Source organism: Thiocystis violacea, from assembly GCF_016583575.1.
Lineage (GTDB): Bacteria > Pseudomonadota > Gammaproteobacteria > Chromatiales > Chromatiaceae > Thiocystis > Thiocystis violacea.
The window spans coordinates 1-57,671 of record NZ_NRRG01000016.1 but is presented as its reverse complement, the minus strand read 5'-3'; the positions used below and the strand labels follow the sequence as shown (position 1 = coordinate 57,671).

General features: G+C 65.5%; 47 protein-coding genes (1 of these 47 running past the window's edge). 38 read left to right on the top strand and 9 right to left on the bottom strand.

All coding sequences use genetic code 11. The features are described from left to right. The 3 genes in view from CKO27_RS10010 to CKO27_RS10000 are tightly spaced (at most 8 nt apart) and all read left to right on the top strand, a layout consistent with a single transcriptional unit that may run on beyond the window. A protein-coding gene (locus tag CKO27_RS10010; protein ID WP_200374744.1) for an NYN domain-containing protein crosses the window boundary here: on the top strand, positions 1 to 307 show its final stretch. Its footprint begins 443 nt before the window's first position; the window shows 307 of its 750 coding nt (coding positions 444–750); the start codon falls outside the window, past its left edge; the stop codon is at positions 305 to 307. An 8-nt stretch (positions 308 to 315) separates the two neighbouring features. Next, positions 316 to 1,092 (top strand): TatD family hydrolase, encoded by a 777-nt coding sequence (locus CKO27_RS10005; RefSeq protein WP_200374743.1) that lies wholly within the window; start codon positions 316 to 318, stop codon positions 1,090 to 1,092. Beyond that, complete coding sequence (locus CKO27_RS10000; RefSeq protein WP_200374742.1) at positions 1,089 to 1,862, top strand: tRNA threonylcarbamoyladenosine dehydratase; 774 nt, start codon at positions 1,089 to 1,091, stop codon at positions 1,860 to 1,862. The genes CKO27_RS10005 and CKO27_RS10000 overlap by 4 nt, the downstream gene beginning before the upstream one ends. 93 nt (positions 1,863 to 1,955) lie before the next feature. On the opposite strand, the gene CKO27_RS09995 is transcribed toward CKO27_RS10000, so the two are convergent. From CKO27_RS09995 to CKO27_RS09985, 3 genes are all read right to left on the bottom strand, one after another. Next, positions 1,956 to 3,287, bottom strand: a complete 1,332-nt coding sequence (locus CKO27_RS09995; protein WP_200374741.1) for a KamA family radical SAM protein — start codon at positions 3,285 to 3,287, stop codon at positions 1,956 to 1,958. A gap of 342 nt (positions 3,288 to 3,629) precedes the next feature. Further along, positions 3,630 to 5,084: a cryptochrome/photolyase family protein gene (locus tag CKO27_RS09990; protein ID WP_200374740.1), complete on the bottom strand. Its 1,455-nt coding sequence runs from the start codon at positions 5,082 to 5,084 to the stop codon at positions 3,630 to 3,632. A gap of 186 nt (positions 5,085 to 5,270) precedes the next feature. Next, entirely contained in the window at positions 5,271 to 6,203 is a 933-nt protein-coding gene (locus CKO27_RS09985) for a histone deacetylase family protein (RefSeq protein WP_200374739.1), read from the bottom strand. Positions 6,204 to 6,352: 149 nt separating this feature from the next. Between CKO27_RS09985 and CKO27_RS09980 the strand changes: the two genes are divergently transcribed. Further along, positions 6,353 to 9,031 carry a bifunctional acetate--CoA ligase family protein/GNAT family N-acetyltransferase gene (locus CKO27_RS09980; RefSeq protein WP_200374738.1) on the top strand — a complete coding sequence of 893 codons (2,679 nt, stop codon included), beginning with the start codon at positions 6,353 to 6,355 and terminating at the stop codon, positions 9,029 to 9,031. A 435-nt stretch (positions 9,032 to 9,466) separates the two neighbouring features. Here the strand turns inward: CKO27_RS09980 and nadB are convergent, their stop codons facing one another. Next, complete coding sequence (nadB, locus tag CKO27_RS09975; protein WP_200374737.1) at positions 9,467 to 11,095, bottom strand: L-aspartate oxidase; 1,629 nt, start codon at positions 11,093 to 11,095, stop codon at positions 9,467 to 9,469. 228 nt (positions 11,096 to 11,323) lie between these two features. Between nadB and rpoE the strand changes: the two genes are divergently transcribed. The 14 genes from rpoE (at position 11,324) to CKO27_RS09905 (ending at position 23,815) form a co-directional block, all read left to right on the top strand. Continuing rightward, positions 11,324 to 11,902 (top strand): RNA polymerase sigma factor RpoE, encoded by a 579-nt coding sequence (gene rpoE / locus CKO27_RS09970; protein WP_200374736.1) that lies wholly within the window; start codon positions 11,324 to 11,326, stop codon positions 11,900 to 11,902. A gap of 146 nt (positions 11,903 to 12,048) precedes the next feature. Then, complete coding sequence (locus tag CKO27_RS09965; protein ID WP_200374735.1) at positions 12,049 to 12,600, top strand: sigma-E factor negative regulatory protein; 552 nt, start codon at positions 12,049 to 12,051, stop codon at positions 12,598 to 12,600. Next, the gene (locus CKO27_RS09960) at positions 12,584 to 13,591 is read left to right on the top strand and encodes a MucB/RseB C-terminal domain-containing protein (RefSeq protein WP_200374734.1); all 1,008 of its coding nucleotides are present in this window, start codon (positions 12,584 to 12,586) and stop codon (positions 13,589 to 13,591) included. The genes CKO27_RS09965 and CKO27_RS09960 overlap by 17 nt, the downstream gene beginning before the upstream one ends. A 4-nt stretch (positions 13,592 to 13,595) precedes the next feature. Next, entirely contained in the window at positions 13,596 to 14,093 is a 498-nt protein-coding gene (locus tag CKO27_RS09955) for a SoxR reducing system RseC family protein (RefSeq protein WP_200374733.1), read from the top strand. Between the two features lie 24 nt (positions 14,094 to 14,117). Beyond that, positions 14,118 to 15,542 carry a DegQ family serine endoprotease gene (locus CKO27_RS09950; protein WP_200374732.1) on the top strand — a complete coding sequence of 475 codons (1,425 nt, stop codon included), beginning with the start codon at positions 14,118 to 14,120 and terminating at the stop codon, positions 15,540 to 15,542. A gap of 234 nt (positions 15,543 to 15,776) precedes the next feature. Continuing rightward, positions 15,777 to 17,579 carry a translation elongation factor 4 gene (gene lepA, locus CKO27_RS09945; RefSeq protein WP_200374731.1) on the top strand — a complete coding sequence of 601 codons (1,803 nt, stop codon included), beginning with the start codon at positions 15,777 to 15,779 and terminating at the stop codon, positions 17,577 to 17,579. A gap of 33 nt (positions 17,580 to 17,612) precedes the next feature. Next, complete coding sequence (gene lepB, locus CKO27_RS09940) at positions 17,613 to 18,455, top strand: signal peptidase I (protein ID WP_200374730.1); 843 nt, start codon at positions 17,613 to 17,615, stop codon at positions 18,453 to 18,455. 15 nt (positions 18,456 to 18,470) lie between these two features. Further along, complete coding sequence (locus tag CKO27_RS09935) at positions 18,471 to 18,860, top strand: DUF4845 domain-containing protein (RefSeq protein WP_200374729.1); 390 nt, start codon at positions 18,471 to 18,473, stop codon at positions 18,858 to 18,860. Further along, the gene (gene rnc / locus CKO27_RS09930) at positions 18,860 to 19,537 is read left to right on the top strand and encodes a ribonuclease III (protein ID WP_200374728.1); all 678 of its coding nucleotides are present in this window, start codon (positions 18,860 to 18,862) and stop codon (positions 19,535 to 19,537) included. Before CKO27_RS09935 ends, rnc begins: the two co-directional genes overlap by 1 nt. Next, entirely contained in the window at positions 19,530 to 20,435 is a 906-nt protein-coding gene (gene era, locus CKO27_RS09925) for a GTPase Era (protein WP_200374727.1), read from the top strand. Before rnc ends, era begins: the two co-directional genes overlap by 8 nt. A 19-nt stretch (positions 20,436 to 20,454) precedes the next feature. Continuing rightward, positions 20,455 to 21,240: a DNA repair protein RecO gene (recO, locus tag CKO27_RS09920; RefSeq protein WP_200374726.1), complete on the top strand. Its 786-nt coding sequence runs from the start codon at positions 20,455 to 20,457 to the stop codon at positions 21,238 to 21,240. Between the two features lie 83 nt (positions 21,241 to 21,323). After that, positions 21,324 to 22,073 (top strand): pyridoxine 5'-phosphate synthase, encoded by a 750-nt coding sequence (gene pdxJ / locus CKO27_RS09915; RefSeq protein ID WP_200374725.1) that lies wholly within the window; start codon positions 21,324 to 21,326, stop codon positions 22,071 to 22,073. 81 nt (positions 22,074 to 22,154) lie between these two features. Next, positions 22,155 to 23,393, top strand: coding sequence for a GlgC family sugar phosphate nucleotidyltransferase (locus tag CKO27_RS09910; RefSeq protein WP_200374724.1), 1,239 nt, complete (start codon positions 22,155 to 22,157; stop codon positions 23,391 to 23,393). Further along, a complete protein-coding gene (locus CKO27_RS09905; protein ID WP_207280730.1) occupies positions 23,390 to 23,815 on the top strand; it encodes a hypothetical protein in 426 nt (141 codons plus the stop codon). The genes CKO27_RS09910 and CKO27_RS09905 overlap by 4 nt, the downstream gene beginning before the upstream one ends. Before the next feature lie 15 nt (positions 23,816 to 23,830). On the opposite strand, the gene CKO27_RS09900 is transcribed toward CKO27_RS09905, so the two are convergent. Next, the gene (locus CKO27_RS09900) at positions 23,831 to 24,760 is read right to left on the bottom strand and encodes a hypothetical protein (RefSeq protein WP_200374723.1); all 930 of its coding nucleotides are present in this window, start codon (positions 24,758 to 24,760) and stop codon (positions 23,831 to 23,833) included. A gap of 10 nt (positions 24,761 to 24,770) precedes the next feature. Further along, positions 24,771 to 26,171, bottom strand: coding sequence for a VWA domain-containing protein (locus tag CKO27_RS09895; protein ID WP_200374722.1), 1,401 nt, complete (start codon positions 26,169 to 26,171; stop codon positions 24,771 to 24,773). A gap of 124 nt (positions 26,172 to 26,295) precedes the next feature. Between CKO27_RS09895 and CKO27_RS09890 the strand changes: the two genes are divergently transcribed. The 19 genes from CKO27_RS09890 to CKO27_RS09800 all read left to right on the top strand — a co-directional run bounded on the left by CKO27_RS09890 (position 26,296) and on the right by CKO27_RS09800 (position 47,847). Further along, a complete protein-coding gene (locus CKO27_RS09890) occupies positions 26,296 to 27,015 on the top strand; it encodes an endonuclease III domain-containing protein (RefSeq protein ID WP_242470836.1) in 720 nt (239 codons plus the stop codon). A gap of 3 nt (positions 27,016 to 27,018) precedes the next feature. Further along, complete coding sequence (locus tag CKO27_RS09885; protein WP_200374720.1) at positions 27,019 to 27,615, top strand: class I SAM-dependent methyltransferase; 597 nt, start codon at positions 27,019 to 27,021, stop codon at positions 27,613 to 27,615. 52 nt (positions 27,616 to 27,667) lie between these two features. After that, positions 27,668 to 28,963 carry a serine--tRNA ligase gene (serS, locus tag CKO27_RS09880; RefSeq protein ID WP_200374719.1) on the top strand — a complete coding sequence of 432 codons (1,296 nt, stop codon included), beginning with the start codon at positions 27,668 to 27,670 and terminating at the stop codon, positions 28,961 to 28,963. Between the two features lie 224 nt (positions 28,964 to 29,187). Then, entirely contained in the window at positions 29,188 to 30,591 is a 1,404-nt protein-coding gene (gene leuC, locus CKO27_RS09875; RefSeq protein WP_200374718.1) for a 3-isopropylmalate dehydratase large subunit, read from the top strand. Further along, complete coding sequence (leuD, locus tag CKO27_RS09870) at positions 30,591 to 31,235, top strand: 3-isopropylmalate dehydratase small subunit (protein WP_200374717.1); 645 nt, start codon at positions 30,591 to 30,593, stop codon at positions 31,233 to 31,235. The genes leuC and leuD overlap by 1 nt, the downstream gene beginning before the upstream one ends. A 50-nt stretch (positions 31,236 to 31,285) precedes the next feature. Next, positions 31,286 to 32,368, top strand: coding sequence for a 3-isopropylmalate dehydrogenase (gene leuB / locus CKO27_RS09865; protein WP_200374716.1), 1,083 nt, complete (start codon positions 31,286 to 31,288; stop codon positions 32,366 to 32,368). Between the two features lie 34 nt (positions 32,369 to 32,402). Beyond that, positions 32,403 to 33,518 carry an aspartate-semialdehyde dehydrogenase gene (gene asd, locus CKO27_RS09860; RefSeq protein ID WP_200374715.1) on the top strand — a complete coding sequence of 372 codons (1,116 nt, stop codon included), beginning with the start codon at positions 32,403 to 32,405 and terminating at the stop codon, positions 33,516 to 33,518. Positions 33,519 to 33,803: 285 nt separating this feature from the next. Beyond that, positions 33,804 to 36,563 (top strand): FimV/HubP family polar landmark protein, encoded by a 2,760-nt coding sequence (locus CKO27_RS09855; protein WP_200374714.1) that lies wholly within the window; start codon positions 33,804 to 33,806, stop codon positions 36,561 to 36,563. A gap of 144 nt (positions 36,564 to 36,707) precedes the next feature. Beyond that, positions 36,708 to 37,490 (top strand): tRNA pseudouridine(38-40) synthase TruA, encoded by a 783-nt coding sequence (truA, locus tag CKO27_RS09850; protein ID WP_200374713.1) that lies wholly within the window; start codon positions 36,708 to 36,710, stop codon positions 37,488 to 37,490. Between the two features lie 27 nt (positions 37,491 to 37,517). Continuing rightward, the gene (locus CKO27_RS09845) at positions 37,518 to 38,150 is read left to right on the top strand and encodes a phosphoribosylanthranilate isomerase (protein ID WP_200374712.1); all 633 of its coding nucleotides are present in this window, start codon (positions 37,518 to 37,520) and stop codon (positions 38,148 to 38,150) included. Then, on the top strand, positions 38,131 to 39,381 hold the full coding sequence (gene trpB / locus CKO27_RS09840) for a tryptophan synthase subunit beta (RefSeq protein WP_200374711.1): 1,251 nt from the start codon (positions 38,131 to 38,133) through the stop codon (positions 39,379 to 39,381). The genes CKO27_RS09845 and trpB overlap by 20 nt, the downstream gene beginning before the upstream one ends. Continuing rightward, complete coding sequence (trpA, locus tag CKO27_RS09835) at positions 39,378 to 40,190, top strand: tryptophan synthase subunit alpha (RefSeq protein ID WP_200374710.1); 813 nt, start codon at positions 39,378 to 39,380, stop codon at positions 40,188 to 40,190. Before trpB ends, trpA begins: the two co-directional genes overlap by 4 nt. Positions 40,191 to 40,266: 76 nt before the next feature. Beyond that, positions 40,267 to 41,148 (top strand): acetyl-CoA carboxylase, carboxyltransferase subunit beta, encoded by an 882-nt coding sequence (accD, locus tag CKO27_RS09830; protein WP_200374779.1) that lies wholly within the window; start codon positions 40,267 to 40,269, stop codon positions 41,146 to 41,148. A gap of 20 nt (positions 41,149 to 41,168) precedes the next feature. After that, entirely contained in the window at positions 41,169 to 42,440 is a 1,272-nt protein-coding gene (gene folC / locus CKO27_RS09825) for a bifunctional tetrahydrofolate synthase/dihydrofolate synthase (protein WP_338115974.1), read from the top strand. Between the two features lie 104 nt (positions 42,441 to 42,544). Further along, positions 42,545 to 43,255 (top strand): SPOR domain-containing protein, encoded by a 711-nt coding sequence (locus tag CKO27_RS09820; protein WP_200374709.1) that lies wholly within the window; start codon positions 42,545 to 42,547, stop codon positions 43,253 to 43,255. Between the two features lie 177 nt (positions 43,256 to 43,432). Then, complete coding sequence (locus tag CKO27_RS09815) at positions 43,433 to 43,924, top strand: CvpA family protein (RefSeq protein ID WP_200374708.1); 492 nt, start codon at positions 43,433 to 43,435, stop codon at positions 43,922 to 43,924. Between the two features lie 122 nt (positions 43,925 to 44,046). Then, entirely contained in the window at positions 44,047 to 45,561 is a 1,515-nt protein-coding gene (purF, locus tag CKO27_RS09810) for an amidophosphoribosyltransferase (RefSeq protein ID WP_200374777.1), read from the top strand. After that, on the top strand, positions 45,539 to 46,768 hold the full coding sequence (locus tag CKO27_RS09805) for an O-succinylhomoserine sulfhydrylase (RefSeq protein ID WP_420825824.1): 1,230 nt from the start codon (positions 45,539 to 45,541) through the stop codon (positions 46,766 to 46,768). Before purF ends, CKO27_RS09805 begins: the two co-directional genes overlap by 23 nt. After that, entirely contained in the window at positions 46,768 to 47,847 is a 1,080-nt protein-coding gene (locus tag CKO27_RS09800; protein WP_200374707.1) for a phosphoglycerate mutase, read from the top strand. Before CKO27_RS09805 ends, CKO27_RS09800 begins: the two co-directional genes overlap by 1 nt. Positions 47,848 to 47,899: 52 nt before the next feature. On the opposite strand, the gene CKO27_RS09795 is transcribed toward CKO27_RS09800, so the two are convergent. The 3 genes from CKO27_RS09795 to uvrA form a co-directional block, all read right to left on the bottom strand. Continuing rightward, positions 47,900 to 48,382, bottom strand: a complete 483-nt coding sequence (locus CKO27_RS09795; protein WP_200374706.1) for an aminoacyl-tRNA deacylase — start codon at positions 48,380 to 48,382, stop codon at positions 47,900 to 47,902. Positions 48,383 to 48,482: 100 nt separating this feature from the next. Further along, on the bottom strand, positions 48,483 to 50,012 hold the full coding sequence (locus CKO27_RS09790) for a methyl-accepting chemotaxis protein (RefSeq protein WP_200374705.1): 1,530 nt from the start codon (positions 50,010 to 50,012) through the stop codon (positions 48,483 to 48,485). 55 nt (positions 50,013 to 50,067) lie between these two features. Beyond that, positions 50,068 to 55,644, bottom strand: coding sequence for an excinuclease ABC subunit UvrA (uvrA, locus tag CKO27_RS09785; protein WP_242470835.1), 5,577 nt, complete (start codon positions 55,642 to 55,644; stop codon positions 50,068 to 50,070). Between the two features lie 234 nt (positions 55,645 to 55,878). Here uvrA and CKO27_RS25175 point away from each other — a divergent pair, with 234 nt between their 5' ends. Then, positions 55,879 to 57,546, top strand: a complete 1,668-nt coding sequence (locus tag CKO27_RS25175) for an EAL domain-containing protein (protein WP_200374703.1) — start codon at positions 55,879 to 55,881, stop codon at positions 57,544 to 57,546. Positions 57,547 to 57,671 lie beyond the last annotated feature (125 nt).

Below are 57,671 nucleotides of genomic sequence, written 5' to 3'. Positions count from 1 at the left end.
TGCGGCTGGCGGTGATTCCTCCACGCGCAAGAGCGGGAAGGAACTCAAGCACGACGTCAAGCTGGTGGCCCTCCTGCGTCATGCCCTCGACAGCGCCGCCGACGACACGGGTTGGGCCGCCTTGGGGCCGGTCGGTTCGGCCATCGCCAAGCGCAGCCCGGAGTTCGACTCGCGCAACTATGGGTACGCCAAGCTCAGCGGTCTGCTCAAGGCGATCCAGCTCTTCGATCTGGAGGAGCGGATGATCGGGCGCGGGCCGCACAAGGCCATCTATGTCCGCGATCCCAAGGGCGCGGCCGGGGCCTGATCGGCGCGATGGATCTGATCGATACCCACTGTCATCTTGACGTGGCCGAGTTCGACGCCGATCGCGACGCGGTCCTGGCCGGGACTCGGGCGACTGGGGTCGCCGCGCTGGTGGTGCCGGCCATCCATGCCGAGGGATGGCCCGGATTGCTCGCGCTCTGCTTGGCGGCCCCAGTCGAGGGGCCGCGCCTCTATTCCTCCCTGGGGTTGCATCCCGTCTATCTCGACCGGCATCGTGACGAGGATTTGTCCGCTCTGGAGAGGCTCCTGGCCGAGCACCATCCGGTCGCGATCGGTGAGATCGGGCTCGACTACCATGTCGGCGACCTGGATCCCAGGGGCCAGCAGCGACTCTTCGAGCGCCAACTGGCCATCGCCCGCGAGGCGCGACTGCCGGTGCTGCTGCATGTCCGCAAGGCCCACGATCAGGTTCTGTACACGCTGCGACGGATCCCGGTGCGGGGCGGGATCGCCCACGCCTTCAACGGCAGCCAGGAACAGGGTCGACACTATCTGGATCTGGGGTTCAAGCTCGGATTCGGCGGCATGCTGACCTTCGAGCGTTCCAGCAAGCTGCGACGACTGGCGACACAACTTCCGCTGGAGGGTCTGGTGCTGGAAACCGACGCGCCCGACATGACGGTCGCCGCGCACCAGGGCGAGCGCAACAGCCCGGAGTATCTTCCGGATGTGCTGACGACGCTGGCCCGCATCCGCGACCTGGATCCGACCGAGGTCGCGTCGCGCACGACCGCGAACGCCCGAGAGGTCTTGAGCCTGGCATGAGCCGGACCGAACCACCGGAGGATGACCCGCTCTCGGACCGCACCCGGATCCTGGTGGGCGACGATGGCGTGGCGCGGCTGCGCGCCAGCCATGTCCTGGTAGCCGGGCTTGGCGGCGTCGGCTCCTACGCCGCCGAGGCACTGGCGCGGGCCGGAGTTGGCGCGCTCACCCTGGCGGATCACGATCGGGTGGATCCCACCAACCTGAATCGCCAGCTCCCGGCCTTGGGCTCGACGATCGGACGGCTCAAGACCCAGGTCATGGCCGAGCGTATCGCCGAGATCAATCCGGCCTGCCGACTGACCCTAATCCAGACCTTTCTCGACGAGGACCACATGGAGGGCGACCTCTCCGGCGGCTTCGATCAGATCATCGACGCCATCGACAGCCTGTCCAGCAAGCTATCCCTGATCGAGACCGCCCTACGCCTGGGGCGACCCATCGTCAGCAGCATGGGGGCCGGAGGCCGTCTGGATCCGACACGGGTACGGGTCGGCGATCTCATGGACACCCAGGTCTGCGCCCTGGCGCGCGAGGTCCGCACCCGCCTGCGTCGGCGTGGGGTTGGGCGTGGGCTCACGGTCGTCTGGTCCGACGAGACACCACGCCCACCCGCGCCGCCGCGAGAGACCGGACGTGGACGCGCGCGCGCCGTCAATGGAACCCTGAGCTACATGCCCTCCATCTTTGGGCTGATGCTCGCGGGAATCGTGGTGCGGCGGTTGCTTGGGGACGACGGCGACTCGATGCTGGAAGAAGGCGGCGACTGAAAGGCGCCAGGTCTGTTTCGGGTAGTGAACACACTCGGCAAGCCGCCGTTTCCATTATTTGGGCGGCCGCTCGCCAGGTGCGTTCGGTTGGGATCAGGGTTGATCGAAGAAGAATCGCTCCTCGCCGAATGCCGGCCGAAGCTCGTCGAGCCAGCGCGCCTCGGGGTCGTAGCGGGCGAAGAAGGGTTGCAAGACCCATTCGGGCTGGCGGGCCTGGATGAATTGAAGCGTGAAGACGCGCTCACCCTCGATCTCGTTCACGCCCATGACCTGCAACTTGCCCTGCGCCGTGGACAGGCTCGGACCGCGCACGGTACGCGCCAGACCGCTGACCTGCTGATAGGCACCCTGGAAGATCTCGTGGGCGCGGCTTAGGGGTACGCCGAAATAGTGCTGGGCGCCGGTATCGCGGACCACGAACATGTAATAGGGGATGCAGCCGGATTTGACCTGCTCCCGCCACATCTCCGACCAGATCCCAGGGTCGTCGTTGATGTGCGCGAGCAGCGGCGACTGGGTGCGGATTTCCGCGCCGGTCTCGCGGATACGGGCGATGGCCCGCTGGACCATCGGATGGCTGACCGCCCTGGGATGATTGAAATGGGCCATGAAGGCGAGATGTTTCCCGGCCTTGACCACCCGCTCGAAGAGTCGCAGCAGATCATCCGCGTCGGGATCCGTCAGGAAACGATGAGGCCAGAACGTCAGGGCCTTGGTGCCGATCCGGATGCTGCTCAGGTGGTCGATGTCGGCCGCCAGCAGTCGATCGATGTAGGTCGCCAGGGTCTGGGTCTTCATCACCAGCGGATCGCCGCCGGTGAACAGCACGTCGCTCACCTCTGGGTGAACCCGCAGATAATCCGCCAGGATCGCCCCCTCGCGCGCGGCGATGCGCAGGTTGCCGTCGCCGATGAACTGCGCCCATCGGAAACAGAAGGAGCAGTAGGCGTGGCAGGTTTGTCCCTGCGTGGGAAAGAACAGCACGGTCTCGGGATACTTGTGCTGCATCCCCGGTAGCGGCGAATCCTTCAAGACCGGGACGTTTCGTTCCAACTGGCCCGCGGGATGTGGATTGAGCTCGGATCGAATGGCCTTGGCCACGGCATCGACCTCCACCGACGAGCCTCGCTTCAAGGCCGCCGCCATGCGCTCGTAATGCGCTGGCCGGAGCATGTCACGCACGGGAAACATCAGACGGAAATAGGGGTCATCCGGCGCTTTCCGCCAGTCGATCAGTTCCTCGATCACGAAATTGCTGGCGCGAAATGGCAGTACGCGCGCCACCACTTCCATCTCCTGGCGTGCGGCGGCTGGTAGCCGCCGAAGCTGTTGGATGCGCCCCAGGTCGCGCCTTGTATAGGGTTGATAGATTGGCACCGAGGGTGCGTAGGATGGTACGGCGACACTAGCGCATGGATGGCGCATAGCGGCTCCTCCTTTCATTGCGATGGCGGCCCGCACCAGATCCGTTGGGACTGAAACGCCAGGTTCTTCAAGGAATGCAGCGGCAAAAGCCATCCTTGGCCGCTACGCGAAGTGGCTGGGGGGCGACCCAGCCGGAAGCACCCGGAGAGGGTGCGTGGGTTGACGGCAACGACCGGCGCTTCGGGATATTTCGGCCGACCCGCGCCGTGGCGTGGCCATGTCGGGGGGGCTGATGATAACGGGCCGGGTGGAGTGGGCAAAGCAATGATTGCCCGTCGGGTTCCGGCCTTGGGATGGGCGATCGCTGAATGTTGCTTAGAATTCAGTTGGATGCGGAGCGATTCATGCCTGGTTTGGAGTTTGATCTAACCCTTTGATCCGCTCCCAGGCCGCGAGCGCCTGGGCGCGCGAGGCGGCGAGGTCGACGATGGGGCGGGGGTAGTCGTGGCCGAGCCGAACGCCGGCGGCGCTCAGGATCGCCTGGGGCGCTGTCCAGGGTTGCTGGAGGTACTTGTCCGGCAGGCGCGCCAGTTCGGGACACCAGCGTCGGACATAGCGTCCCTCGGGATCGAACCGCTCGCCCTGGCGCACCGGATTGAAGACGCGGAAGTAGGGCGCGGCATCGGCTCCGCAGCCGGCGGTCCACTGCCAGCCCTGGGTGTTGCTGGCCAGATCGGCGTCGACCAGGGTGTCCCAGAACCAGCGCGCGCCGGCTTGCCAGGGGATCCGCAGGTTTTTGGTCAGCAGGGAGGCGACGACCATCCGCACCCGATTGTGCATCCAGCCGCCGTGCCACAGCTCGCGCATTCCGGCGTCCACCAGCGGAATCCCCGTGCGCCCCTGTTGCCAGGCGGCCAGCCTGTCCTCGACGCCGTTCTCGGCCCAGGGGAAGTCCGCGAAGCGCTTGTCCAGCGGTGCGGTGGCGGTCTGGGGGAAGTGATAGAGCAGGTGGTGGGAGAACTCGCGCCAGCCAAGCTCGCGCGCGTAGGGTTCGGCTGGGTCCGCCGTCGGATCGCCGACCTGCTCGCGGATCAGGCTCAACAGTCGTCGCGGGCTGATCTCGCCGAAATGCAGATGGGGCGAGAGGCGCGAGGTGCCCGGCCGATCGGGGCGATCGCGGTCCTCGCCGTAGGCCGCGATCCGCGTCTCCAGGAAAGACCGCACCAGGGCTAGGGCCGTTGCTTCACCGGGCGTCCAGGTGTCCCGCATCCCCTGATCCCAATGAAGGCGTGGCAACAGCTCCAGGTCATCGAGCGCCAGCGTCCACTCGGGCACCGGTCCCGCTGGAAGCGTCTCGGGCGCCGGGATCGGCTGGACCAGGGCGAGCGACTTGACGCAGGCGCGCCAGAAGGCGCTGAAGACCCGGTATGGCTGGCCCTGGGTGTTGGCGATCTCCCAGGGTTCGAAGAGCAGCGCGGCTTTGTGGCTTTCAACGCGCAGGCCATCCGCGCGCAGCGCCTGCTTGATCCGCGTGTCGCGCTCGGTGGTCGCCGGATCGTAGAGACGATTCCAGTGGACCTGGGTCGCCCCGGTCGCTGCTATCACGCGGCGCAGGGCCAAGAGACTGTCGTCGCGCAGGATCCAGAGCCGGTTTCCCCGCTGTCTCAGGGAGGCGTCGAGCGAGGCGAGACTCCCGTGGAGCCACCAGCGGCTGGCCGCGCCCGGCTCCCAGGGCGCCTCCTCGCTCGGGGCCTGGATGTAGACGGGAACGACGCGATCGCCGCCGGCCAGGGCGGCCGCGAGCGCCGGGTTGTCGTCCAGACGCAGATCGCGCCGGAACCAGAGGAGGCTGGTCATGTTGGTCCTTGCCTTGGCGGATGCGGCGGGATGGCTGGATTCGGTCGAGGTGCCCGGACGTCAAGACCCCGAGCATTCCCGTCTGGCTCGTTGCAACCGGCGCGGGCTGGGTCTATTCTGGTGCTGCATTGCAGCATCGAAGGTCGAAGGCCCGCCGGAGCGGGCCTTGTCGGTGCCGATGCCGGGTCAGGCGTGCCCGATCAACTCGTCGATGTGGGTGCTCACGCAGCGTCCGAGCGCGGAGAGGGTGTAGCCACCCTCCAGGCATGAGACGACTCGCTCCTGGCTGTGCTTGGCCGCCAGTTTGTGAACCTCCCGCGTGATCCAGGCGTAGTCGGCCTCGCGCAGGTTGAACTGGGCCATGTCGTCCTCGATGTGACCGTCGAACCCGGCCGAGATCATGATCAACTGGGGGGCGAAGGCATCGATGCGCGGCAGCCAGGATGTCTCGACGGCGGCCTTGAAGGCCGCGCCGTCGGTCAGGCGCGGCAGTGGCAGGTTGATGATGTTGGGGGCGACGGTGTCGGCGCCGGTTCCGGGGTAGAAGGGGTGCTGGAAGCTGGAGCAGAAGAGCACGCGCTCGTCGCCGATGAAAATCTGCTCCGTGCCGTCGCCGTGGTGGACGTCGAAATCCACGATGGTGATCCGCTCCAGCCCATGGTTCTCGAGCGCGTGAGCGGCGCCGATCGCGACGTTGTTGAAGATGCAGAAGCCGCTCGCGCTGGCCCGCCCGGCGTGATGGCCCGGCGGTCGCACACTGCAGAAGGCGGCGTGGTGGCGCTCGCTCATGACCAGGTCCACGCCCAGGATGGCGGCTCCCGCGGAGTGCAGGGCGGCCTCCAGCGAATGGCTGTTCATCGCGGTATCGCCATCGATCCAGGTCAGGACATCGCGCGCGCTCGGCGCGGCGTCGAAGATCCCCTGGATGTAGTCGCGATCATGCACCCTGGCCAGATCCTCGACGCTGGCCGCCGGCGCGTCATAGTGGGTCACGAGCATCTCCATGCCGGAGGCGATGAGCCGATCCTGGATCGCATGGAGGCGTTCGGGGCATTCGGGATGGTGCGCGCCCATCTTGTGCTCTTTGCAGGCATGATGGGAGATGAAAGCGAGGTTCATGGGCTGTCCTCAAGGCTCTAGCGCGGCGCCTGATCGGGCGTGGGGCGCGGCTGGTTCTTCTTGTCGCTTGGCTTTCGATCATCGTTGACGCCCCGTTTCGGCGTCAATGTCAGAGATTAAACCCTTTTCGGCCTCGGAGTGCGGACCACATGCGTATGACGGATATCGACCAACTCTTCACGCCGAGCGCCGTCGCCGTCTTCGGCGCGAGCGACAACGAAGGTTCGATCGGTGGCATGGTTTTCCGCAACCTCCTCGCGGGCGGTTACAAGGGCCACTGTTACGCGATCAACCCCAAATACGATCAGGTGGCGGGCGAGCCCTGCTACGGCTCGCTCAACGAGCTGGACCGACAGGTCGATCTCGCCCTGATCGCCGCCCCGGCCGAGTGCGTCCCGGCGATCCTCGATCAATGCGGTGGCTATGGCGTCAAGGCGGCGGTGGTCCATTCCGCCGGCTTTGGCGACCATGGCGAGCGCGGCGCCGCCCTGCAGGAGAAGATGGTCGAGGCGGCCCGACGCAATCGGATCCGGGTGATGGGTCCGAACTGTCTGGGGGTGATGCGGCCGGAACATGGCCTGAACGCCAGCGTGGGTCAGGATCTGCCGCGTCAGGGCAATGTGGCGCTGGTGTCCCAGTCGGGGGCCATCTGTACCGCCATGATCGACTGGTCGGAGCCGCGGCGGGTCGGGTTCTCCGCGGTCGTCTCGCTGGGCGCGGCCGCCGACGTGGATTTCGGCGACATCCTCGACTATCTGGCGCTGGACACTCAAACGCGCTGCATCCTCCTGTACGTCGAGGGCATCCGCAACGCCCGTCATTTCATGAGCGGACTGCGCGCGGCGGCACGGCTCAAACCGGTGATCATCGTCAAGGCGGGGCGGCATCCGGCAGGAACACGCGCCATCAAGTCGCACACCGGCGGTTTCGTCGGATCCGCCGATGTCTTCCGGGCCGTCACCGATCGCGCGGGCGTGGTTCAGGTGTCCAATCTCGACCAGTTGTTCGCCGCCGCTCAGGTGTTCGGTACCCGTCGTCGTCTGACCGGCGATCGCATCGCCATCATCACCAATGGTGGCGGCCCCGGTGTACTGGCGGCCGATCGAACCGTGGAACTGGGGCTGACCCTGGCCCAGTTCAGCGACGCCACCCGTCAGACGCTGGAGCAGGCGCTGCCGGACTACTGGTCGCACGGCAACCCGATCGACATCATCGGCGACGCCCCGCCCGAGCGCTACCGATTGGCGCTCGACGCCTGTCTGGCCGACCCCGAGGTGGACGGGGTGCTCTGTATCCTGGCGCCGCTGGTCTTCGGCGATCCGGTCGCGACCGCCCGGCACGTCATCGAGGCGAGCAAGGACAGCCGCAAGCCGGTGTTGGCCTGCTGGATGGGAGGCAATCGGGTGGCCGAGGCGCAGATCCTGCTCTCCGAGCATGACGTGCCCCATTTCGACAGCCCGGAGGCGGCGGTCGAAGCCTTTTCCTTCCTCGCCATCCATCAGCGCAATCAGAAGCTGCTGATGCAGTCGCCCTCGCCGCTGTCCTACGAGGATCCGCCGGATGTCGAGGGCGCGCGACTCATCATCGAAGGCGTCATGGCCGAGGGACGCAAGGTGCTCGGCACCATCGAGGCCAAGGCGATCCTCTCGGCCTTCCGTATCCCGACCATGCAGGCGGTGCTCAGCCGAACGCCCAACGAGGCCCTGATGGCCGCGCAGGCGCTTGGCTTTCCGGTGGTGATGAAGATCAATTCGCCGGATCTGGAGCACAAGACCGACGTCGACGGGGTCAAGCTGAACATCGACGACGCCCAGTCGGTGCGCCGGACCTTCACCGAGATCATCGATCGCGCCAAGCGTCTGCGCCCCGACGCCCGTCTGGAGGGCATCACCGTCGAGCACATGGTTTCGACCCGCGCGGCGCGCGAGCTGATGATCGGCGTCTTTCGCGACAAGATCTTCGGTCCGGTGATCATCTTTGGCGCCGGCGGCACCAAGGTCGAGGTGCTGGGGGATCGCGCGCTGGGGCTTCCGCCGCTCAACGCCTTCATCATCGAGACCATGATCGATCACACCCGGATCGCGCGGCTCATGGGCGCCTTCCAGCACATGCCGCCGATGAACCGGATGGCCTTGGCGAGAATCCTGCAGCGGGTCTCGGAGATGGTCTGCGAGCTTCCCGAGATCATCGCCATGGACATCAACCCCTTGATCGGAAACGATAAGGAGGTGCTGGCCGTCGACGTTCGGATCAAGGTCGATTATCGCCCGCCCCAACAGCCGACCTATGGCCACATGGCCATCCATCCCTATCCGAGCCAACTGATCGAGCGGGTGCAGTTGCCCGACGGCAAGGATCTGGTGATTCGCCCGATCCGTCCCGAGGACGCCGAGATGGAGCAGGAGTTCGTGCGCGGACTGTCGGAGCAGACCAAGTATTTCCGCTTCATGCAGGCGATCAAGGAACTGACGCCCGAGATGCTGGTGCGTTTCACCCAGATCGACTATGACCGCGAGATGGCCCTGATCGGCGTGGTGGAGGACGGTGGCACCGAGGTCGAGGTCGGCGTGGCTCGCTACATGGCGCGTCCAGGCGGCGAGGCGTGCGAATTCGCCATCGTCGTCTCCGACACCTGGCGCAACCTGGGGATCGGCGCGCGCCTCATGCGCTCGCTGATGCAGAACGCGCGCTTGCGGGGTTTCCGGATCATGGATGGCGAGGTGCTGGCGGCCAATAACCGCATGCTGGCCCTGGTGAAATCGCTCGGCTTCCGCATCGAGAGCGATCCGCAGGACATGGCGATCAAGCTTGTCACCAAGGTGCTTTAAACCATCAATTTTTCCATCAATTTTTTATGGCGTTCGGTCGCTCGCCACCCGTGCCGACGTGTTGTATGGTTTAGGTGCTGTTTGACTGCCGAGGTGCCGCGTCAACAGGCCATTACTCCAGCGTTCGACGGCGAGGTTCATCCATGAGAGCGACAGACGAGCAGGCGCCTGGTCGTATCCGCCGTTTCTGGCGGGGGTTCGTGGGCCAATGGATCGGAACGGTTCCGGATGAGCTTTCCGTGTGCGAGTTCGAATGCCGGAAGCCGGACTGCTCCCTGAAGGATTGGAGGCAGTGTCCGCTTTGGCTTGAGTTCATGGGCCGGAGTCACTCCGAGAGCGATTCGTCCGACCGAAAGGCTGGGTAGAGTTCAGTCGGTTTCCGTCTCCTCGGAAACCGGATGTGGATTCCTCTCCGGCCAATCGGTCGGGCGGGGATCACCCGCGCGGGCGCGGTTGATAGTCGTCCGGGATCAGGATGGTCGGCGTTCGCTGGCTGACGTCCTTGGCGAGGTGGTCGAGCGTGTAATGCAGACCCCGGCTCTCGCGGCGGCGTAGCGCGGATTGGATGATCAGGTCCGCGACCTCCAGCAGGTTGCGCAGTTCGATCAGGTCGTTGCCGACCCGGAAATGGCTGTAGTACTCGATCACCTCCTGTGCCAGCAGGTCGGCGCGGCGCTTGGCCCGGCGCAGTCGCTTGTTGGTGCGCACGATGCCGACGTAATCCCACATGAATCGCCTCAGTTCGTCCCAGTTGTGAGTGACGACCACCTCCTCGTCCGGCTCGGTGACCCGGCTCTCGTCCCAGTGCGGAACCTCCTGAGGATCCGAGGCGTCGGGCATCAGGCGCGCGATGTCCGCCGCCGCCGCCTCGGAATAGACCAGGCACTCCAGCAGTGAATTGCTGGCCATCCGATTCGCCCCATGCAGACCCGTGTAGGCGGTCTCGCCGCTGGCATAGAGACCGGGCAGGTCGGTGCGCGCGTGGCGGTCCACCATGACGCCGCCGCAGGTGTAATGCGCGGCGGGCACGACCGGGATAGGTTCACGGGTGATGTCGATGCCCAACTCCAGGCAGCGTCCGTGAACGGTCGGAAAATGCTCGATGATGAAATCCGCCGGGCGATGCGAGATGTCCAGGTAGACGCACTCGCTGCCGAGCCGCTTCATTTCGTGGTCGATGGCCCTGGCGACCACGTCGCGTGGCGCCAGCTCGGCACGCGGGTCGAAGCGCGGCATGAAGCGCTCGCCATCGGGCAGGAGCAGATGGGCGCCCTCGCCGCGCAGGGCCTCGGTGACCAGGAAGGTGCGTGCCTCCGGATGGTAGAGACAGGTTGGATGGAACTGCATGAACTCCATGTTCGCGACCCGACAGCCGGCCCGCCAGGCCATGGCGATGCCGTCGCCGGTGGAGACGTCGGGGTTGCTGGTGTAGAGATAGACCTTGCTGGCGCCGCCGGTGGCCAGAACCACGAAACGGGCGAGGAAGGTCTCGACCCGCCCGGTGCCGCGGTCGAGGATGTAGGCGCCCAGGCAACGATGATCCTGGCTGTCGGGAAGATGGCGGGAGGTGATGAGATCGACCGCGATATGCTGCTCGTAGAGCGTCACGTTGCGTCGATCGCGGACCTGGGATTCCAGCGTGGTGGCGATCGCTCGACCCGTGGCGTCGGCCGCGTGCACGACCCGTCTATGGCTATGCCCACCTTCGCGGGTCAGATGATAGCCGCCCGCCGATAGCCGTTCCTCGTCACGGGTGAACTCCACGCCCTGGTCGAGCAGCCAGCGGATGTTGTCGGGGCCACGCTCGACAACGAAGCGCACGACCTCGCGGTCGCACAGACCGGCGCCGGCCTTGAGGGTATCCTGGACATGGGATTCGATGGAATCCCTGGCGTCCAGCACCGCGGAGATACCGCCCTGGGCATAGACCGTGCTGCCTTCGATCAGCTCCCGCTTGGATACGACGCCCACGGAGAGGTCGTCGCCCAGCCTCAGGGCGAGACTCAGGCCGGCGGCGCCGCTGCCTAGGATCAGCACATCATGGCGGTGACAGGTGTCTGGCATGGATTGGTCCTTGAATGCAGGTTGAGGGTTCGGTCGGGCGGAGATGACGGCTGGTGGTGAGATCGGCCGCCATTCACTGTAAGCTCGTCGATTTGGCGACCTGGATCAAGAGTCCGTGCCTTACGTTGGAAAATCCCGGCCACGCGCGATCACGGCCACGAACTTCCCATTCGGTGAATTGTCCATGCCAACGGAACCGATGGCTTTCAAGCCAGAGGCTGTGCCTCGATGACCGAGCGCCATGCCGATCAAGAACTGGTGGCGCGCGCTCAGTCCGGGGACAAGCGTGCCTTCGATCTTCTGGTGCTCAAATACCAGCAGAAGGTGTCCAGTTTGATCTCCAGATATCTCCGGGATTCGAGCGAGGTCATGGACGTGACCCAGGAGGCCTTCATCAAGGCCTATCGGGCCTTGCCGGGGTTTCGGGGCGAGAGCGCCTTTTATACCTGGCTCTATCGGATCGCCGTGAACACCGTCAAGAACCATCTGGTCGCCCAGGGGCGTCGACCGCCCGGCGACGACATCGAGGCGGAGGTGGCGGAGCAGATGGATTGGGGTGGGCGTCTGCGCGAGAACGGAACCCCGGAGCGCCATCTGCTGAGCGACGAGATCGCCACCACGGTGCAGCACGCGCTCGACGAACTGCCCGAGGATCTGCGCACCGCCATCGTGCTGAGGGAACTCGAGGGGATGAGCTACGAGGAGATCGCGACGGCCATGAGTTGCCCCATCGGGACCGTCAGATCGCGGATCTTTCGTGCGCGGGAGGCTATCGACAAACGGCTCAGGCCACTCCTGGAGGGCTGAGAGCCCATGCGGAAGGAGGCGATCGAACCAAGAGACAGGTTTCGTGAATCCTTAGACGGTCGAGCCGTGATCCAGGCTGGCGTGCTCGCGTCTCGACTCGATTCCCGAACCCATGACCCAGACCAAATCAGCTCAGGCGTGAAACGATGACCGACGAGCACAGACAGCGACTTTCGGATTTACAGGACGGCGAACTCGCTTCGGCGGGTGCCTCGGATGTGTTGAACGCCATCGCGAGGGAACCCGAGCTGCGCGAGACCTGGGAACGTTACAACCTGATCGGCCACGCGATCCGCGGCGAGGCGATCGATCCAGCCTGCCGGGTGGTCGCCGACCGGGTGCGCCTGGCGCTGGTCTCGGAGCCGACCATCCTGGCCCCGCGTCGCCTGGTGCGGTCGCGGCGCCAACAGGTGCGGCGTCTCGCCGGGCTGGCCCTGGTTGCGTCGGTGGCCTTCGTCGTCTTTCTCGCCATGCCCACCCTCCTGCCCGATCCGGCGGCGGCTCCAGGGCCTGGATCGGCGGCCCCCCGCCTGGTCGAGCGTGAGTCCATTCCGATGCGCCGCTGGCACATGGAACGTCCTGAACTGGCGAGCAAGCTCGATCTCTACCTGGTGACCCATCAGGCCACGGCCCCCGCGACCGGGGCCAATGGAATGCTGCCCTATGCGACGCTCGTCGGTTATGAATCCTTCCGTTAGCTGGCGCGCGGCGTCGCGTGGTCTGGTCTTGCTGCTCTGCGGTTTGGGGTTCATTCAATGCGTCGCGGCGAGGGAGGTCCGGCCCGAGGAGGCCGGCGTCGAGGGTGACGCGATGCGCCAGGCGGGCGTGCTGCTCGCCCGGATGGCCGAGGCGGTACGCTCCCTCAGCTACGAGGGAACCCTGGTGTATCTCCATCAGAACCGCCTGGAAACCCTGAGTCTCGATCACCGGGTCGAGCAGGGGCAGGTGGAGGAGCGTCTGATCTCGCTCAGTGGTCCGATCCGCGCCGTGGCGCGCGCCAAGGATCGCGTCATGTGCGTGCTTCCGGACGGCCATCCGATCTCGGTCGAGCGCGCGGGCGGGTCGCGGTTCCTGGATACGGAGGGCATCGACCCCGACGCGCTCGACGAGCACTACCGCGTGGAAATGCTCGGTAGCGCGCGTATCGCGGGTCGGGAGACGGAGGTCGTGGGCATCATTCCCAAGGACGATCTGCGCTACGGCTATCGGTTTCACATCGACCGCGATAGCGCGCTGCCTCTCAAGTCCGACCTCATCGACCGCGATCAGGAACCGCTCGAGCAGTTGATGTTCACCTCCATCAGTCTCCAGCCCTCCGAGGGGCCGGTGCCGGAGATGGCGGGGCCGTCGATGCGTGGCGCGCCAGCGACCAGTTCGACCAGCCAGTGGCGATTCGACGCCGCGCCGGCCGGATTCAAGCTGGTCATGCAGCACGAGATGAAGCAGCCGGACGGCTCGATCATCGAGCATTTTCTCTTCACCGACCGCCTCTCCTCCTATTCGGTCTACATCGAGCCTGGGGTGGAGGATGGGCTCGATGGGGTCGCCAACATCGGCGCGGTCCATGCCGCCGGGCGTAAGCTGGATGGGCATCGGGTCATCGCGGTTGGCGAGGTTCCGCTGGAAACGGTGCGGGCGGCGATCGCGGGGGCTTATCGGGTGGCCGCGTCGGACCGGGGCAAGCCCTGAGACCATGATCGAGGAAGAGGGGCGCGTCATCGCCGTGGTTGGCCGCTACGCTCGGATCGAGGCCCAGCGAAGCCGCGCCTGTGGTCACTGCGAGGTCAAGGGCGCCTGCGGAACCTCGCTGCTGGAGCGCTTCTTCGGTCAGCGTCCGGTCGAGCTGCTGGCCTTGAACGCGATCGGCGCCCAGGTGGGTGACCGGGTCGCGGTGGGCATCAGCGAGCAGGGTCTGCTGCGGGCCGCCGTGGCGGCCTATCTGGTTCCCATCCTGGCCCTGATCGCGGGCGCCCTGATCGGCGAGACGCTGGGAGGCCCCTGGGCCGAGGCGGCGAGTCTGCTGGGCGCCCTGCTCGGGCTGGTTCTGGCATTCTGGTGGCTAGGTGGCTACAGTGTTGTATCGGCGCCTTTGCCCGGACGTCAGCCCCTGGTCCTGAGGCGTCTACCATCCACTTCGATCGCCGTCCCTGGCCCCGAATCGCGAGGCGAGGCCGGCGATTCGCACTCATAAAGTCGGCATTCATCCGGAGCCTTCATGCGACCCACATCCAGACTGTCGCTCGCCCTGACCGCCTTGCTTTGTTGCGCGCTGGCGCCAGGCCTGGCCCTCGCCCGCGAACTCCCCGATTTCACCGCGCTGGTCGCCGATAACGGACCCGCCGTGGTCAATATCAGCACCAAGCAATCGGCATCCGCCTCCCAGCGCTTGCGTGACATCCCGATCCCGGAACTGCCGGAGGGCAGTCCGCTCGAGGATTTCTTCCAGCACTTCTTTGGCGAGGATGGCCAGGTGCCGGACGACACCTTCCAGTCCCGCTCGCTCGGCTCGGGCTTCTTCGTCTCGCCCGATGGCTATGTGCTGACCAACTCGCATGTCGTCGAGGGGGCGGATGAGATCGTCGTTCGAGCCAGCGATCGCCGGGAGTTCGTCGCCAAGCTGATCGGGACCGATAAGCGCAGCGACATCGCCCTGCTCAAGGTCGAGGGCGAGGGACTGCCGGCCGCCAGGATCGGCTCGGGGAAGGATCTCGCGGTGGGTGAATGGGTGCTGGCCATCGGTTCGCCGTTCGGCTTCGAGGCCTCGGCGACGGCGGGCATCGTGAGCGCCAAGGGACGCAGTCTGCCGACCGAGAACTACGTGCCCTTCATCCAGACGGACGTGGCGATCAATCCGGGTAACTCGGGTGGTCCGCTGTTCAATCTGCAAGGCGAGGTCGTGGGCGTCAACAGCCAGATCTACAGTCGCACCGGGGGCTTCATGGGGCTGTCCTTCGCCATCCCGATCGAAGTGGCCATGGACGTCGTCAATCAGCTCAAGACCACCGGCCGTGTCAGCCGGGGCTGGCTCGGCGTTCTGATCCAGGACGTGACCCGCGAGTTGGCCGAGTCCTTCGGCATGTCTCAGCCCAGGGGCGCCCTGGTGGCTCAGGTGTTGCCGGACAGCCCGGCCGCGGCGGCCGACCTGCGTCCGGGGGACGTGATTCTGTCCTACAACGGACGGGAGGTTCTGACCTCCAGCACCCTGCCGCCCCTGGTCGGTGAGACCCCCGTGGGGGCGAGCGCGGATCTGGAGGTTCTGCGTCGCGGCGAGCGGGTCGCGCTGACCGTCAGGATCGAGGAACTGCCTGAGGAGGAGGCTGTCGCGGGCGGTCCGGCGCCAACCGACAAACAGCCCGCGAACCAGCTTGGTCTCGTGGCGCGGGATCTGACGCCCGAACTGCGTCAGCAACTCGGGGTGGAACAGGGCGGCGTGCTAGTCGAGGCCATTGACCCCGGTCCGGCCGATGACGGCGGCCTGAACGCGGGTGATGTGATCCTGATGCTCGACAACCAGTCCGTCGGCAACCTGGACGACTTCAACCGAATCCTGGCGGCCATCGAACCTGGGCGTCCGATCGCCGTGCTGGTTCAGCGCGGCGATAGCCGGATGTTCTACGCACTCAGGATTCCCAAGTCCTGATTCGGGAGCCCGTCCGCCGGCGCGGGCTTTCGCGAGGACATCCCGGCGGCCATCCTCCAGGTACGCCGGGGTGTCGCTCTCTGTTATGATTAGCGGCTGTTTCTTCCGTGCCGCTCACGCGTGGATGATCAGGTCCGGCTCCGACGCGCGCCTGCCGTCAATCGAGTCTGGCCTGATGCATTGGATGCATGCCCACGATCACCTGCTTCCCCACTGGCCTTCCCTGGGTTATCGATGACCGACCTCAGTCATATCCGTAATTTCTCGATCATCGCTCATATCGACCATGGCAAGTCGACCATCGCCGATCGCTTCATTCAGATCAGCGGCGCCTTGACCGCGCGCGAGATGTCCAGCCAGGTGCTCGACTCCATGGATCTGGAGCGCGAGCGCGGGATCACCATCAAGGCCCAGAGCGTGACCCTGGATTTCAAGGCGCGCGACGGCGAGATCTACCAGCTCAACTTCATCGACACGCCGGGGCATGTGGACTTCTCCTACGAGGTGTCGCGTTCCCTGGCGGCCTGCGAGGGCGCGCTGCTGGTGGTGGACGCCGCCCAGGGGGTCGAGGCGCAGAGCGTCGCCAACTGCTATACCGCCATCGAGCAGGGACTGGAGGTACTGCCGGTCCTCAACAAGATCGATCTGCCCTCGGCCGAGCCGGAGCGGGTGATCAAGGAAATCGAGGAAATCATCGGTCTGGAGGCCCAGGATGCCCTGCGGGTCAGCGCCAAGACCGGCGAGGGGATCCCGGATCTGCTGCAGGCGCTGGTGGAGCGGATTCCACCGCCGAAAGGCGATGTCGCCGCGCCCTTGCAGGCCCTGATCATCGACTCCTGGTTCGATCCCTACGTGGGCGTGGTCTCGCTGGTGCGGGTGATGAACGGCGAGATGCGCCGGCGCGAGAAGGTGCTGATGATGTCCACCGGACGCACTCATCAGGTCGACAATGTCGGGGTCTTCACGCCGAAGAAGACCGAGCGCGACTGTCTGAGGGCGGGCGAGGTCGGTTACATGATCGCCGGTATCAAGGAGATCGACGGCGCGCCCGTGGGCGACACCATCACCTTGCCGGATCGTCCCGCGGCCAAGCTCCCGGGTTTCAAGGAGATGCGCCCGCGCGTCTTCGCCGGACTCTACACGGTCGTCTCGGACGACTACGAGGATCTGCGCGATGCGCTCGGCAAGCTGCGGCTCAATGACGCGGCGCTGCAATACGAGCCCGAGGTCTCGCAGGCGCTCGGTTTCGGGTTCCGTTGCGGCTTTCTCGGCATGCTGCACATGGAGATCATCCAGGAGCGATTGGAGCGTGAGTACGATCTCGATCTCATCACTACCGCGCCGACCGTGGTCTACGAGGTGCTGCGCAGCGACGGCGAACTCATCAAGATCGACAACCCCGCCGACCTGCCCGAGCCGGGCCGCATCGGCGAGGTGCGCGAGCCCATCATCGAGGCGCATATCCTCACCCCCCAGGATTATCTCGGGTCGGTCATCAATCTTTGCATCGAGAAGCGCGGCGTCCAGAAACAGATCCAGTATCTGGGTGGACAGGTCCAGGTGACCTACGAACTGCCGTTGAGCGAGGTGGTGCTGGACTTCTTCGATCGGCTCAAGTCGTGCAGCCGGGGATTCGCCTCCTTCGAGTATGAGTTCAAGCGCTTTCAGGCCGCCGATCTGGTCAAGCTGGATATCCTCATCAATGGGGATAAAGTCGATTCGCTGTCCTTCATCGTCCATCGCTCGCTGTCCCAGAATCGCGGACGCGACGTGACCGAGCGCATGAAGGATCTGATCCCGCGCCAGATGTTCGAGGTCGCCATCCAGGCCGCGATCGGCACCAAGGTCATCGCCCGCACCACCGTCAAGCCGCTGCGCAAGAACGTGACCGCCAAGTGCTATGGCGGAGACGCGACCCGCAAGCGCAAGCTGCTGGAAAAGCAGAAAGAGGGCAAGAAACGGATGAAGCAGGTCGGCAAGGTGGAGATCCCGCAGGAGGCCTTCCTTGCCGTGCTCCAGACCGGCAAGGATAATTGACGTTCACCCCTGGATAGAGCCACTTAGCCCAAGATGACATTCGATTTCCCCGCCTTTCTCGTGTTGGCGTCCGTCCTGACCGGCGGTATCTGGCTGGTCGACGCGCTCCTGTTCGCGCCAAGGCGCCGTCGTCTGGTGGTGGCCTCCGGCGGCACGGTCGCGGAAGGCCGGTCGCTCGACCGGGAGCCGCTGCTGGTCGAATACGCGCGCTCCTTCTTCCCGGTCATTTTCGCCGTGCTGGTGCTTCGCTCCTTCCTGGTGGAGCCGTTCCGCATCCCGTCCAACTCCATGATGCCGACCCTTTTGACGGGTGATTTCATCCTCGTCAATAAGTTCGCCTATGGTCTGAGGCTGCCGGTGCTCAACGCCAAGGTCGTCGACATCGGCGACCCCGCGCATGGCGATGTCGTGGTCTTCAAGTTTCCGCTGGATCCGACGACCGACTACATCAAACGGGTGATCGGCCTGCCGGGCGACGAGATCGCCTATCGCAACAAAACGGTGTTCGTCAACGGCGAGCCGATCGGACAAATGCCCATCGGCGACTACAGAGGCGTGGGCTCCGGCAAGGAAATGACCGGCGCGCGCGAGGCGCTGGAGAGTCTCGATGGGGTCGAGCATCATATCCTCACCCGACCGACGGCCCCCGACCTGCCTTTTGGCTGTCAGGTGCTCGCCTTTGGTCCGGTGGAGATCCCCGAGGGTCATTACTTCGTGATGGGCGACAATCGGGACAACAGCAATGACAGCCGTTGCTGGGGCTTCGTACCCGAGGAGAACCTGGTCGGCAAGGCGTTCGCGATCTGGATGCACTGGGATGGAAAGCGCGATGGGTTTCCGATCGCCTGGTCGCGTCTCTGGGGTGGGATCGAATAACTTGGAGGCTTGCGTATGTCCATGAAGACGGCTGGATACGGCTCGCGTCAGCGCGGGATGGGGTTTCTGGGTTTCATTACCCTCATCGCGCTGGCGGCGTTCTTCGTCACCATCCTGCTCAAGGTGGGTCCGCTTTATTCCAACTTCTGGACGGTTCGCACCCTCATGGAAGAGACCGCCAGGCAGAGCAGCCAGATCGATGGGGGCGCGCGTGGGATTACCGCGAATATCGATAAGCGGCTCAATATCAACAGCGTCAACAACGTGACTGGAAAGGACTTCGTCATCAAGAAGATAGACGAAGGCACCTATCAGGTGACCCTGGATTACGAGGAGCGCGTGCACCTCTTTTTCAATGTCGACGCGGTCGCGGCCTTCCATCACCAGGTCGAAGTCAAGCTCTAGTGAACGCCGATCCGCGAAGACTCGCCCAGTCCCTCGGCCATGCCTTCGCCAGGGAAGATCTCCTGACCCAGGCGCTCACGCATCGCAGCGCCGGCCCGATCAACAATGAGCGACTGGAGTTCCTCGGTGATGCCCTGATCGGTTTCATCATCGCGGAGGCGCTCTGGGAACGCTTTCCCACGGCGGACGAAGGCTCGCTCAGTCGCATGCGGGCCTCGCTGGTGAAGCGCGAATCCCTGGCCAAACTGGCCCGTGGCCTCAAGCTCGGCGATGCGCTGCGTCTGGGCGCGGGCGAACTGCGTACCGGTGGTCACGCGCGCGATTCGATCCTCGCGGATGGGCTGGAGGCGGTGCTGGGCGCCGTGTACCTGGATGGCGGGTTCGCGGCGACGCGCGAGGTGGTGCTCGGACTGTTCGCCGATCGTCTCGATCAGACCGATGCCGAGCGTGCCGGCAAGGATCCCAAGACCCGTTTGCAGGAGCGTCTACAGGCGCGCAAGCGGCCCCTGCCGGAATATCTCGTGCTTTCCATCGATGGCGATCAGCACGATCAAACCTTTACCGTGAGCTGCCTGCTTCAGGATGCCGACTTGAGTGTCCAGGGCACGGGCACCAGTCGGCGCCGTGCCGAGCAGGCGGCCGCCGAACTGATGTTGGAGCAGATGCGAGATGGTTGATCGGATCCCCGGCCACTGCGGCTACGTGGCGATCGTTGGGCGGCCCAATGTCGGCAAGTCGACGCTATTGAATCGTCTGCTGGGCCAGAAGCTGGCCATTACCTCCCACAAGGCGCAGACCACCCGTCACTCGATCCTCGGCATCAAGACCCTGCCCGAGGGGCAGATTCTTTTCGTCGATACGCCCGGCATCCACGAGCGCGGCGCCAATGCGCTGAATCGCTACCTGAATCGTGCCGCGCGCTCCACGATCGCTGATACCAACCTGGCCCTGTTGGTGGTCGAGGCCCAGCGCTGGACCGATGAGGACGCCAAGGCGTTGCAGATCGTCGCCGAGGCCGGAGTTCCGGCGATCGCGGTGGTCAACAAGGTCGACCGGGTCGAGAACAAGCAGGCCCTGCTCCCCTATCTTCAGGCCCTCTCCCAACGACATCCATTCCTGCAACTGATCCCGATCTCGGCGGCGAAGGGGGATCAGGTCGAGGTGCTCGAACGCGCGGTGGTGCAGGCCCTGCCCGAGGGCGAGCCGCTCTTTCCGGAAGACCAGATCACCGATCGCTCGGAACGTTTCTTCGCCGCCGAACTGGTGCGCGAGCAATTGATGCAGCGCTATGGCCAGGAACTGCCCTATCGCACCACGGTCGAGATCGAACGCTTCGAGATGTCCGAGGGGCGTTACATCATCCATGCCCTGATCTGGGTCGAGCGTTCGAGTCAGAAGGGGATCATCATCGGCAAGCAGGGCGAGGCGCTCAAGGCCGTCGCCACCCAGGCCCGACTGGAAATGCAGAAACTCTTCGATTGCGCGGTGCACCTGGAGGTCTGGGTCAAGGTCAAGAAGAGCTGGTCGAGCGACGAGGCGGCGATCGCGACGCTCGGTTATCGCGAGGACCGCTGAGCCGGCTGGGATCGATCCCGTGCCGCGCCAAGACCGGCTGTTCCTGGCCTTCGTGCTCCATCGTCGCGACTACGGCAACACCAGTCTGCTACTCGACATCCTCGGGAGCGGGCAAGGGCGCTTCCCGGCCATCGCCAAGGGCGCTCGGCGTCCGCGTCAGCCGGCCAGTGCCCTGCTGCAACCCTTTCAGCCGCTCTGGCTCGCGGTGGCCGGACGCGGCGAGGTTCGCACCCTGACTCGGGTCGAGGGGGCCGGGCCGCCGATTCCGCTCCAGGGGCGCGCCCTGCTCGGTGGCTTCTACCTGAACGAACTGCTGCTGCGCCTCCTGGGTCGCCATGACCCGCAGGATCCGCTCTTCGCCTTTTATCAATCGGCGCTGTCGCGATTGGCCGAGGACGCGGACCTGGAGACGCGGCTGCGTCAGTTCGAGTTGCGCCTCCTCGATGAACTTGGCTACGGCGTGAGGCTGGATCAGGTGGCCGAGGACGGAGCGCCGGTGCTGGCGGATCGGCTCTATACCTACGAGCGGGAGCACGGGGTGCGTCATGCCTCGGAGCGGGCCGCCGGACCAAGGCTGTCCGGCGCCACCCTGCTGGCCCTGACCAATGGCGAGCGGCTCGCCGACGGGCAGAGGCGCGAGGCGCGGGTGCTGCTGCGCGAAATCCTGGCGCCGCATCTGGGCGCACGGCCGCTCAAGAGCCGTGAGCTCTACCAGCGCTGGTTCGGTTCCGGCGCGATCGCGGAATCACCCCAGCGGCGAGATCCAACGACAGCCCGTCCCGTCGATTCCGAGGAACCCTGTTAATCCGGTCCATGCGTAGCCAGGCGGCGCGAGCCTTCCGATGGGCTCCAGCGGCCGGGCTTGCGCGATTCAAGAGGAGTCAGCCCATGTCGCACGACCCTGAACATTCCTCCGAGCGGTTGCTCGGCGTCAACATCGATCACGTCGCGACCATCCGTCAGGCGCGCGGAACCCGCTATCCCGAGCCGATCCAGGCGGCCCTGATCGCCGAGCAGGCCGGGGCGGACGCCATCACGCTGCATCTGCGCGAGGACCGGCGTCACATCCAGGATCGCGATGTGGAGATGTTGCGCGACATTCTGCAAACACGCATGAATCTGGAGATGGCCGCGACGCCCGGGATGGGTGACATCGCCTGCCGGATCCGGCCGGCCGATTGCTGTCTGGTGCCGGAACGGCGCGAGGAGCTGACGACCGAGGGCGGCCTGGACGTGGTGGCCCGTCGCGATGAGCTGAAGGATTTCTGCGCTCGCCTGGCCGAGGCCGGGACGCGGGTCTCGCTGTTCATCGACGCGGATCCGGCCCAGATCGAAGCGGCCTGCTTCGTGGGGGCGCCGGTGGTCGAGATCCATACCGGGCATTACGCCGATGCCAGGGGGTCGGTCGAGCGCTCGGAGAGCCTGGCGCGGATCCGCGCGGCGGTAGAACTGGGCCAGTCGCTCGGTCTGCACGTCAACGCCGGTCACGGGCTCGACTACCACAACGTCAAGGCGATCGCGGCGATTCCTGGCGTGCGCGAGCTCAATATCGGTCACGCCATCATCGCGAGGGCGATCTTCTCCGGATTGGATCGCGCGGTCCGGGATATGAAGCGACTCATCAACGGTCTCGAATGACGCGGCTGGTCAGGGGTAGCGGGTCGCCGCTAGACTGTGCGGCCTTGATCCCCGGTCCACTCTTGCGATGCGAAGGCCGCCATGTCCACTGATACCCTGATCCTCATTCTCGCCATCGATCGCGGCGCGGGCCCCGACGTGCTGACTCAGCAAAGGACCAAGGCCGCGATTCCCTTCGGAGGCAAGTACCGGGCCATCGACTTCAGCCTGGCGAATTGTCTGCACTCCGGCCTGCGTCAGGTTCTGGTGCTGACCCAGTACAGGAGTCATTCGCTCCAGAAACACCTGCGCGATGGCTGGTCGATCTTCAATCCGGAGTTGGGCGAGTTCATCACCCCGCTGCCGCCGCAGATGCGCTACCGCAAGGAATGGTATGCCGGACCCTTCGACGCGATCCGCCAGAACCGTTATCTGATCGAACGCAATCGCGCGCGCCAGATCCTGGTGCTCGATGGCGGCGCGGTCTATCGGATGGACTATGCCGAGCTGGTGCGCGCGCATCTCGAATCCCAGGCCCAGGTCACGGTGGCGGTGCGGGCGACCCAGGGTCCGGGGTCCGGGACTCAGGCCAGGGTCAGGGTCGACGCCTCCGATCGGATTCTGGAGCTGTCCAGCCCAGGGGCGGGCGATCTCGACCCGTCCGACTCGGACGCGACCGAGGCGCTCCAGGCCATGGGCGTCTATCTGTTCGACAAACGCTTCCTGTTGAGCGAGCTCGACCGCATCGAGCGCGGCCCCGTTCCGGATGCCGATCTGGCCATGGACATCATCGCGCCCGTGACGGACTCGCAGCCGGTTCGCGCCTATCGCTTCGGCCAGGCGCGCGGACGGGTGACGCCGGATCGCTACTGGTGCGATCTGGCGAGCATCGATGCCTATTACCAGGCGAACATGGGGCTGCTGCTCGCCGAGCCCCCGATCGATCTCTATCAGTCGGACTGGAATATCCACACCTATCAGGGTCAGCATCCCCCGGCGCGCACCGTGCCCGGTCCCAGGAGCGGCAACGAGGGCGTGTTCGTCAATTCCATGCTGGCCGCCGGCACGGTGATCAGCGGTGGCGGCGTCAATCACTCGATTCTCTTCCCGCGCGTGCGCATCAACGATGGCGCGATCGTCGAAGCCTCGATCCTCTTCGATGGTGTCGAGGTGGGCGAGGGCGCCCATCTGCGCAACTGCATCATCGAAAAGGACATCGCGATCCCGCCGGGGGAACGGATCGGTTTCGACCGGAGACGGGATCAGGAGCGTTTCACGGTTTCTCCGGAGGGGGTTGTCGTGGTGGCTGGTCCGGAGAGGCTGTCGGAGCGCCTCGCGTGATCGAAGTCGGGCGTGGCGTAGTGGACGAGGCTGAGATGGACTTTCCCGACGTGCCCTTGTTGTTCGGCCGTTTTCTCGTTCTCGGCGGCTTCCTCACGGAGGCCGATATCACCGGGGCGATCCGGGTTCAGCGTGACTTGAGTGCCACGGCCATGTTCGTGCTCGTTGAGCAGGGCCTGTTTTCCCTCGAAGAGATCGAACGCCTGCGCGCCTGTCAGCGCGACGCGATGGTCACCTTGCGCGAGGCGGCGCGAAGGCTGCGTCTCCCGGCGAGCGGAGACCTTGACGCGGCGCTGGACCTGGTCGCCAGACAACACGCGCGCTTGGGCGAGGTCTTGGTCAAGCAAGGCAAGATCACCCGTGAGACACTCGCCGCCGCGCTGGAGCAGCACCAACGGCACCAGGATCTTCGCGGCTTCTAGGCGTCGAGAGCGCGCCTAGCGGGTGCCTCCGTAGATCTTGGCGTATTCGCGCCGCAGGGCTTCGTAGTTGCGGTTCAGGCGCGCGATGACCTTGTCCTTGAGATCGAGCTGGATCAGATACTGGTGCTGTTCCTCGTCGAGCTGATCGCGCTCGCTGACGAGCTTGTGGACCGCCTTGCGATAGGTGTTGATGGTCGCTTGCAGGTTGTCGATACGCCCCTCGAACTCGTCGAACTGCTGCTCCAATAGATTGAAGTTACGTTCCGCGGTGAGCGCCGCCCGCATGAAGGCGAGGTTGCTGCGCAGGAAGGCGTCCAGTTCCTCGCGCAGCGAATCGGTCTCGTCGGTCGGTGCGAGGTTGTCGATTCGCGAGCGAAGGCTCTGGTTGACCACGAGCAGGTCGCGGTATTTCTGCTTCAGATCGCCTCCCGCTTCCCGATTCGAGGAAATGGTCGAGCGGCCCAGTCGATACTGTTCGAGCAGCGCCTCGACATCCGACTCCATTCCTGGCGACGCCAGCCCATCGTCCTCGGGAGCTTGGCCGGATTCGGGCGATGAGGTGTCATGGGTGGGGACGGCCTTCCGATGGTTGGCCGCGGCCAGACTGGCTGTGGTTTCCCCGAGCGCCTCGAAGCATCGATCGATCGCGCCAAGGGCTTGTCTCCAAGCCTCTTCCTCGACGATCGGATCCTGTTTGAATGGGTCGGACAAGGCCCGCAGCGAGGCGATCCGACTGTCGCGCAACTCGGGTCTGTCCGTCTGTTTGGCCCTGGCCCCCTCGATGGCTCCTTCGATCAGGCCGTCGATCCGCGCGCGGGCGCGCCGCCAGCGTCGATGCTCCCGGCGCAAACGCCACCACTTCACTCCCAGGACGATGGCCACGATCAAGGTCAGGGCCAGGGCCTCGGCGAGACCGTAGATCCACATGTATTCATTCAGGCTCATGACGGGCGCCTCAGGTGTCTTCCGTGAAATCGTCGCAATCCTTGCGCCTGTTTCGGCGCCACCACCAGAGGCCGATGCCGATCCCGAGCAGGGCGGCCAGGACGAGGTTGCCCAGCATCAAAAGGGCTAGCGCGGAGCGTCGGGTTTCCGTGTCGTCGGCGCCACCAGGCATGGGTTGCGCTCGCAGAAGGCTGATGGAGTAAGTCTTGGCGCGCTCGAAGCCCTCGCCTTCCGCGCTCACCCGTATCTGAAAGGAGCCGGGGGCGGGGAAGCGCAAGACGCCGCGATGGTCCTGGAGCGGCTGTTGGCCGGCGTCGGGCTGGAGCTCGACCTCTTGCTGGACGGCGCCCGATTCATCGAGCACGGTCGCCGTGAAGCGGGTGTTGCCCGAGAGCCTGGCCTCGACGTCGCCGCCGCGATAAGTGAGTTTGGCGGCGATGGCTACCGCCTCGTCGACATTGGCCAGCAAGGGAATCGTGGCCTCCAGATCGAGATCGCTTTCGATGTAGGCACGTTTATCCTGGCTATCCGCCGTGATCTTCCAGGATCCCGCCTCCGGTTGCTGGATCGTTATATGGTCGAAATTCGCCGTGCTGCGCCAGTCCACTCCCGGCCTTTGGTCTCCGGCGACCAATTCGTGCTGGCTCGGATCCATCAGCGTGGTCGGCGCGTCGTTCACGCCCCGTTGCACCAGCAGCTTGAGTTCGCGGACATTGGCGTCGACCTCGACCGCCCCATCGATCACCGCCGTCGTCAGGGGGAGGTCGGCCTGCTCGAACAGCTTCAGGAAGGCGAGGTAGATGTCTTCCGGCCGCTCGGCGCGGAAGGCCCGTCCACCCGTGGTGTCGGTGAGGAGTCGGAGAAAACCCAGGTCGGCCTCGGGCGAGAAGGCGATCCCGTAGATCTGGATGCCGGCCTCCTGAAACTGGGGGACGAGCTCGTCTATAATCGTGGCGCGCGCGGTCTGGGTGGCCTCCTCGTTGCCCAGATTGAGCTGGCCGTCGGTGAAGAGCACGAGAATCCGTTTGGCGTCGCGGTCGCCGCCCGAGGCTGAGTGATGGCGGTAGGCGAGGCGCAGGGCGGCGGTGAAATCGGTCCGGGTGCCATCCATCGATATCCCGCGGATCAGGCCGAGGATCCGCTCCAGCGCTTGACGATCCGACAGGGGCGTCAGCGGCATCAGGGATGGAGCGTCTTGCGCGAAGGTCGTCAAGGAGAGGCGATCGTCCTGGCCGAGCAACTCGCCGAACAGCTCCGCTCCCTTGAGGCTGTGGCGGTTCGGATCGTTGGCGTTCATGCTGAGCGAGCGGTCCAACGCCAGGACGACATCGACGGCCGCGGCGGGAAGCCCCCAGGACAGCATGAGCAGCAGGCCGAGGATGAGGCGGGCGGAGACCGGATTGGATGGCACGAGACACTCCCCGGTGTGGCCATTCGCGCTCTCTGGGAGCGGCGGCGAGCTGTCCGCGCGCTGTCGCCGAGGCGAGGATTGGCGCGTCATGAATCTATTGAGTGTAACCGATAGGATCCGGCCCTTGCGAAGCCCGATTGATGAATGTCCATTGGACGCGGAGCGGGCGCGAAGACTCTTCTCCGCACTGATCGCGAGCCACGGGCCAAGACACTGGTGGCCGGCCGACAGTCCCTTCGAGGTCATGATCGGGGCCGTGCTGACCCAGAACACCGCCTGGTCCAACGTGGAGCGCGCGCTCGCCCGTCTCAAGGAGCGGGTTCCATTGGAGGCCGAGGCCATCCTGGCGCTCGCTCCGGCGGACCTGGCGGAGGCCCTGCGACCCGCCGGCTACTTCAACCTCAAGGCCCGTCGTCTCACCGCGTTCTGCGACTATTACCGCTCGGCAGGCGGTCTGGATGGGTTGAGTCGACTCGAAACCCATCAACTGCGACAGGAACTGCTCGCCGTCAAGGGCATCGGCCCCGAGACGGCCGACGACATGCTGCTCTACGCCTTCGACCGGCCCGTCTTCGTGGTGGATGCCTATACGCGACGGATCCTGTCCCGGCTCGGTCTGCTCGCCGGGGACGAAGGCTACGAGTCGATCCGCGCCGCCTTCGAACGGGCGCTCGGTCCTGACGTGCCAGTCTACAAGGAGTACCATGCCCTGATCGTCCATCACGGCAAGCATCTGTGCCGGACCCGACCTCGGTGCCCGGAGTGCGGATTGAGGGCCTCTTGCCCAACCGCGCCAGACTTCGCCGGGATCCAAGGGGCGCTCGATTCAAGCCGTGAGGGATGAGGGATGCCAAGAGTCGATAACGAAATCTTCTACCGGACCGCGCTGGAGACCCACGGCGCCACGGCGGAGGGTGTCCACTGGAATTCCGTCGAGAGCCAGGAGGTGCGTTTCCGGGTGCTGCGTTCGCAGCTCCCCGACGACCTCTCCGCGATCAGTCTGGTGGACGCCGGCTGCGGCTTTGGCGATCTCCATGCCTATCTCTGTCGCGAGGGCGATCGGCCGGGGGGCTATATCGGTCTCGATCTCATGGAGCCCATGGTCGAGACCGCGCGCCAGCGCACCGGCTGCGAGATCCGCGTCTGCGACATCCTCGCGGACGAGCTTCCCGAGGCGGATATCTACCTCTGCAGCGGGGCCATGAACACCCTGACGCGCGAGGAAACGCGCGCCTTCATCGAGAAATGCCTGGGCGCGAGCCGCCAGGGTTTCGTCTTCAATCTGCTGAAGGGGTGGAATAATTCACCCATCTACAATCTCTACCTGCCAGGCGAGATCAAGAGGCTGGGACAGGAACTCGAGGTCGACTATCGGATCCAGGAGGGCTATCTGGCGGGAGACTTCACCGCCGCCTTCTGGCACCGGTCGGCCGAGACCGACTGACCCGTCGTCCGTCTCGTTCGGTACGGTTTCGAATCTTCTTTAGGGAACCAGCATGCTAGACCCACGCTTGTTGCGGACCGACCTCGATCGGGTCGCCGAACAACTGGCCCGCCGCGGCCTCAAGCTCGACAAGGGGCGTTTTGAGGCCCTGGAGACGGAGCGCAAGGGGCTCCAGATCCAGGTCCAGGAACGGCAAAACGAGCGCAACACCCGCTCCAAGGCGATCGGCAAGGCCAAGGCGGCGGGGCAGGATATCGAGCCCCTGCTGGCCGAGGTCTCCGATCTGGGCGAGCGGCTCAAGGCCGCCGAGTCGCGTCTGAACGAGATCCAGCAGGAGGTGAGCGAGATCAGCTTGGGGCTGCCCAACCTGCCGGATGCCAGCGTGCCCGATGGTCGCGACGAGTCGGACAATCGCGAGGAACGCCGCTGGGGCGAACCGCCCGCTTTCGACTTCGCCCCCAAGGATCATGTCGACCTGGGCGCGATCAACGGTTGGATGGATTTCGATCTCGCGGCCAAGGTCACCGGCTCGCGCTTCGTCGTGCTCTCGGGTCCGATGGCGCGACTGCATCGCGCCCTGATCCAGTTCATGCTCGATACCCACACCACCGAGCACGGCTACACCGAGACCTATGTCCCCTATCTGGTGAATGCCGATAGTCTCCGGGGGACCGGTCAGCTACCGAAGTTCGAGGCCGATCTGTTCAAGGTGCCGGGCGAGCGCGATCTCTATCTCATCCCCACCGCCGAGGTGCCGGTGACCAATTTGGTGCGGGACGTCATCCTCGAAGCCGACGCCGTGCCGCGCAAATGGGTCGCCCATACCCCCTGTTTCCGCAGCGAGGCGGGCTCCTACGGCAAGGACACGCGCGGCATGATCCGCCAGCACCAGTTCGAGAAGGTCGAACTGGTCCAGATCGTCCGTCCCGAGGACTCCTTCCAGGCGCTGGAGGAACTGACCGGGCATGCCGAGTCCATCCTGCAACGCCTTGGGCTCGCCTACCGCGTGGTGACCCTCTGCACTGGGGATCTCGGCTTCTCCTCGCGCAAGACCTATGACCTGGAGGTCTGGCTTCCCGGCCAGCAGGCGTATCGCGAGATCTCCTCGTGCAGCAATTTTGGCGACTTCCAGGCGCGTCGGCTCCAGGCGCGTTGGCGCAACCCCGAGACCGGCAAGCCGGAGCTGGCGCACACCCTCAACGGCTCCGGGCTGGCGGTCGGCCGGACCCTGGTCGCGGTGCTGGAGAACTATCAGCAGGCCGACGGCAGCATCCGTATTCCGGAGGTGCTGCGACCCTATATGGGCGGCCAGGACTGTCTCGGTCCCCAGACGCGCCAGTCAGCTTGAACTCGACGGAGATGGCCGCTTCTGCCGCGTCTTGCCGTGCGGGTCGACGGCGTCGCGCTCGGGCAGGAAGCGAGCGCGAAAGGGGTTGACGCCGGTGGAGACGTTTTCGCTCGCGATGGTCGAGTGGGCGCTCAATCGCCCGAGAGTGGTGCTTCGCTGGGAATTGAAGTTCACCCTGGCCCGGTCTATTCTACGCGATTCGTTTTTTCGCACCGAGGTTGGCCATGGTCGCCAAGACCCTCTACGACAAACTCTGGGACGAGCACGTCGTCCGTGTCGACGACAATGGCACGGCGCTGCTCTATATCGATCGCCAGTTGATCCACGAGGTCACCTCGCCGCAGGCGTTCGAGGGGCTGCGTCTGGCCGGCCGCAAGCCCTGGCGCATCAGCGCCAACCTGGCGGTGCCGGACCATAACGTCCCCACCTCCGATCGCGCTGCGGGCATCGCCGATCCGGTCTCGCGGCTCCAGGTCGAGACGCTGGGAACCAACTGTCAGACCTTCGGCATCACCGAATTCGCGATGGGCGACCATCGTCAGGGCGTGGTGCATGTGATCGGGCCGGAGCAGGGCTTCACCCTGCCGGGCAGCACCATCGTCTGCGGCGACTCCCACACATCCACCCATGGCGCCTTCGGGGCGCTGGCCTTCGGTATCGGCACCTCCGAGGTCGAGCATGTGCTGGCGACCCAGTGTCTGATCCAGCGCAAATCCAAGTCGATGCTGATCCGCGTCGACGGTGCGCTGGGGCCGGGCGTGACCGCCAAGGACATCGTGCTCGCCATCATCGGCGAGATCGGCACCGCTGGCGGCACCGGCTTCGTGATCGAGTTCGGCGGCGACGCCATTCGCGCCCTCTCGGTCGAGGGCCGCATGACGGTCTGCAACATGGCGATCGAGGCGGGCGCGCGCGCCGGGCTGATCGCGGTCGACGAGAAGACCGTCGACTACATGCGCGGCCGTCCCTATGCCCCGAGCGGCGAACTCTTCGAGCAGGCGGCGGCGCACTGGCGCACCCTGGTCAGCGATCCTGACGCCCGCTTCGATCGCGTCGTGCCTCTGGATGCCGCGCGCATCAAGCCGCAGGTCACCTGGGGCACCTCGCCCGAGATGGTGCTGCCGGTCGACGGCCATGTGCCGGACCCGGACGCCGAGTCCGATCCGGTCAAGGCGAGCGGGATCCGTCGCGCGCTCGACTACATGGGTCTGACCGCCGGGATGCCGATCAGTGAGATCCGTCCAGACAAGGTCTTCATCGGCTCCTGCACTAATTCGCGGATCGAGGATCTGCGCGCCGCCGCTGCGCTGGCCAAGGGCCGCAAGGTCGCCGCCAGCATCAAGCTGGCGCTGGTGGTGCCGGGTTCTGGTCTGGTGAAGGAGCAGGCCGAGGCCGAGGGGCTCGACAAGATCTTCACCGAGGCGGGTTTCGAGTGGCGCGAGCCCGGCTGCTCCATGTGTCTGGCGATGAACGCCGACCGGCTGGAGCCGGGCGAGCGTTGCGCCTCCACCTCCAACCGCAATTTCGAGGGTCGGCAGGGGCAGGGCGGTCGTACCCATCTGGTCAGCCCGGCGATGGCCGTGGCCGCCGCCGTGACCGGTCGCTTCATCGACGTGAGGGAGCTGTGATGCAAGCCTTCGAGAACTTCACCGGCATCTGCGCGCCGCTCGATCGCGCCAACGTCGACACCGACGCCATCATCCCCAAGCAGTTCCTCAAGAGCATCAAGCGCAGCGGCTTCGGCCCTTACTTGTTCGACGAGTGGCGCTATCTGGATCATGGCGAGCCAGACATGGATTGCACCCATCGGCCACTCAATCCCGGCTTCGTGCTGAACGATCCGCGCTACGCCAAGGCCGAGATCCTGCTGGCGCGCGAGAACTTCGGCTGCGGCTCCTCGCGCGAGCACGCGCCCTGGGCGCTGGCGGACTTCGGTATCCGCGTCATTCTGGCCCCAAGCTTCGCCGACATCTTTTTCAACAACTGCTTCAAGAACGGCATCCTGCCGATCGTGCTGGAGGCGGCGGTCATTGATGGGCTGTTCGCCAAGGCGACGGGCGGGGAGGCGTTGCGGATCGTGGTCGATCTCCCGGCCCAGACCTTGACGCCGGCCGATGGAGCCGTGATTCCCTTCGTGGTCGAGGCCGGCAGCAAGCATTGTCTGGTCGAGGGGCTCGACGACATCGGACTGACCTTGCAGGAGGTCGACGCGATTCGCGCCTACGAGGTCCGTCGCAAACAGGAAGCACCCTGGCTCTTCATTGGCGCCTAGCCGGTCGGCCGCGCGCCGATAGAACGCATTTGGATTTGGAGTAGAGAGACTTGAGCAAGAAGATTCTGGTCGTCGCGGGCGACGGTATCGGCCCGGAGATCGTGGCCGAGGCGATCAAGGTGCTGAACGCCTTGCAGGCCGACGGTTCCATCGACGTGACCCTGCAACATGCCCTAGTCGGCGGCGCGGCCTATGACGCCTTCGGCGATCCGCTGCCCGAGGAGACCCTGGCCGCGGCCAGGGCGTCCGACGCGGTGCTGCTCGGCGCGGTCGGTGGGCCGAAGTGGGAGCCGCTGCATATCTCCAAGCGTCCCGAGAAGGGGTTGCTCGGCCTGCGCGCCGGTCTGGGGCTTTTCGCCAATCTGCGCCCCGCCATTCTCTATCCGCAACTGGCCGACGCCTCGACCCTCAAGCCCGAGATCGTCTCCGGGCTCGACATCATGATCGTGCGCGAGCTGACCGGCGACATCTACTTCGGCCAGCCGCGCGGCATCGAGACCCTGCCCTCCGGCGAGCGTCGCGGCATCAACACCATGGTCTACACCGAGTCCGAGGTGGAGCGTATCTGTCGGGTCGCCTTCGATATCGCCATGAAGCGCGGCAAGAAGGTCTGCTCGGTCGACAAGGCGAACGTGCTCGAATGCACCGAGATGTGGCGCGAGGTCGCCATCAAGACGGCGGCGGATTATCCAGAGATCGCGCTCAGCCACATGTATGTCGACAACGCCGCCATGCAACTGGTGCGCGCGCCCAAGCAGTTCGACGTCATGGTCACCGGCAACATCTTCGGCGACATCCTCTCCGACTGCGCCGCCATGCTCACCGGCTCCATCGGCATGCTGCCCTCGGCCTCGCTGAACGCGGACGGCCAGGGCATGTACGAGCCCATCCACGGCTCGGCCCCGGACATCGCCGGCCAGGGCGTAGCCAATCCGCTGGCGACCATCCTCTCGGTGGCCATGATGCTGCGCTACTCGCTCGGCGCGCCCGAGGCGGCGGATCGCATCGACGCGGCGGTCTCCAAGGTGCTCGATCAAGGCTTGCGCACCGCCGACATCATGTCGGCCGGGATGCGGCAGGTCGGCACGGTCGAGATGGGCGACGCGGTGGTCGCGGCGCTGGTCGGCGCCTGAGCGTGAAGCGCATCAACGATAGCGGGGTTCTGTGATGAAGCGGGTCGGTTTTATCGGTTGGCGTGGCATGGTGGGCTCGGTCCTCATGGACCGGATGCGCGCGGAAAATGACTTTGCCCGGATCGCGGAGCCGGTCTTCTTCACCACCTCCCAGGCCGGTCAGCCCGGCCCGGATGTCGGGCGCGGCGCCTCGCCCCTGCTCGACGCCGGGTCACTGGACGCGCTGCGCGAGATGGATGTCATCGTCACCTGCCAGGGCGGCGATTACACCAAGTCGATGCATCCCCGGCTGCGTGCCAGCGGCTGGGAGGGCTACTGGATCGACGCGGCCTCGTCGCTGCGCATGGAGCCGGACGCGACCATCATCCTGGACCCAGTGAACCGCGCGGTGATCGACGCCGCCCTGGATGCGGGCAAGCGCGATTTCATCGGCGGCAACTGCACCGTCAGCCTCATGCTCATGGCCATCGGCGGGCTGTTCCAGGCCGGACTGGTGGAGTGGGTCAGCGCCATGACCTATCAGGCGGCGTCCGGCGCGGGCGCCAAGAACATGCGCGAACTGCTGTCCCAGATGGGCGCCTTGCATGGCGCCGTGGAGCCGCTCCTGGCGGATCCCGCCTCGGCCATCCTGGAGATCGACCGGCGGGTCACCGAGACCATGCGGGAGGCGAATTTCCCAACGGCGAATTTCGGCGCGCCGCTGGCCGGGAGTCTGATTCCATGGATCGATTCGCAACTCGCCAATGGGCAAAGCCGGGAAGAGTGGAAAGGGCAGGCCGAGACGAATAGAATTCTTGGACAATCCGATCATCCAGTGCCGATCGATGGTCTATGTGTGCGGGTTGGCGCCATGCGCTGTCATAGCCAGGGACTCACCATCAAGCTGGCGCGGGACGTCGACCTGGATGAAGTCGAGCGTCTGATCGCGCAGGCCAATGACTGGGTGCGCCTCATTCCGAACGAGCGCGAAACTACGATGCGAGAGCTTTCGCCAGCCGCCGTGACGGGTACCCTGGCGGTTCCGGTTGGGCGCTTGCGGAAGATGAACCTGGGGAGCCGTTACCTCTCGGCATTCACCGTGGGCGATCAATTGCTGTGGGGCGCGGCCGAGCCATTGAGGCGGATGCTGAGGATCCTCCAGGATCGCTGACGCGGACTTGGGTCGTGCTTGGATGCTGTTGGTGAAAAGCGGGCGATCGGATATAGTTTAGTCGTGTTCGCGTCAATTCACGCCCGTGGACTTGGATGCGTTTGTCAGGGCTTTCCGGGCCGATCGGATTGTACTGGCTTCACCCTGCTTCGGAGATATCGGGCATTTGGCCTCTCTTGCCTCGTCAGCGCCGAGGTCATCAATCGCCTATAAAGCGTGGAAGGCCGAGCGTGGACTCTGGAGTACCCCTGACTTATGTCATTGCGTGGCGCACGAGGGAGAAGGATGACTCGCAAGCTTATTCTAGCGTCGGCCATTACCCTGGTACTGGCGGGCACCGATGTGGCCGCTCTTGGATTGGGCGGACTTCGCACACAATCCGCCCTTAACCAACCCTTTTATGCCGAGATCGATCTGCGGGATGTCAAGCCGGATGAGCTGGACTCCATCAAGATCTCCATGGCCTCTGGCGAGGCCTTCTCCAGGGCGGGTATCGAGCGCTACTACTACCTGACGCGACTGCGTTTCAGCCCCGATGTCTCCCCCCAGGGTGCGCCGATCATCCGTGTCTCCAGCCAGGAGCCGATCCGCGAGCCCTATATGGACTTCCTCGTGGAAGTCGTCTGGCCGACCGGCCGGTTGGTCAAGGGCTACACCGTTCTGCTCGATCCGCCGACCCAGGGCGCGCGGATGGCTCCCAATGTCCAGGCTCCGAGGGCCGGGAGCGCGGCGGCTGGCTCGGTCTCCGGCCTCGCTGGGGCTTCCGCCGCCACCGCCGCCGGATCCTACATCCCCGCCCCAGGCGAGGGCTTTCCCGTCTATGTCGGGCCGGTAGGGAACGGCACTGGATTGTGGGCGCTGGCGCGCAATCACGCACCACCCGGCGCGACGGCTGCTCAGACGGCGATGGCGCTCTATCGCAATAATCAGAATGCCTTTATCCGCGGCGGCATCAATCGCCTGGTCGCCGGCAAGACCCTGGTCATCCCGTCACGCGCGGAACTCTTCGCGCTGGACGCGGCGGAAGCCGAACGGGAATACGTGGCCGCCTTGAGGGGTCGGGCCGCCTATCGGGCGCCGATCACGAACATCCCCCCGGAGGCGCTCTCCCGTTTGCGTATCGCGGGCGCGGCTCCGGCCGGTGCCGCTGCTCCAGCGGCCGTTCCCCTCCCCGCTCAGGCCTCTCCGCCTCCTGGATCGCCGGCCGCGCAGCAGGATCTGCTCCTCGCCCTGGAGACCAGCGAGAGCGCACGGCAGGAAACGGTCGAGCTTCGGGATCGGATCCGGGAGTTGGAAACCCAACTGGCCGATATCCAATCGCTGCTTCAATTACGCAACGCCGAATTGGCCCAAACGCAGCTCGGGGAGCCGGCCCTGGCCCCGGAGCCAGTCGATAAGCCCCCGGTCGGCGACGATCGGACGGAAACGCCGGCCGAGTTGGCGGTCGAATCTCCGGAGAAGCCGGCGACCGATATCCCCTTGACGCCGGATGTCGATGACAGCGCCGCCCCCGGAGCCCCGGATGAAGCGGGCGCCGTGGCGACGCTCGAGGCGGCCCTCGCGGAGGATGCCGCTGAGTCGGCGCCTGCTCTGGTGCCGGTGCCGACTCCCGCGCCCATCGACGCGACGAGCGAGACCGCCGGCCCGGCCGCGACCACTCCGGTCGACGCCGCTCGGCCCCAGGTCGCGACCCCGGAACCCCGTCCAGAACCCAGTCCCGAGGCGACCTCGACCTGGCATTCACTGCTGCTTCCGCTAGCCGGGCTGGCGGGCGTGACGGCGCTTGGGATCATGGCCTTTTCCTGGATCGCGGCACGACGTCGGCGCGACGAGGAAGAGGCGTTCGATGACGGGGTCGAGCCAGACGCCATTTTCGAACCGCTCGATGCCACGACCGAGCCCAGGACATCGACGGTCACCGAGCAACGGGAGCCCGCGGCCGCCGCCAAAATCGAGTCCCCCCCACCGTTCTCGGAGGTCGTGTCGTCTCAGACGAAGGACGCCGGATTCGAATCCGGCATGACCAGCATGTCCTCGCTCAGCGACTTCGACGCCGAGACCGACGAGGCGGACGTGCTCTCCGAGGCCGATATCTACATCGCCTACGGGAGACACAGCGAGGCGCGGGATCTGTTGAAAAACGAGCTTCGGCGTTTCCCAGAGCGTCTGGACGTCAAGTACAAGCTGGCCGAGTCGTTCGGCGCGGCCAAGGATGCCGATTCGCTAAGGGAGGTGCTCGATGAGATCCGGTCCTCTGGCGGCGATACCCAGGATCCGGCGCAGTGGCAACGGATGCGGACCCTTCTTGAGCGCATCGAGTCCGCCGCCGCGACCACGGCGGCGACTGGAGCGGCGGCGGTCGGCCTGAGCCTCGGCAAGCGCGAGGAAGAAGTCCGCCAAGAGGATCTGGGCCTGGATCTGGGGGATTCGCTCTCCTTGGATATCAGCGACGTCCAGCGGCTCTCCGAGCGCGGGAGCGGCCGGCCGGACGACTCGGGCGGGATCGAGTTCGAGGAGGATGCTCCGCTGCGTATCAGCGACAGTGCCTTGGACGAGCCGGAAGCGGACGTTCGGGGTCGCCCTGGCGCTGATCAGGACTCGTTCGGCGATGCCTTGACGGTCGCCGCCGATCGTGACTCGGAGCTCGAACTGACGCTGGAGGAGCACCGGGTCGAGGACGTGGATGATCTGGACTCGATTTTCGATTCCACGCTGCCCGATCAGCCGACCCTGGCGCGTGACGAGGTAGCGGGCGAGCGTCCATCGGGTCCTGGTCTCTCGGCCGTGAGCGTCACCGACAGGTTCGATGCGTCCGAGTCCGGCTTGTCGCCCGAACAGGAAAGCGTGCCCACGGATCTGCTCTCGTCGCAGTGGCAGATCGACTCCGGCATCTGGGATGAAACGGCGACCAAGCTCGACCTGGCCCGTGCCTATATCGAAATGGAAGACAAGGAGGCCGCGCGCGAGATCCTTGAGGAGGTCATTTCCGAAGGGCGCGACGAGCAGCGCGGCGAGGCGCAAGCCATGCTGGCCAAGCTGATTTAGTGGTCGCCTTGGATGTCGATCCGGGCGTGAGCCATTGACTGATTCGTTCGCTTGGCTTGGCGCTCTGAAAGAGGTCTCTCGGGGTCGCCATGATCCGTCCTCTGTCGTTGGGGTGATGCCGTCTTGACGCCTGCTCGAATCGCCATGGGCATCGAATATGACGGCACTGATTTCCACGGTTGGCAGACGCAATCCGGGGTCAGAACCGTTCAGACGGCCCTGGAAGCCGCCGTTGGCCGGGTCGCGGATCATCCCGTGACCCTCCATTGCGCCGGCCGGACGGATGCCGGTGTCCATGCCCTGGAACAGGTGGTGCATTTCGAAACCACCGCCTTCCGGAGCGAGCGCTCCTGGGTGTTGGGAACCAACGTCAACCTGCCCCACGATGTCGGCGTTCGTTGGGCGCATCCCGTGGACGAGCGTTTTCATGCGCGCTTCAGCGCCATGGCTCGCCACTATCGCTACCACATCCTGGTTCGGCGCACGCGCTCCCCGCTGCAGCATCACCGCGCGGTTTGGGTTCATGAGGCGCTGGACCTGGAGCGGATGCAAACGGCCGCGCGATCGCTCGTCGGCGAGCACGATTTCTCCAGCTTTCGGGCGTTCGCCTGCCAGGCCAAGAGCCCGATCCGTCGGGTGCTCTATCTGGATCTGTCCGAACGGGATGGACAACTGGTGATCCGAATCGGCGCCAATGGCTTCCTGCATCATATGGTGCGCAATATCGCCGGCGTTCTGATCGCCATCGGTCGGGGTAGCGCCCCGGTCGACTGGACGGGGGAATTGCTGGAGGTGCGGGACCGTACCCTGGGTGGTGTCACCGCGCCGCCACATGGACTCTATTTCGTCAAGGCCGACTATCCCGCCGAGTTTGACCTGCCACAGGTCGAATCGGCGGATTCGCTCCAACGACTCGCCGCTGACTGATGCCGTCCACCCTAAGTCTCTTCGTCTATGTTCCGTACTCGGGTTAAGATCTGCGGCCTGACGGGCGCGCGCGACATCGAGGCGGTCGTGACCACTGGCGCCGATGCCGTCGGCTTCGTCTTCCATCCAGCCAGCCCGCGCGCCGTGACGCCCGAGCAGGCTCGGAGCCTGTGCCGCGCCTTGCCACCCTTCGTAACGGCGGTGGGCCTGTTCGTCGATGCCGCGCGCGAGACGATCGAGGCGACCCTGGATCAAGTGCCGCTCGATCTGCTCCAGTTCCATGGCGACGAGGATCCAGCGTTCTGCGCCGGTTTCGGGCGCCGATGGATCAAGGCCGTGCGGATGCGCCCTGGGATCGATCTGGTGCTGGAACGCGAGCGCTTCGCCGCCTCCGACGGTTTGTTGCTGGATGCCTATGAGCCCGGTCGTGCGGGCGGCACGGGGAGTCGTTTCGACTGGGACCGGATCCCAGGGACGATCGCCTCCGATATCCTATTGGCCGGCGGTCTCGATCCCACGAACGTGGCCGAGGCCATCGAGCGGGTGCGACCCTATGGTGTCGACGTGAGCGGAGGTGTTGAATCCTCCAGGGGCGTCAAGGATCCAGAATTGATTTTTGCCTTCATGCAAGGGGTACGAGATGGCGATCAACGCCGATAACAGACAGGCCGAGCGCCTGGAGCCGGGTCGGACGGCGACCTACGATCTGCCGGACGCGGCGGGTCACTTCGGGCCTTATGGCGGGATGTTCGTCCCCGAGACCCTGATGCACCCGCTGGAGGAACTGCGCCTGGCCTACGAGCGCTGCAAGGCCGATCCCGCCTTCCAGGCCGAGATGGACGCCGATCTGCGCGATTACGTCGGCCGTCCCTCGCCGCTTTATCACGCGGAGCGCTGGAGCCGCGAGCTGGGCGGAGCCCAGATCTATCTCAAGCGCGAGGATCTCAACCACACCGGCGCGCACAAGGTCAACAACACCATCGGTCAGGCACTGCTGGCGCGGCGCATGGGCAAGACCCGCATCATCGCCGAGACCGGCGCCGGTCAGCATGGCGTGGCGAGCGCGACGGTCGCCGCCCGCCTGGGACTGGAGTGCGTCGTCTACATGGGCGAGGTCGATGTCGCCCGGCAGGAGGCCAATGTCTACCGCATGCGTTTGCTCGGCGCCCGCGTCGTTCCCGTCACCTCCGGTTCGCGCACACTCAAGGATGCGCTGAACGAGGCGATGCGCGACTGGGTGACCAACGTCGACAACACCTTCTACATCATCGGGACTGTCGCCGGTCCGCACCCCTATCCCATGATGGTGCGCGATTTCCAGACCGTGATCGGCCGCGAGGCGCGCGCCCAGATCCTGGAGCGCACCGGACGCCTGCCCGACGCCCTGATCGCCTGCGTCGGCGGCGGCTCCAACGCCATCGGACTCTTCTATCCCTTCATCGAGGATCGCGAGGTCGCCATCCACGGCATTGAGGCGGCGGGCGAGGGGATCGCGACCGGTCATCATGCCGCGCCACTGACGGCCGGTCGGCCGGGCGTGCTGCATGGGAACCGCACCTATCTGATGGAGGATGCCAACGGCCAGATTATCGAGACCCACTCGATCTCGGCCGGCCTCGACTATCCGGGCGTCGGCCCGGAGCACGCCTGGCTGAAGGACAGCGGACGCGCCCATTACGACGCCGTCACCGACGACGAGGCGCTGGCCGCCTTCCATCATCTGACCCGGACCGAGGGCATCATCCCGGCCCTGGAATCGAGCCACGCGCTCGCCTACGCACATAAGCTCGCGCCGACCATGCGCCCCGACCAGAGCCTCCTGGTCAATCTCTCCGGCCGGGGGGACAAGGACATGCACACGGTCGCGCGTCACGACGGGTTGGTCCTATGAGCCGCATCGCCAAGCGTTTCGAACAACTGAAGGCGCGCGGACGCACCGCGCTGGTGCCCTTCGTCACGGCGGGCGATCCCAAGCCCGAGACCACGGTGGCGCTGATGCATGCCATGGTCGCGGCCGGGGCGGACATCATCGAGTTGGGCGTGCCCTTCTCCGATCCCATGGCCGACGGTCCGGTGATCCAGCGGGCGACCGAGCGGGCGCTGGCCAATGGGGTCAGTCTTACCCATGTGCTGGCGATGGTGCGCGACTTTCGCGAACGTGACCCGGAGACGCCAGTGGTCCTCATGGGCTATCTCAATCCCATCGAGGTCATGGGCTACGCCGATTTCTCCGAACAGGCCCAGGCGGCCGGCGTCGATGGCGCGCTCATCGTCGACGTGCCCCCGGAAGAAGGGCACGAGCTGGTGACGACCATGAAGGCCCATGGGCTGGATCTGGTCTATCTGCTCGCTCCGACCTCGACCGAGGCGCGGATCGCACGGATCGGTGAGGTGGCCTCCGGGTTCGTCTATTACGTTTCGGTCAAGGGCGTGACGGGTGCCGGAAATCTCGACGCGACGGATGTTGCCGAGCATGTCGCCGCCATCAAGTCCATCATTTCGTTGCCGGTCGGTGTTGGTTTCGGCATCAAGGACGCCGAGACGGCGGCTCGGGTCGCCGGGGTCGCCGACGCCGTGATCGTCGGCAGCGCCATCGTTGGCCGGATCGAGTCGCTGGCCGCGACACCCGAGCGGATTCCAGGGGAGATCGCCGATTTCCTCGCAGGGCTCCGGACCGCGATCGACGCGGCCAGCGTTTGAAGACGAGGCACCGATGAATCCACCCAAATCGAAACCTCCGGCGGGCGCCACGGTCAAGCAGGCCATGGACAAGGGCATGAGCTGGTTCGAGAAGCTCATCCCAAGCCGCATTCGCATCGAGGCCAGCACCAAGCGCGCGGTCCCGGAAGGCGTCTGGGCCAAGTGTCCGGGCTGCCACGCGATCCTCTATCGCGCCGAGTTGGAGCGTAACCTCGAGGTCTGCCCCAAGTGCAGCCATCACAGTCGTCTCTGCGCACGCCGGCGGCTCGACGCCTTTCTCGACCCCGAGGGCCGCGAAGAGATCGGCGGCGACCTGGAATCATTGGATCCACTCAAATTCAAGGATCTGAAGAAATACAAGGATCGCCTCATTCAGGCGCAGAAGCAGTCCTCCGAGAAGGAGGCGTTGATCGTGATGCGCGGTCGACTCAAGGACGTCCCGATCGTGGCCTCGGCCTTCGAGTTCGGCTTCATGGGCGGCTCCATGGGCTCGGTGGTCGGCGAGCGCTTCGTGCGGGGTGTCGACGCGGCGCTGGAGCAGGATTCGCCCTACGTCTGCTTCTCCGCGAGCGGCGGCGCGCGCATGCAGGAGAGTCTCTTCTCGCTGATGCAGATGGCCAAGACCAGCGCGGCGCTCGCCCGCATGCGCGAGCGCTCGCTGCCGTTCGTCTCCGTGATGACGGATCCGACCATGGGTGGCGTCTCGGCGAGTCTGGCGATGCTGGGCGACATCAACATCGCCGAGCCGAACGCGCTGATCGGGTTCGCCGGACCCAGGGTTATCGAGCAGACGGTGCACGAGAAGCTGCCCGAGGGTTTCCAGCGCAGCGAGTTCCTGATGGATAAGGGCGCGCTGGACATGATCATCGATCGTCGCGACCTGCGCGAACGCATCGCGGATCTGCTGGCCATCCTCGCCCACCGTCCGCGTTACTGTCGCACCGTGGTACCGGTCTGAGTTCCGATCGAGCGACCGGCGTGGCACGATTCGACACCCTGGAGGGCTGGCTGGACTGGCAGACCGGCCTGCATCCGAAGCGCATGGAGCTGGGTCTGGAGCGGGTGGCCGCCGTCTGGGCCAGGCTGGGTCCGGCCTCATTCACCCTCCCGATCATCAGCGTCGGCGGCACCAACGGCAAGGGATCGAGCGTCGCCATGATCGAGGCGATGGTGCTGGCGGCCGGATACCGCTGTGCCAGCTATACCTCTCCCCATCTGCGGCGTTACAACGAACGGGTCCGACTTGGGGGCGAGCCGGTGTCCGACGCGGCGCTGTGCGAGGCGTTCGAGCGCGTCGACCAGGCGCGTGACGAGATCTCGCTGACCTATTTCGAGTTTGGAACACTCGCCGCCCTTGATATCTTCTCGCGCGCCGGCCCGGACCTGGCGGTGCTGGAGGTCGGTCTCGGCGGCCGGCTCGACGCCGTGAACCTCCTGGACGCGGATGTCTCGGTGGTCACGACCATCGGGTTGGATCACACCGACTGGCTGGGCGAGACCCTGGACGCGATCGCCATCGAAAAGGCCGGAATCTTCCGGGCCGGACGTCCCGCGATCCTGGGCCAGCGCGACGCGCCCGAGGCGCTGCGCCGCGAGGCGGTCCGCATCGGAGCGCGCCCGCTTCAACTCGGATATGAATTCGATCGGGCGTCGACGGGCGAGGGCTGGATCTGGAAGGGGCCGGCCGGGGAGCGGCTCGCCCTTCCCATTCCAGCGCTTCGCGGGCCGTTCCAACTGGACAATGCCTCGGCGGCGATCGCGGCCTTGACGAGCCTGCGCGACCGTCTGCCGATCCCGGTCAATGCGATCCGCCTCGGCTTGCGGCGGGCGCGGCTGGCCGGACGCTTCCAGGTGCTTCCCGGTCCTGTGACCTGGATCCTCGACGTGGCGCACAACGGCGAGGCGGCCCAGGCCCTGGCGTCCAATCTACGTGCCTTCGCCTGTCCCGGTCGCGTCCGGGCCGTGCTCGCGGTTCTGTCGGACAAGGTGCCGGAGTCCATCGTCGATCCGCTCTTGCCCCATGTGAGCGATTGGTATCTCGCCCGCAGCGCGGACGCGCGCGCCATGCCGGTCGAATCCCTGGCCGAGCGACTGAGCGCACGGCTTCAATCGGCCGAGCCTGGTCGTTTCCCGGACGTCGCCCAGGCGATCGACGCCGCGCTCGCGGCCTCGAACCCCGGCGATTGCCTGCTCCTCCTGGGTTCCTTCACCACGGTCGCCGAGGCGATGGCGCACCCCGCCGTTACCTGATGCGATCCTGGACAGGGTATACTTGCCGGCGCCTCAATGCCGAGGCGTTACCGGCGTCAACGCGCGGGCACCCGATGCGGTGTCCGGCCACTGGGTGATTAACGATGCAAGAAGGAGCCAAGAAACGTTTGGCGGGGGCGGTGGTGATCGTTGCCCTGGCCGTGATCTTTGTTCCGATGCTGTTCGAGGATGAATCCCTGGTGCCGCCCCAGGTCCAGGGATCGCTCCCGAGCGAACCCGATTTCCAGGATCCCTTCGACCCCGATGCGCCGCCGCCACTGGTGGAGGAGCCGATGGAAACCGAGGACGTTTTTCCGGTGGCCGAGAGCGAGCCGCCGATGCCTCCGGCTCCGGACGAGGAATTCGCGCAGATCGACGAGGAACTCCTGGGCGAGCCGGGTCAACTCGGGCAGGCCGCGACCCCGAATCCCCCTTCGCCGGTCGTTGGAGCCGACCCGACCCGACCGCGGACCGCCGCACCGCCCGCCGTCGCGCGGCCGGCCCCGGCTCCAGCGCCCAAACCAGCTCAACCCCCGAAGAAAGAGTCGGCTCCCGAGCCCCGGGCACGGGACGACGGAATGCCCTCCTGGGTCGTGCAGGTTTCCAGCCTTGGTTCATCCGAGGCGGCGGACAAACTCGTGGGCAAACTCAAGCAATCCGGCTTCTCGGCGTTCGTGGAAAAGGCGCAGGTCGGGGGCAAGACCTACTACCGGGTGCGGGTCGGACCCGATAGCGATCGGGCCAATGCCGAGCGAACCGCCACCATGCTGCGCCAGAAACAGAAAATGGATACCCTGATCCAGCGCTATCCCTAGTCATCCCGGCCCAAGTCCCGCGGCCTGGACCCGGTCTTCCCCCTGGTCGGGATGAGAGATCGGAACCCGCGTCGGCGGCTCCATCGGGTTGGCATGCCGGGATTCGCCAGGTCATCCCATCGGCCCAAGGGCCGTCCACTGAAAACCGATCGCTGACGACGAACATAAGGAATCGGAATGAACTGGGTCGACTACGCCATCCTGGCCATCATCCTCTTGTCGGCGTTGGTCGGGGTGGCGCGTGGATTGATTCGCGAGGTGCTGTCGCTCGGGACCTGGATCCTGGCACTGGCGGTCGCCTGGCTGTTCCACAAGGAGGTGGCCAATCTCCTGGTCTCGCAACTCTCCGATCCCTCGGTCAGAATCGCCGTGGCCTTTCTCGGTCTGGTGCTGCTGACGCTCGTTTTGGGCGCCATCCTGGCGGCGGTGCTTACCGCCGTGGTCGACAAGGTTGGACTCACGAGCCTCGATCGACTGCTCGGATTCGCCTTCGGCGGCGCGCGCGGTGTCCTGCTGGTCGCCATGGCGGTCTTCCTGGTCGCGCTGACGCCGATCCCCTCGGATCCCATGTGGCGGGAATCGACGCTCATCGGTGAATTCCAGACCATCGGCGGTTGGTTCCTCGACAGGGTTCCGCCCGAGCTTCAGACCAGGCTGAAGCAGATTTAACGCCGGATTCGGCACGACGGTCACGGTTTCGTGGCTTGATGGCGGTCGCCCCATTCGGTTAACCTGCCCGGTCCCCAATCTTCTGCTTTTGACCATCGGTCGGAAAGCGGGTGAGGCTTCTCATGTGCGGTATCGTCGGAATCGTCGGCAAGAGCTCAGTCAACCAGTCTCTATACGATGCCCTGCTAGTCTTGCAGCATCGCGGTCAGGATGCCGCCGGGATCGTCACCTGCCAGGGTGACAAGCTCCATCTGCGCAAGGACAACGGCCTGGCGCGCGACGTCTTCCAGACCAAGCACATGATCCGTCTGCTGGGTTCCATGGGGGTCGGCCATGTACGCTACCCCACGGCGGGCGCGGCCAGCTCGGCCGAGGCGCAGCCCTTTTACGTGAACTCGCCCTACGGGATCGTGCTCGCGCACAACGGCAATCTGACCAATGCCGAGGATCTCAAGCGCGACCTGATCGTCGAGGATCTGCGTCACCTCAATACCGAATCCGACTCCGAGATCCTGCTCAACATCCTGGCCCATGAACTCCAGATTCAGGGCAAGCCCAGGGTCGACGAGCAGGACATCTTCCGGGCCGTCGCCGGGGTACACCGCCGCTGCCGGGGCGGATACGCGGCCGTCTCCATGATCCCTGGATTCGGGGTGTTCGCCTTTCGCGATCCCAACGGGATCCGCCCGCTGGTTTACGGACGTCGCGTGACCGCCGAGGGCGCGGAGTACATGATCGCCTCCGAGAGTGTCGCGCTGGATACCAGCGGGTTCGATCTGATCGCGGATGTCGCGCCGGGCGAGACGGTGCTGATTACAGTCGACGGTGAACTCCACAACCATCAGTGCGCCGCTCAGCCGGTGCTCTCGCCCTGTATCTTCGAGTTCGTCTATTTCGCGCGTCCGGACTCCATCATCGACGATATCTCGGTCCATAAGGCTCGCTCGCGGATGGGCAAGAAGCTGGCGGCCAAGATCAAGCGCGAGTGGTCCGGGCATGACATCGACGTCGTGATTCCGGTGCCGGACACCAGCCGTACCGCGGCCTTGCAACTGGCCGGGCAACTGGGCATCGCCTACGCCGAGGGTTTCATCAAGAACCGTTACATCGGCCGTACCTTCATCATGCCGGGACAGACGGTGCGCAAGAAATCTGTGCGTCAGAAGCTGAACGCGATCGATCTGGAATTCCGCAAGAAGAACGTGCTGCTGGTGGACGATTCGATCGTGCGCGGTACCACCTCGCAACAGATCATCCAGATGGCGCGGGACGCGGGCGCCCATCGGGTCTATTTCGCCTCGGCCGCTCCGCCCGTGCGTTTCCCCAATGTCTACGGGATCGACATGCCGGCCGCGAGCGAGTTGATCGCCTTCAATCGCACGGAAGAGGAGGTGGCTCGTGAGTTGGGCGCCGATGGCCTCATCTATCAGGATCTCGAGGATCTGATCGAGGCGGTTCAGAAGAAGGGCAAGTCGCATGTGGATCGCTTCGACACCTCCGTCTTCGACGGAAAGTATGTGACGGGCGACGTGACGCCGGAATATCTCCGGGCGCTCGAGGCCAATCGTAACGACGGCGCCAAGGCGGACCAGTCCTTTTACAAGGAGAGCGCCATTGACCTCCATAACTCCGATTGATGCCATGGACGAGGAGGCCGGCGGCGACCTCGACCCTCCGCTCGGATTCGCCACGCGCGCCATCCGCGTGGGCCATCGTCGCACCGGCGAGGGCGAGCATGGCGAGCCGATCTTCACCACCTCCAGCTTCGTCTTCGCCAACGCCGCCGAGGCGGCGGCGCGCTTCGCCGGCGATCTGGAAGGCAACATCTATTCGCGCTTCACCAATCCCACGGTGCGCGCCTTCGAGGAGCGCCTAGCCGCGCTCGAGGGCGGCGCATCCTGCGTGGCGACCGCCTCGGGCATGGCGGCCATCCTGGCAGTCTGTCTGGGGTTGCTGAAGACCGGCGAGCGCATTCTCTCCTCGCGCGCCATCTTCGGCAGCACCACCATGCTGTTCAACAAGTACCTCGCGCGCCTCGGCATCGAGACCGCCTACGTCCCCTTGAGCGATCTGGACGCCTGGGAGTCGGCCATCGACGCGCGCACCCGTCTGCTGTTCTGCGAGACGCCGTCGAACCCGCTGACCGAGATGGTCGATCTGCGTCGCCTAGCCGAAATCGCCCATCGCAACCAGTGTCTGCTGGTGGTCGACAATTGCTTCTGCACGCCGGCCTTGCAGCGCCCACTCGATCTGGGCGCCGATATCGTCATCCACTCGGCGACCAAGTATCTCGACGGTCAGGGTCGTTGTCTGGGGGGCGCCGTGGTTGGCGATCGCAAAACGGTCGGCGAGGAAGTCTTTGGATTCCTGCGCACGGCGGGTCCGACCATGAGTCCCTTCAATGCCTGGGTTTTTCTCAAGGGACTCGAGACCCTGGAGCTGCGGATGCTCGCCCATGCCCGCGCGGCGGCCGGGCTGGCCGACTGGCTGCTCGCCCAGCCGATGGTCGCGCGGGTGCATTACCCCGGTCTCTCGGCTCACCCTCAATACCACCTGATCGGCACGCAGCAGCGTACCGGCGGCGGCATCGTCGCCTTCGAGGTCCGGGGCGGCCAAGCGGCGGCCTGGCGGGTGATCGACGCCACCCGCCTGATTTCCATCACGGCCAACCTGGGTGACACCAAGACCACCATCACCCATCCGGCGACCACGACCCATGGCCGCCTGACGCCCGAGGAGCGGACCACGGCCGGGATCGGCGACGGCCTCCTGCGGGTGGCGGTAGGTCTGGAGGATCCGGTCGATATCCAGGCCGATCTGGCGCGGGGCCTGGCGGGTCTCTGATGTCCCGTCCGGTCCCAAGGGACGCCGGTCCAGCCGCCGCTTCATCGTCTCCGGAGACCCTGGTTCTCGTCTGCCCTGGGTTGCTGGGACCGATCCCGGCGCCGCCCGAGCCGGCCATTCAGGCCCCATCCATCGCCCGTTTACTGGCCAGGGCCGATCGCACCCCCCTTGATCATCCGGATCCCGTCGCGGCGGTGCTGAGCGACCTCGGGCTTGGCGTGGCGGAGGATCGCGATCCGCCGAGTGGCGCGATCTGTCTGCTGGGCGAGGGCTACGCGGTCGCCCCCGACGAGATCTGGATGCACGCGGATCCGGTGCATCTGCGCCCCGATCGCGATCGTCTGCTGGTCTACGCGGGGCCGGGAATCGAGCCGGACCGGGCCGAGGCTGAGGCCTTGCTGGAGAGCTTCAACCGGCATTTCGCCGAGGATGGACTCCGACTCGTCGCGCCGACGCCTGGGCGTTGGTATCTCCGTCTCGAACGCCCCCTGGATGTGCGAGGCTGTCCCTTGTCACGGGCGCGGTATCGCTCGATGGCCGAATATCTCCCGAGCGGTCCGGCCGCGCGGGACTGGATGCGCTTGCTCAACGAGGCCCAGATGCTCTTCCATGCGCATCCGGTCAATCGCCGGCGCGAATCCACTAGGCGACCGACCATTAGCGGGATCTGGACCTGGGGTGGCGGCTCCATGCCAAGCGTTCCTGGTCCGCCGCCGGACGCGCTGGTCGGCGATCATCCCTTGATGCTCGGGCTGGCGCGCCTACTCGCGCGACCGCATCGCGCCTTGGGAGACTGGCTCGCCGCTCCAGCGGCCACACAGGGTCAGGCCCTGGTCTTTTGGGATCGCCACTGGCGGGCCTTGCTGGATCGCGACCTGGCGACCTGGTCGCTCGCCTGGACCGAACTGGAGGCCGCGGTCGGAATCCTTGAGGAACGGCTCCGCGCGGGTCGACTCGAACAGGCCCTGGTGGATCCCTGTCATGGGGGGGCGGTCTTCTCGGTCTCCGCGCGACAGTCGCGCCGTTTCTGGCGTCGATCGGGTCTGGATTCCCATCTGTCCGTCGGTCCGTCGGACTGACCGGTCCGGCCTCCGGCATCGGCTTCTCGTGACCGGTTTCGCCCGGCGCCCCTCAAGTCGCCATGCCGACCAGCGTCGGTTTCAGCAACCGCAGGGCATCGAGGGTCGCGAGCGAGAGGATGTAGCCGCGCTTGCCGCCATTGATGTAGAGGCGCGGCAACTCGGCGATGCCCGGCTCGCAATAGACCGGCATGGCGCGTCGGTTAGCGAAGGGCGAGGTGCCGCCCACCTGATAACCCGAATGTCTGTCGGCCACCCTGGGGTCGCAGGGCGCCACACGCTTGACGCCGATGGCACGCGCCAACGCCTGGGTCGAGACCTGTCGATCGCCGTGCATTAGCACGATCATCGGATTCCCCGACTCGTCCTCCATGACGAGCGTCTTGATCACCAAATGCTCGTCCACCCCCAACTCACGGGCGACTTGCGCGGTGCCGCCGCCCTCGACATAGGTGTAGGCATGTCCCTCGAACGGGATTCCAGCCGCGCGCAGTACGCGCACGGCCTGGGTGACGGGTTCCTTGGCGGTTTTCATCGCGATGGGCTCATCCGGAGTCGGGAAGGTCGAATCGCGAATTTTGCCAGATCCGCCGCCCGGAATCGCAACGGCGCTTTTTGGTCAGCCGCCTTCCGGTTCAGCCGCGATACCCCGAGACGAGCTGATTCAAGGACTCGGACAGGCTCATGAGCGTGGCGGCCGAGTCGCGATTCGCCCGGGCCTTCCCGATCACATTGGCGTCGTGTGTCGCGGGTGCGTTGATATGGCCCCCGATGTCCTCGGCGACCTGGCGCTGGGTTTGGACGGTCTGGGCGACCTCGGCGCTCATGTCGCTGATGCTGGATACCGATTCCAGGATCTCGTTGAGGGCGAGTCCGGCCTGGAGGATGGCGCTGGAGGTCTCGGTGGTCCGGCGCTGTCCATCGTCCATCCTGGCGAGCAAGCTTTCGATATTTCCCTGGATCTTCTCGATCGTCTCCTGGATCTCCAGGCTCGACGCCTGGGTCCGCTCCGCCAGCCTCCCGATCTCCTCGGCGACGACCGCGAAACCGCGTCCAGGCTCGCCGGCGCGCTCCACCTCCCTGCTGGCCTCAAGAGCGAGCCGATCGATCCGCTCCGAGAGGTCGCGAATGGTCCCTGGCACCGAACCCATGGTGACGGCATCGGTCTTCAGTCGGTGCATCGACGCCGCGGCCTCGACCATGACCTTCTGCAGGACGGCGGTCGAGCGCACGGCCTGGTTGAAGCGCTCATGTCCGTCCAGCGCCCTCTCGCTCGTCGAGGCCGCGATCGTGGCCGCCGACTGGGTGCTCTCGGCTACCCGGTCGATGGTTTGCGACATCTCGGTGATCACCGTCATCGCCTGCTCGATCCGGGTCTGCCGCGCGGAGATCTCGGATTCGGCCGACAGGGCGATATCGTCGATTTGATAGGAGACTGATTTGATCCGTGTCGCGGCCTTGGAAACCTCCCTGGTCAGCGCCGCGAATTTCTGGATCAGGCCGTTGAAGGCGGTGATGCCCGCGACCTCGCCCCTGTCCGGAATACGTAGGGTCAGGTCATGGTTCCGGTCGATGGCGACGAGGGCCTCGAACAGCGACTCGGCCAGGCGCCCGTCCCGCCGCATCGCGATGGCCTGGTGGACGAGCGCGAGGGTCTCGACCAGGATGAAGACGAGGTGCAGAACGGTGATCTCCCAGTCGCACCCGTAATTGAAGAGCATGATCGGCAGGTCGCCGAATCCGACCGCGTTCAATTGCAGCGCGGTGAACGCGAGATGATGCAGGCTGATGAGCGAGGCCGCCACGACGATCGGCAGCCAGTGTCTGTAAATCAGCAGGACGGCGAGCGCGACCAGGATGTGAAAGTGCATCTCGATGCGTCCGAGCTGCGACTGGATCATGATGGCCGACAGCGTCATCAGCAGGATGGCCGATACGACTCCAAAGGCCGCCGTGCCCCGGAGCAGGGCGAAGGCGATCACCGAGAAGACGCCGACCAGGGCCGAGGAATAGAGGGCGAAGGTGCCGGTGTCATAGCCCATCGGAACCAGGAACATGGTCATGGGCAGGTGCGCCAGCAGGATGCCGAAGAGGAGGCGATCCTGGCGAAGGGTTCTCTCCTTCCTCGTCGCCGACGGGCCGGACTTCGATATGGATCCGTTCATGGTCCTGGTTCCTGGCTCCAATGGATTCCTGATAGGTTGATTCCAGCGATCGGGGTCAGCGATCACTATAACGCCTCGCGTGCTCCCGCAAGGCTTGCGCCGTCGGAAGTTCGCCCGCTTCCGCGATCCGCTCGGGCGGACCCTCGGCGACGATTCGCCCTCCCGCCTCGCCGCCCTCCGGTCCCATGTCCAGCACCCAATCCGCCTCGGCGATCAGATCCAGGTTGTGCTCGATGACCAGCAGCGAATGCCCGGCGTCGACCAGTCGGTGCAGCACGCCGATCAGACGCTCCACGTCCGCCATGTGCAGCCCGACGGTCGGCTCGTCGAGTACGTAGAGCGTCGGGCGGCTGGTGGGACCGTCCACGCCGGGTCGCGCCTTGGCCAGCTCGGTGACCAGCTTGATGCGCTGGGCCTCGCCGCCCGACAGGGTCGGACTGGGTTGACCCAGGGTCAGATAGCCGAGCCCGACCTCCTGCAGGAGGGTCAGGGGATGGCGGATGGCGGGATGCGCGCCGAAGACCTCGACCGCCGCGTCGACCCCGAGCGCCAGCACCTGCCCGATGTCGAGCCCCTTGAAGCGGACCTCGCGGGTCTCGCGATCGAAGCGCGCGCCGCCGCAGACCTCGCAGGTCATGCGCACGTCCGGCAGAAAGTTCATCTCCAGCTTCTGGAGGCCCTGGCCCTCGCAGGCCGGGCAGCGTCCCTCGGCGGTGTTGAAGGAGAAGCGCGCCGGGGTCCAGCCGAGGATGCGGGCCTCCTGGGCGGCGGCGAAGAGCTTGCGGATGCCGTCCCAGAAGCCGACATAGGTCGCTGGGCAGGAGCGCGGCGTCTTGCCGATCGGGGTCTGATCCACCTCCAGAATCCGGCTGAGCGAGCGCCAGCCGCTGAGTCCCCGACAGCCGACCAGATCCGATGCGCGCACCCGGTCCTGATTGGGACGATTCCCGCTCAACAGATGGCTCAGACTCTCGGCCAGCACCTCGCGCACCAGGGTCGACTTCCCGGAACCGGAGACGCCGGTGACGCACACCAGCCGACCGAGCGGCAGTCGGACATCCAGATCCCGCAGATTGTTGAGTGTGGCGCGCTGGACGCCGAGCCACTGGACCTGTCCGTCCATGGGGCGCGGCGCACGCGAGCGCGCGCGCGCCCGGCCGAGAAAGCGGCCGGTGATGGAGGCCGGGTTGGCGATCAGCTCTTCCGCCGTCCCCTGGGCGATGATCTCGCCGCCGAGCGCGCCGGCCCCCGGTCCCAGATCGATGACATGCCCGGCGCGGCGGATGGTTTCCTCGTCGTGCTCGACCACGACCACCGTGTTGCCCTGGCCTTCGAGCCGGCTCAGGGTGTCGAGCAAGCGCCGGTTGTCGCGCGGATGCAGCCCGATGGTCGGCTCGTCGAGGATGTAGCAGACGCCGCGCAGGTTGGAGCCGAGCTGGGCGGCGAGCCGGATGCGCTGGGCCTCGCCGCCGGAGAGGGTCGGTGCGCCCCGATCGAGCGTCAGGTAACCGAGTCCGACCTCGGAGAGAAAACGCAGCCGTTCGCTCGCCTCGGCCAGCGGATCCCGTGCGATCGCGGACTCGCGGGCATCGAGTTGGAGCCCCGCGATGAACTCGGCGGCCTGATCGACCCTCAGGGCCGAAAGATCCGCGATCGAACTGTCGCGAAAGCGTACCGCCAGCGCCTCCGGCTTGAGCCGCGCGCCCCGGCAGGTCGGGCAGGGGCCGGCGCGGTTGGTCCCCGTCTCCAGCCATTGACCTTCCTCGCCGGTCTGCTCGGCGTCGAATCCGGCCAGCGCGCGTCCCGTGCCGAAGCAGTCCGGGCACCAGCCGTGCCTGGAGTTGTAGCTGAAGAGCCGGGGATCGAGATCGGGGAAGGCTCGACCGCAGGCGTGACAGGCGCGCTCGGTGGAGTAGGGGGTCTCCGCGCCCCAGGCTCCGTCTTGAATCCGAACCAGCCGCACCTGTCCCTTGCCGAGGTCCAGGGCTTGGACGAGCCGCTCGCGCAACGCGCTCTCATCGGCGGGGTCGACCAGGATCTCGTCCAGCGGCAGGTCGATGGAGTGCTCGCGGAAGCGGTCGAGCGTCGGCCAGCGCGCGGTCTCGACCGGTACGCCATCGACCCGCAACAGCGGCCAGCCCTTTCCGGCGGCCCAGTCCGCCAGTTCCCGGTAGAGACCCTTGCGGGCGACCACCATGGGGGCCATGAGCACCACCCGCGTGCCGGCGTGGTCGCGCTGGATGCGCTCCAGGATGGCGTCGCGGGTCATGGGCTGGATGGGGATGGCGCAGGCCGGGCAATACTGGATGCCGAGCTTGACGTAGAGCAGACGCAGTGAGTGATGGATCTCGGTCAGGGTGCCGATCGTGCTCTTGGCCCCGCCCCGGCTGGTGCGCTGTTCGATGGCGACCGTGGGCGGGATGCCGAGGATGGCGTCCACGTCGGCGCGCGCGGCGGGCTGGACGAACTGGCGCGCATAGGCGTTGAGCGATTCCAGATAACGCCGCTGGCCCTCGGCGAAGAGAATGTCGAAGGCCAGCGTGCTCTTACCGCTGCCGGATACGCCGGTGATGACGGTGAGACGCTCGCGCGGGATGGAAAGGGTCAGGTTCTTGAGATTGTGCTCGCGGGCGTGACGGATCTCGATGGAGCCGCCGCGCGCGGGCTCGCTCCTGGTCGAGGGAGCATAAGCGGCGGCCCCATCGGCGACCGCCGCGATGGGGCCGCCGCCCTCGGCGGCGCGCCGGGCGGCGGCCCGCGCCTCCCGATAGCGGCGCAGCGCCTGTCCGGTATGACTGGCGGGGTGTTCGGCCACCGCGTCCGGCGCGCCCTGACAGATCAGCTCGCCGCCCCCGTCGCCGCCCTCCGGCCCCAGGTCGATCAGCCAGTCGGCCGCCGCGATCACATCCAGGTTGTGTTCGATGACCAGCAGCGAGTGCCCCTGATCGATCAGGTGTCGCAGCACGCTCAGGAGCACGGCAATGTCGGCGAAGTGCAGCCCTCGGGTCGGCTCGTCGAGCAGGAACAGCAGGCCGCCGTCACGCGCCTTGCGCCGCGCGGATTTGGCCAGATGAGCGGCCAGCTTGAGCCGCTGGGCCTCTCCGCCGGAGAGGGTCGGCACGGGCTGGCCGAGCCGCAGATAGCCGAGCCCGACCGCCCGCAGCGGCTCCAGCGCGCGGTTCGTATCCTTGTCGCCGGCGAAGAAGTCCAGCGCCTCGGTCACGGTCATCTCCAGGACATCGGCGATGGAGCAGGCCCGCGCGCCGCTCGGGTCGCTGATCCGCGCCTCCAGCGTACTGGCCCGATAGCGTCGGCCGTCGCAGTCCGGGCAGCGCAGATAGACATCGGCGAGGAACTGCATCTCCAGGTGCTCGAAGCCGTTGCCGCCGCAGCCTGGGCAGCGCCCGTTGCCGCTGTTGAAGCTGAAGGTTCCGGCGGTGTAACCGCGCTCCCGGGCCAGCGGAGACTGGGCGAAGCGCTTGCGGATGACATCGAAGGCGCCGACGTAACTGGCTGGATTGGAGCGCGAACCGCGGCCGATGCTGGACTGATCGACCAACAGCACGTCGGCGATCCGCTCGTGCCCCTCGATCGACGCATGCGCGCCGGGTGGATCCTCCGGGTGACCCTTGAGCTGGCAGAGCGCCTTGTGGAGCACCTCGCCCACCAGGGTCGACTTGCCCGAGCCGGAGACGCCCGTGACCACCACTAGCCGGTCGAGCGGGATCGCGACATCCAGGTGCTTGAGGTTATGGGCGCTGGCGTCTCGGATCAGGATCCGGCGCGCCGGTTCGCTCGCTGGCGCGGCGCGCCGCGGCGGCGCGACCTGGAGACGCCCGGAGAGATAGTCGCCGGTGAGGGAGCCAGGGGCGTTCAGCAGCGCCGTCGGCGTACCCTGAAAGACGATCCGCCCGCCGTGCTCGCCCGGTCCTGGACCGATGTCGAGGATGCGGTCGGCCGCCAGCATCACCTGAGGGTCATGCTCGACCACCACCAGCGAGTTGCCCTGATCGCGCAGCCGATGCAGAACCCGCACCACCCGGTCCATGTCGCGCGGATGCAGCCCGATGCTGGGTTCGTCCAGCACGAAGAGGCTGTTGACCAGGGATGTGCCGAGCGCCGTGGTGAGATTGATGCGCTGGACCTCGCCGCCCGAGAGTGTGCGCGACTGGCGGTCCAGGGTCAGGTAGCCGAGTCCGACCTCGCACAGATAGCCGAGCCGGGCGCGGATCTCGGCCAGCAACAGGTCCATGGCCTGGTCCATCGGCCCGTCCAGCCGGAGATCCCGGAAGAAATCCCGAGCGCGCGCGATCGGCAGACGGAGCAGGTCGTGGAGATTGAGTCCGGGCAGCCGCTCCCGGGCCGCCTCGGACATCCGGCTGCGCGCGTGGCGGAAGCGCCGGCCAGCCGCCAGCGTCCGCTCCGCGAGCGCCTGGTCACCGATCCGCCAGTCCAGCCCCTCGTCCTTGAGTCGCGCCCCATCGCAGGTCGGACAAAGGTCATAGCTGCGGTAGCGCGAGAGCAGTACCCGGACATGCATCCTGTAGCTGCGTCCCTCCAGCCAGGCGAAGAAACGACGCAGACCGTACCAGACGCCGGCGTCCCACTCGCCGTCCCCTTCGATCACCCACTGACGGTCGGCCTCGGTGAGCGCCTGCCAGGGGACATCGGTCGGGATCCCCTGGCGGTGGGCGAACCCCATCAGCTCCTCCTGGATCTCCGAGTAGCTGTCCGACTGGATCGGCTTGATGGCCCCTTCGATCAGCGATTTGGAGGGATCCGGGACCACCAGACCCCAGTCGATGCCGATGGTGCGTCCGAATCCGTGACAGGTCTCGCACGCGCCCTGTGGCGAGTTGAAGGAAAAGAGGTTTGGAGCCGGATCCCGGTAAGTGATGTCGCAGTCCGGACAGTGCCGATCGCTGGAGAAGCGCCAGGGCTCGCCGGTCTGGTGATCGGCGTCCAGCGGATAGACCAGGACGCGGCCATGCCCCTTCGCAAGCGCGGTTTCAAGCGCCTCGATGGCGCGGCCGCGGTTCTCCGGCGTGAGTCGCAGGCGGTCCTGGATGACCTCGATCCGATCCGCCGTCTCGCTCAGGAGACGGATATAGCCCTGCTGAGCGAGCAGCTTCCTGACGGCCTCCAGCCCGAGCGACTCCGGGACCGCGACCGAGAAGGCGATGAGCACGCGGGGCGAGGCGTCGCCAGCCGCCAGATGTTCCCAGATGGTTTCCGGGCTATCGCGCCGGACCGGGCGTCCGCAGCCCTGGCAGAAGAGCCGCGCCGCTCGCGCGAAGAGGAGCTTGAGATGATCGTTCAGCTCCGTCATGGTCCCGACCGTGGAGCGCGAGGTGCGCACCGGATTGGCCTGATCGATGGCGATCGAGGGTGGGATGCCCTCGATCCGATCCGCCGCCGGGCGGTCCAGGCGGTCCAGGAACTGGCGCGCGTAGGGCGAGAAGGTCTCGACATAGCGCCGCTGACCCTCGGCATGGAGGGTGTCGAAGGCCAGCGAGGACTTCCCCGATCCCGAAACCCCGGTGATGACGATCAACTCGCCGAGCGGCAGATCCAGGTCCAGGTTCTTGAGGTTGTTCTGACGGACGCCGCGCAGGCGGATGGAGTCGTTCAAGGGGGGCGCCTCGGCGGCTGGGTTCGATCGATCCCGAATTGTAGACCGGGCGCGCCGCGCGTGGCCCTGTCCTTCATCGGTGGCTCGACTGTCGGGATCCCAAGGCCGAGTGGCGGGAGGGCCGTACCCGGCGAAACCATGCCTCGTCCGAGTATGGTAAGGGCATCGGAAAAGGCTACACTCCAGTGTGCCCATCGCGTCCAGGCCATGGCGACCTCATGGAGCGTTCATCTCGTGTTTGACAAGGATTCCATCAAGTACAAGCTCATCGTTGTTACCTCTTCCATGATCCTTGTGCTGATGTGCGTGCTGCTGGCCTTCCAGTTGTATTCGTCGCTGACGTTGGAATCCGAGGTCCAGGAAAGCAGCATCAACAGGCTCCAGGAATACAGCGAGGAAGAAAACCGGAATCTGCTGGAGCGTCTGCGGAGCGATATCGCGTTCTACATCGATATGATGGCGCTGACGATATCGACCGAACTCTATAATCTGAACGATGAATCACTGAACGACAAGAGCCGGAAATTCATCCAGCACGACGCGATCTGCTCCATCGTGATCATCGATGCGATAAGCAACGCACCGATCACCGAAATCAGAAAGGAAGGCGCGCGAGGCTGCGTGGCTACGTCGGTGGGCATCATGCACGCGGGCGAAAGGATCGGTCGACTCGACGTAGAATATACACTCGCTCGATTCGAGGAGATCGCCAATGAAACGCGACTTCAGCTAGAGGTCGCCAGGGAGCGCCTCCACGAGGATATGACGGCCGTCAGCCACCGGAATATCCTGATTCAGATCGTCATCTACGTTATCGCCACATTGATTCTGCTCAACCTGATCGTGACTCGGATCAATCGCAGCATTATCAGGCCGATTTACGCCTTGATGCTCGACATGCGGCGTGTCAATCAAAACGAGCAGGCGCTTCTTCAATTGGGCGATGGATGCCATGGAGAGGACGAGCTGGGGCGGCTCTGCCGATATTTCTACGAGCACATCGCGACCCTGATCCATCAGCTCAACAAGAGAGCCAACTACGACGACCTGACGTCCCTGCTGTCGCGGCAGCGACTGATTGGCGACATCCAGCGCCGGGATAAATTCAACCTGGCGATCCTGGATATCGATCGGTTCAAGGAAATCAATAATCTCCTGGGTATCGAGGCGGGTGACGAACTGTTGAAAGCCACCTCGGTGTCGTTGGTCGCGTTTTTCACGAGGGATGGCTACGCGCTCTACAGATTGAACGCGGATGAATTCGCCGTGCTGGATGGCGCGGGCGAGGAACAGGCCGCATTCGAAAAGAGAATCAGGGAGTTCGTGGAAGACTATGGCCGAAAAGAGCTGACCGTCAAGAATGAACCCATCAGCGTCGCGATCAGTTCGGGCCTATCGGACAGCCGCGAGCCGATGCCGATGATGGCGGCGACCACCGCCCTGAAATACGCCAAGGAGAAAAAGGCGAAAGTGGCGATCTACCGTCGGGATCTGCCCATTCTCAAGGAGTACGAGTGTAATCTGAGAGTGGCGAAGGTCATCAGGCACGCGATCGAGGAGGATCTTGTCGTCCCGTTTTTTCAGCCGATCAAGGATGTCGGAAATGGGTCCGTGTATAAGTATGAAGCCCTGATGCGGATTCGCGATCGTTCCGGAGTCATCCATGCTCCCTTGGAGTTCCTTGAAATTTCGAAGAAATCCGGAAGCTATGGAGACCTTTCCCATCGCTTGATAAAAAAGTCAGTGGCCTTGTTCCGTGACCGGAAAGAGATCCTCGCCATCAATCTGTCGATTCTCGATATCGAGGACGACGGGTTTCTCGGTTTTCTCCGGAAGCTGCGCGACACCTACGGGATCATGGATCGCTTGATATTCGAGATTACCGAACAGGAACGGGTCTGAATGGCACTAAGATAAGTCTCTCGATTTTTAAAAACAAACAGTTACAACCGCTGATGCGGTTTGCGGAATCGGTGTCCTCAGCGCTGTTTCTTCGGGTGGCCATGGTTACGGACCTCTTCCTGTGC

Excerpts from the sequence above, each read along its gene's own strand:
- CKO27_RS10005 (WP_200374743.1), top strand. The coding sequence starts at position 316 with ATGGATCTGATCGATACCCACTGTCATCTTGACGTGGCCGAGTTCGAC.
- CKO27_RS10000 (WP_200374742.1), top strand. The coding sequence starts at position 1,089 with ATGAGCCGGACCGAACCACCGGAGGATGACCCGCTCTCGGACCGCACC.
- CKO27_RS09995 (WP_200374741.1), bottom strand. The coding sequence starts at position 3,287 with ATGCGCCATCCATGCGCTAGTGTCGCCGTACCATCCTACGCACCCTCG.
- CKO27_RS09990 (WP_200374740.1), bottom strand. The coding sequence starts at position 5,084 with ATGACCAGCCTCCTCTGGTTCCGGCGCGATCTGCGTCTGGACGACAAC.
- CKO27_RS09985 (WP_200374739.1), bottom strand. The coding sequence starts at position 6,203 with ATGAACCTCGCTTTCATCTCCCATCATGCCTGCAAAGAGCACAAGATG.
- CKO27_RS09980 (WP_200374738.1), top strand. The coding sequence starts at position 6,353 with ATGCGTATGACGGATATCGACCAACTCTTCACGCCGAGCGCCGTCGCC.
- nadB (WP_200374737.1), bottom strand. The coding sequence starts at position 11,095 with ATGCCAGACACCTGTCACCGCCATGATGTGCTGATCCTAGGCAGCGGC.
- rpoE (WP_200374736.1), top strand. The coding sequence starts at position 11,324 with ATGACCGAGCGCCATGCCGATCAAGAACTGGTGGCGCGCGCTCAGTCC.
- CKO27_RS09965 (WP_200374735.1), top strand. The coding sequence starts at position 12,049 with ATGACCGACGAGCACAGACAGCGACTTTCGGATTTACAGGACGGCGAA.
- CKO27_RS09960 (WP_200374734.1), top strand. The coding sequence starts at position 12,584 with ATGAATCCTTCCGTTAGCTGGCGCGCGGCGTCGCGTGGTCTGGTCTTG.
- CKO27_RS09955 (WP_200374733.1), top strand. The coding sequence starts at position 13,596 with ATGATCGAGGAAGAGGGGCGCGTCATCGCCGTGGTTGGCCGCTACGCT.
- CKO27_RS09950 (WP_200374732.1), top strand. The coding sequence starts at position 14,118 with ATGCGACCCACATCCAGACTGTCGCTCGCCCTGACCGCCTTGCTTTGT.
- lepA (WP_200374731.1), top strand. The coding sequence starts at position 15,777 with ATGACCGACCTCAGTCATATCCGTAATTTCTCGATCATCGCTCATATC.
- lepB (WP_200374730.1), top strand. The coding sequence starts at position 17,613 with ATGACATTCGATTTCCCCGCCTTTCTCGTGTTGGCGTCCGTCCTGACC.
- CKO27_RS09935 (WP_200374729.1), top strand. The coding sequence starts at position 18,471 with ATGTCCATGAAGACGGCTGGATACGGCTCGCGTCAGCGCGGGATGGGG.
- era (WP_200374727.1), top strand. The coding sequence starts at position 19,530 with ATGGTTGATCGGATCCCCGGCCACTGCGGCTACGTGGCGATCGTTGGG.
- pdxJ (WP_200374725.1), top strand. The coding sequence starts at position 21,324 with ATGTCGCACGACCCTGAACATTCCTCCGAGCGGTTGCTCGGCGTCAAC.
- CKO27_RS09910 (WP_200374724.1), top strand. The coding sequence starts at position 22,155 with ATGTCCACTGATACCCTGATCCTCATTCTCGCCATCGATCGCGGCGCG.
- CKO27_RS09900 (WP_200374723.1), bottom strand. The coding sequence starts at position 24,760 with ATGAGCCTGAATGAATACATGTGGATCTACGGTCTCGCCGAGGCCCTG.
- CKO27_RS09885 (WP_200374720.1), top strand. The coding sequence starts at position 27,019 with ATGCCAAGAGTCGATAACGAAATCTTCTACCGGACCGCGCTGGAGACC.
- serS (WP_200374719.1), top strand. The coding sequence starts at position 27,668 with ATGCTAGACCCACGCTTGTTGCGGACCGACCTCGATCGGGTCGCCGAA.
- leuC (WP_200374718.1), top strand. The coding sequence starts at position 29,188 with ATGGTCGCCAAGACCCTCTACGACAAACTCTGGGACGAGCACGTCGTC.
- leuD (WP_200374717.1), top strand. The coding sequence starts at position 30,591 with ATGCAAGCCTTCGAGAACTTCACCGGCATCTGCGCGCCGCTCGATCGC.
- asd (WP_200374715.1), top strand. The coding sequence starts at position 32,403 with ATGAAGCGGGTCGGTTTTATCGGTTGGCGTGGCATGGTGGGCTCGGTC.
- CKO27_RS09855 (WP_200374714.1), top strand. The coding sequence starts at position 33,804 with ATGACTCGCAAGCTTATTCTAGCGTCGGCCATTACCCTGGTACTGGCG.
- truA (WP_200374713.1), top strand. The coding sequence starts at position 36,708 with ATGGGCATCGAATATGACGGCACTGATTTCCACGGTTGGCAGACGCAA.
- CKO27_RS09845 (WP_200374712.1), top strand. The coding sequence starts at position 37,518 with ATGTTCCGTACTCGGGTTAAGATCTGCGGCCTGACGGGCGCGCGCGAC.
- trpB (WP_200374711.1), top strand. The coding sequence starts at position 38,131 with ATGGCGATCAACGCCGATAACAGACAGGCCGAGCGCCTGGAGCCGGGT.
- trpA (WP_200374710.1), top strand. The coding sequence starts at position 39,378 with ATGAGCCGCATCGCCAAGCGTTTCGAACAACTGAAGGCGCGCGGACGC.
- accD (WP_200374779.1), top strand. The coding sequence starts at position 40,267 with ATGAGCTGGTTCGAGAAGCTCATCCCAAGCCGCATTCGCATCGAGGCC.
- CKO27_RS09820 (WP_200374709.1), top strand. The coding sequence starts at position 42,545 with ATGCAAGAAGGAGCCAAGAAACGTTTGGCGGGGGCGGTGGTGATCGTT.
- CKO27_RS09815 (WP_200374708.1), top strand. The coding sequence starts at position 43,433 with ATGAACTGGGTCGACTACGCCATCCTGGCCATCATCCTCTTGTCGGCG.
- purF (WP_200374777.1), top strand. The coding sequence starts at position 44,047 with ATGTGCGGTATCGTCGGAATCGTCGGCAAGAGCTCAGTCAACCAGTCT.
- CKO27_RS09800 (WP_200374707.1), top strand. The coding sequence starts at position 46,768 with ATGTCCCGTCCGGTCCCAAGGGACGCCGGTCCAGCCGCCGCTTCATCG.
- CKO27_RS09795 (WP_200374706.1), bottom strand. The coding sequence starts at position 48,382 with ATGAAAACCGCCAAGGAACCCGTCACCCAGGCCGTGCGCGTACTGCGC.
- CKO27_RS09790 (WP_200374705.1), bottom strand. The coding sequence starts at position 50,012 with ATGAACGGATCCATATCGAAGTCCGGCCCGTCGGCGACGAGGAAGGAG.